General features: G+C 42.6%; 52 protein-coding genes, 2 tRNA genes and 1 riboswitch (2 of these 55 cut by a window edge). Of the genes, 24 read left to right on the top strand and 30 right to left on the bottom strand.

Going from position 1 to position 57,671, the window contains the following annotated elements:
- The 6 genes from M0221_RS00500 to M0221_RS00475 form a co-directional block, all read right to left on the bottom strand.
- Positions 1 to 293, bottom strand: partial view of an acyl-CoA thioesterase gene (locus tag M0221_RS00500; RefSeq protein ID WP_483284034.1) — the 5' portion only. Its footprint begins 193 nt before the window's first position; 293 of the gene's 486 nt are visible here — the first part of the coding sequence; the start codon lies at positions 291 to 293; the stop codon falls past the left edge of the window.
- A gap of 74 nt (positions 294 to 367) precedes the next feature.
- Positions 368 to 1,318, bottom strand: coding sequence for a hypothetical protein (locus M0221_RS00495; RefSeq protein ID WP_483284033.1), 951 nt, complete (start codon positions 1,316 to 1,318; stop codon positions 368 to 370).
- Between the two features lie 129 nt (positions 1,319 to 1,447).
- Positions 1,448 to 2,425 (bottom strand): uroporphyrinogen-III synthase, encoded by a 978-nt coding sequence (locus tag M0221_RS00490; protein ID WP_483284032.1) that lies wholly within the window; start codon positions 2,423 to 2,425, stop codon positions 1,448 to 1,450.
- Between the two features lie 112 nt (positions 2,426 to 2,537).
- A complete protein-coding gene (gene hemC / locus M0221_RS00485) occupies positions 2,538 to 3,575 on the bottom strand; it encodes a hydroxymethylbilane synthase (protein ID WP_483284031.1) in 1,038 nt (345 codons plus the stop codon).
- Between the two features lie 184 nt (positions 3,576 to 3,759).
- Positions 3,760 to 4,497: a LytR/AlgR family response regulator transcription factor gene (locus M0221_RS00480; RefSeq protein ID WP_020442484.1), complete on the bottom strand. Its 738-nt coding sequence runs from the start codon at positions 4,495 to 4,497 to the stop codon at positions 3,760 to 3,762.
- A gap of 195 nt (positions 4,498 to 4,692) precedes the next feature.
- Positions 4,693 to 5,844 carry a sensor histidine kinase gene (locus tag M0221_RS00475; RefSeq protein WP_483284030.1) on the bottom strand — a complete coding sequence of 384 codons (1,152 nt, stop codon included), beginning with the start codon at positions 5,842 to 5,844 and terminating at the stop codon, positions 4,693 to 4,695.
- A 62-nt stretch (positions 5,845 to 5,906) separates the two neighbouring features.
- Here M0221_RS00475 and argH point away from each other — a divergent pair, with 62 nt between their 5' ends.
- The 3 genes from argH to thiC all read left to right on the top strand — a co-directional run bounded on the left by argH (position 5,907) and on the right by thiC (position 10,099).
- Positions 5,907 to 7,334, top strand: a complete 1,428-nt coding sequence (gene argH, locus M0221_RS00470; RefSeq protein ID WP_483284737.1) for an argininosuccinate lyase — start codon at positions 5,907 to 5,909, stop codon at positions 7,332 to 7,334.
- A 145-nt stretch (positions 7,335 to 7,479) separates the two neighbouring features.
- On the top strand, positions 7,480 to 7,770 hold the full coding sequence (locus M0221_RS00465; protein WP_011512469.1) for an oxidative damage protection protein: 291 nt from the start codon (positions 7,480 to 7,482) through the stop codon (positions 7,768 to 7,770).
- Positions 7,771 to 7,849: 79 nt separating this feature from the next.
- A riboswitch (TPP riboswitch) is annotated at positions 7,850 to 7,973 on the top strand.
- A 239-nt stretch (positions 7,974 to 8,212) separates the two neighbouring features.
- Entirely contained in the window at positions 8,213 to 10,099 is a 1,887-nt protein-coding gene (gene thiC / locus M0221_RS00460) for a phosphomethylpyrimidine synthase ThiC (RefSeq protein ID WP_483284029.1), read from the top strand.
- A gap of 171 nt (positions 10,100 to 10,270) precedes the next feature.
- Here thiC and M0221_RS00455 read toward each other — a convergent pair whose 3' ends face one another.
- A complete protein-coding gene (locus tag M0221_RS00455) occupies positions 10,271 to 11,161 on the bottom strand; it encodes a fructose bisphosphate aldolase (RefSeq protein WP_483284028.1) in 891 nt (296 codons plus the stop codon).
- Positions 11,162 to 11,334: 173 nt separating this feature from the next.
- Positions 11,335 to 12,183 (bottom strand): EamA/RhaT family transporter, encoded by an 849-nt coding sequence (locus M0221_RS00450; protein ID WP_440825672.1) that lies wholly within the window; start codon positions 12,181 to 12,183, stop codon positions 11,335 to 11,337.
- A gap of 277 nt (positions 12,184 to 12,460) precedes the next feature.
- On the opposite strand from M0221_RS00450, the gene M0221_RS00445 reads away from it, so the two are divergent.
- Genes M0221_RS00445 through M0221_RS00435 form a run of 3 tightly spaced genes read left to right on the top strand, consistent with a single transcriptional unit; the run spans position 12,461 to position 15,943 of the window.
- Complete coding sequence (locus M0221_RS00445) at positions 12,461 to 14,371, top strand: ABC transporter ATP-binding protein (protein WP_483284027.1); 1,911 nt, start codon at positions 12,461 to 12,463, stop codon at positions 14,369 to 14,371.
- A gap of 49 nt (positions 14,372 to 14,420) precedes the next feature.
- Positions 14,421 to 15,308, top strand: coding sequence for an alpha/beta fold hydrolase (locus M0221_RS00440; RefSeq protein ID WP_483284026.1), 888 nt, complete (start codon positions 14,421 to 14,423; stop codon positions 15,306 to 15,308).
- Between the two features lie 8 nt (positions 15,309 to 15,316).
- The gene (locus M0221_RS00435) at positions 15,317 to 15,943 is read left to right on the top strand and encodes an alpha-ketoglutarate-dependent dioxygenase AlkB family protein (RefSeq protein WP_483284025.1); all 627 of its coding nucleotides are present in this window, start codon (positions 15,317 to 15,319) and stop codon (positions 15,941 to 15,943) included.
- A gap of 35 nt (positions 15,944 to 15,978) precedes the next feature.
- Here the strand turns inward: M0221_RS00435 and M0221_RS00430 are convergent, their stop codons facing one another.
- The 3 genes from M0221_RS00430 to M0221_RS00420 form a co-directional block, all read right to left on the bottom strand.
- Positions 15,979 to 16,974 carry an NADP-dependent oxidoreductase gene (locus tag M0221_RS00430; RefSeq protein ID WP_483284024.1) on the bottom strand — a complete coding sequence of 332 codons (996 nt, stop codon included), beginning with the start codon at positions 16,972 to 16,974 and terminating at the stop codon, positions 15,979 to 15,981.
- Positions 16,975 to 17,033: 59 nt separating this feature from the next.
- Positions 17,034 to 17,807, bottom strand: coding sequence for an endonuclease/exonuclease/phosphatase family protein (locus M0221_RS00425; protein WP_011512461.1), 774 nt, complete (start codon positions 17,805 to 17,807; stop codon positions 17,034 to 17,036).
- 195 nt (positions 17,808 to 18,002) lie between these two features.
- A complete protein-coding gene (locus M0221_RS00420; protein WP_011512460.1) occupies positions 18,003 to 19,115 on the bottom strand; it encodes an AOC03_06830 family ribosome hibernation factor in 1,113 nt (370 codons plus the stop codon).
- A gap of 561 nt (positions 19,116 to 19,676) precedes the next feature.
- Between M0221_RS00420 and M0221_RS00415 the strand changes: the two genes are divergently transcribed.
- The 4 genes from M0221_RS00415 to M0221_RS00400 all read left to right on the top strand — a co-directional run bounded on the left by M0221_RS00415 (position 19,677) and on the right by M0221_RS00400 (position 23,424).
- Complete coding sequence (locus M0221_RS00415; RefSeq protein ID WP_483284023.1) at positions 19,677 to 21,872, top strand: M3 family metallopeptidase; 2,196 nt, start codon at positions 19,677 to 19,679, stop codon at positions 21,870 to 21,872.
- The gene (locus M0221_RS00410; protein WP_133103969.1) at positions 21,873 to 22,130 is read left to right on the top strand and encodes a YheV family putative zinc ribbon protein; all 258 of its coding nucleotides are present in this window, start codon (positions 21,873 to 21,875) and stop codon (positions 22,128 to 22,130) included. It begins immediately after the preceding gene.
- Between the two features lie 147 nt (positions 22,131 to 22,277).
- Complete coding sequence (locus M0221_RS00405) at positions 22,278 to 22,808, top strand: hypothetical protein (protein WP_483284022.1); 531 nt, start codon at positions 22,278 to 22,280, stop codon at positions 22,806 to 22,808.
- 43 nt (positions 22,809 to 22,851) lie between these two features.
- The gene (locus M0221_RS00400) at positions 22,852 to 23,424 is read left to right on the top strand and encodes a macro domain-containing protein (RefSeq protein ID WP_483284021.1); all 573 of its coding nucleotides are present in this window, start codon (positions 22,852 to 22,854) and stop codon (positions 23,422 to 23,424) included.
- 112 nt (positions 23,425 to 23,536) lie between these two features.
- Here the strand turns inward: M0221_RS00400 and pnp are convergent, their stop codons facing one another.
- From pnp to tpiA, 14 genes are all read right to left on the bottom strand, one after another.
- Positions 23,537 to 25,639, bottom strand: coding sequence for a polyribonucleotide nucleotidyltransferase (pnp, locus tag M0221_RS00395; RefSeq protein ID WP_483284020.1), 2,103 nt, complete (start codon positions 25,637 to 25,639; stop codon positions 23,537 to 23,539).
- 602 nt (positions 25,640 to 26,241) lie between these two features.
- On the bottom strand, positions 26,242 to 26,508 hold the full coding sequence (gene rpsO, locus M0221_RS00390) for a 30S ribosomal protein S15 (protein ID WP_011512454.1): 267 nt from the start codon (positions 26,506 to 26,508) through the stop codon (positions 26,242 to 26,244).
- Positions 26,509 to 26,860: 352 nt separating this feature from the next.
- The gene (locus tag M0221_RS00385; RefSeq protein WP_483284019.1) at positions 26,861 to 27,040 is read right to left on the bottom strand and encodes a hypothetical protein; all 180 of its coding nucleotides are present in this window, start codon (positions 27,038 to 27,040) and stop codon (positions 26,861 to 26,863) included.
- A 45-nt stretch (positions 27,041 to 27,085) separates the two neighbouring features.
- Complete coding sequence (locus tag M0221_RS00380; protein WP_188004066.1) at positions 27,086 to 27,244, bottom strand: hypothetical protein; 159 nt, start codon at positions 27,242 to 27,244, stop codon at positions 27,086 to 27,088.
- A 58-nt stretch (positions 27,245 to 27,302) separates the two neighbouring features.
- Positions 27,303 to 27,827 (bottom strand): type 1 glutamine amidotransferase domain-containing protein, encoded by a 525-nt coding sequence (locus tag M0221_RS00375; protein ID WP_333954732.1) that lies wholly within the window; start codon positions 27,825 to 27,827, stop codon positions 27,303 to 27,305.
- 384 nt (positions 27,828 to 28,211) lie between these two features.
- Complete coding sequence (truB, locus tag M0221_RS00370) at positions 28,212 to 29,303, bottom strand: tRNA pseudouridine(55) synthase TruB (protein WP_483284018.1); 1,092 nt, start codon at positions 29,301 to 29,303, stop codon at positions 28,212 to 28,214.
- A 16-nt stretch (positions 29,304 to 29,319) separates the two neighbouring features.
- Entirely contained in the window at positions 29,320 to 29,724 is a 405-nt protein-coding gene (locus M0221_RS00365) for a ribosome-binding factor A (protein WP_011279383.1), read from the bottom strand.
- A 198-nt stretch (positions 29,725 to 29,922) separates the two neighbouring features.
- Positions 29,923 to 32,649, bottom strand: coding sequence for a translation initiation factor IF-2 (gene infB / locus M0221_RS00360; protein ID WP_483284017.1), 2,727 nt, complete (start codon positions 32,647 to 32,649; stop codon positions 29,923 to 29,925).
- 149 nt (positions 32,650 to 32,798) lie between these two features.
- Positions 32,799 to 34,283: a transcription termination factor NusA gene (nusA, locus tag M0221_RS00355; protein WP_011512448.1), complete on the bottom strand. Its 1,485-nt coding sequence runs from the start codon at positions 34,281 to 34,283 to the stop codon at positions 32,799 to 32,801.
- Between the two features lie 133 nt (positions 34,284 to 34,416).
- Entirely contained in the window at positions 34,417 to 34,917 is a 501-nt protein-coding gene (rimP, locus tag M0221_RS00350; protein WP_011512447.1) for a ribosome maturation factor RimP, read from the bottom strand.
- 458 nt (positions 34,918 to 35,375) lie between these two features.
- Positions 35,376 to 35,452 (bottom strand) — tRNA-Met (locus M0221_RS00345).
- Positions 35,453 to 35,576: 124 nt separating this feature from the next.
- A tRNA-Leu gene (locus M0221_RS00340) sits at positions 35,577 to 35,661 on the bottom strand.
- 159 nt (positions 35,662 to 35,820) lie between these two features.
- Positions 35,821 to 36,129 carry a preprotein translocase subunit SecG gene (secG, locus tag M0221_RS00335; RefSeq protein WP_483284016.1) on the bottom strand — a complete coding sequence of 103 codons (309 nt, stop codon included), beginning with the start codon at positions 36,127 to 36,129 and terminating at the stop codon, positions 35,821 to 35,823.
- A 228-nt stretch (positions 36,130 to 36,357) separates the two neighbouring features.
- Positions 36,358 to 37,167 (bottom strand): triose-phosphate isomerase, encoded by an 810-nt coding sequence (tpiA, locus tag M0221_RS00330; RefSeq protein ID WP_483284015.1) that lies wholly within the window; start codon positions 37,165 to 37,167, stop codon positions 36,358 to 36,360.
- Positions 37,168 to 37,564: 397 nt separating this feature from the next.
- On the opposite strand from tpiA, the gene pilB reads away from it, so the two are divergent.
- The 4 genes from pilB to coaE all read left to right on the top strand — a co-directional run bounded on the left by pilB (position 37,565) and on the right by coaE (position 42,439).
- On the top strand, positions 37,565 to 39,277 hold the full coding sequence (gene pilB, locus M0221_RS00325) for a type IV-A pilus assembly ATPase PilB (RefSeq protein ID WP_483284014.1): 1,713 nt from the start codon (positions 37,565 to 37,567) through the stop codon (positions 39,275 to 39,277).
- Between the two features lie 237 nt (positions 39,278 to 39,514).
- On the top strand, positions 39,515 to 40,738 hold the full coding sequence (locus M0221_RS00320; RefSeq protein ID WP_483284013.1) for a type II secretion system F family protein: 1,224 nt from the start codon (positions 39,515 to 39,517) through the stop codon (positions 40,736 to 40,738).
- A gap of 25 nt (positions 40,739 to 40,763) precedes the next feature.
- Positions 40,764 to 41,663 carry a prepilin peptidase gene (locus tag M0221_RS00315; RefSeq protein WP_483284012.1) on the top strand — a complete coding sequence of 300 codons (900 nt, stop codon included), beginning with the start codon at positions 40,764 to 40,766 and terminating at the stop codon, positions 41,661 to 41,663.
- Positions 41,664 to 41,746: 83 nt separating this feature from the next.
- Positions 41,747 to 42,439, top strand: coding sequence for a dephospho-CoA kinase (gene coaE / locus M0221_RS00310; protein ID WP_011512441.1), 693 nt, complete (start codon positions 41,747 to 41,749; stop codon positions 42,437 to 42,439).
- On the opposite strand, the gene rlmB is transcribed toward coaE, so the two are convergent.
- The gene (gene rlmB / locus M0221_RS00305) at positions 42,402 to 43,172 is read right to left on the bottom strand and encodes a 23S rRNA (guanosine(2251)-2'-O)-methyltransferase RlmB (RefSeq protein ID WP_483284011.1); all 771 of its coding nucleotides are present in this window, start codon (positions 43,170 to 43,172) and stop codon (positions 42,402 to 42,404) included. The two genes, coaE and rlmB, sit on opposite strands and share 38 nt — an antisense overlap.
- A gap of 204 nt (positions 43,173 to 43,376) precedes the next feature.
- Entirely contained in the window at positions 43,377 to 43,712 is a 336-nt protein-coding gene (gene ppnP / locus M0221_RS00300) for a pyrimidine/purine nucleoside phosphorylase (protein WP_011512439.1), read from the bottom strand.
- 549 nt (positions 43,713 to 44,261) lie between these two features.
- Here ppnP and recN point away from each other — a divergent pair.
- The 7 genes from recN (at position 44,262) to xerD (ending at position 50,606) form a co-directional block, all read left to right on the top strand.
- The gene (gene recN, locus M0221_RS00295; RefSeq protein WP_483284010.1) at positions 44,262 to 45,941 is read left to right on the top strand and encodes a DNA repair protein RecN; all 1,680 of its coding nucleotides are present in this window, start codon (positions 44,262 to 44,264) and stop codon (positions 45,939 to 45,941) included.
- Positions 45,942 to 46,071: 130 nt separating this feature from the next.
- Positions 46,072 to 46,635, top strand: coding sequence for a YqgE/AlgH family protein (locus M0221_RS00290; RefSeq protein ID WP_011512437.1), 564 nt, complete (start codon positions 46,072 to 46,074; stop codon positions 46,633 to 46,635).
- A gap of 50 nt (positions 46,636 to 46,685) precedes the next feature.
- Positions 46,686 to 47,207, top strand: coding sequence for a Holliday junction resolvase RuvX (gene ruvX, locus M0221_RS00285; protein WP_020442455.1), 522 nt, complete (start codon positions 46,686 to 46,688; stop codon positions 47,205 to 47,207).
- Positions 47,208 to 47,428: 221 nt separating this feature from the next.
- Positions 47,429 to 47,956: a hypothetical protein gene (locus M0221_RS00280; protein WP_483284009.1), complete on the top strand. Its 528-nt coding sequence runs from the start codon at positions 47,429 to 47,431 to the stop codon at positions 47,954 to 47,956.
- 58 nt (positions 47,957 to 48,014) lie between these two features.
- Complete coding sequence (gene tusA, locus M0221_RS00275; RefSeq protein WP_020442453.1) at positions 48,015 to 48,275, top strand: sulfurtransferase TusA; 261 nt, start codon at positions 48,015 to 48,017, stop codon at positions 48,273 to 48,275.
- Positions 48,276 to 48,345: 70 nt separating this feature from the next.
- Positions 48,346 to 49,560, top strand: a complete 1,215-nt coding sequence (locus M0221_RS00270) for a methyltransferase (protein ID WP_483284008.1) — start codon at positions 48,346 to 48,348, stop codon at positions 49,558 to 49,560.
- A 107-nt stretch (positions 49,561 to 49,667) separates the two neighbouring features.
- Complete coding sequence (gene xerD, locus M0221_RS00265) at positions 49,668 to 50,606, top strand: site-specific tyrosine recombinase XerD (protein ID WP_483284007.1); 939 nt, start codon at positions 49,668 to 49,670, stop codon at positions 50,604 to 50,606.
- Between the two features lie 124 nt (positions 50,607 to 50,730).
- Here the strand turns inward: xerD and M0221_RS00260 are convergent, their stop codons facing one another.
- Positions 50,731 to 51,174: a hypothetical protein gene (locus tag M0221_RS00260; RefSeq protein ID WP_011512431.1), complete on the bottom strand. Its 444-nt coding sequence runs from the start codon at positions 51,172 to 51,174 to the stop codon at positions 50,731 to 50,733.
- 381 nt (positions 51,175 to 51,555) lie between these two features.
- Between M0221_RS00260 and M0221_RS00255 the strand changes: the two genes are divergently transcribed.
- A complete protein-coding gene (locus M0221_RS00255; protein WP_483284006.1) occupies positions 51,556 to 52,164 on the top strand; it encodes a class I SAM-dependent methyltransferase in 609 nt (202 codons plus the stop codon).
- 94 nt (positions 52,165 to 52,258) lie between these two features.
- Here M0221_RS00255 and lptG read toward each other — a convergent pair whose 3' ends face one another.
- A complete protein-coding gene (gene lptG / locus M0221_RS00250; protein WP_483284005.1) occupies positions 52,259 to 53,485 on the bottom strand; it encodes an LPS export ABC transporter permease LptG in 1,227 nt (408 codons plus the stop codon).
- Positions 53,485 to 54,768, bottom strand: a complete 1,284-nt coding sequence (locus M0221_RS00245; RefSeq protein WP_483284004.1) for an LPS export ABC transporter permease LptF — start codon at positions 54,766 to 54,768, stop codon at positions 53,485 to 53,487. The genes lptG and M0221_RS00245 overlap by 1 nt, the downstream gene beginning before the upstream one ends.
- 463 nt (positions 54,769 to 55,231) lie before the next feature.
- On the opposite strand from M0221_RS00245, the gene M0221_RS00240 reads away from it, so the two are divergent.
- Together M0221_RS00240 and M0221_RS00235 are read left to right on the top strand one after the other, a co-directional pair.
- Positions 55,232 to 55,837, top strand: coding sequence for a cysteine hydrolase family protein (locus M0221_RS00240; RefSeq protein ID WP_483284003.1), 606 nt, complete (start codon positions 55,232 to 55,234; stop codon positions 55,835 to 55,837).
- Between the two features lie 251 nt (positions 55,838 to 56,088).
- A protein-coding gene (locus tag M0221_RS00235; RefSeq protein ID WP_483284002.1) for a leucyl aminopeptidase crosses the window boundary here: on the top strand, positions 56,089 to 57,671 show its 5' portion. The gene runs 97 nt beyond the window's last position; 1,583 of the gene's 1,680 nt are visible here — the first part of the coding sequence; the start codon lies at positions 56,089 to 56,091; its stop codon lies beyond the right edge, outside the window.

Below are 57,671 nucleotides of genomic sequence, written 5' to 3'. Positions count from 1 at the left end.
TGGCAACGAACGCCTAATAACAAGGTATCAGGAAAAATCACTGGGCGCAAATACTGGCAGCTTGATTGTGCCAATACCGTAACCATATTGCCATCAAACATGCCCAGCGTTTGCAAATAGCCAATACGGGCTGACTCAGCGTAGCGATAGTACACCACATTATTTAGGTGATTAAAGGCATCCATTTCACCCCAATGAATCGGCTGCTGATGGATAATAGGATAATGCGCTAGCTCTTCAGGACAATGATTGTCCAAATTATCAATGATAGATGTTTGATTGAAAAGTTCCATAACTGCCTGTCTCTTATTTTTATAATACTTTAAAACAATAACACTTTAAAACAATCGTATAAATCCGTAGTGCATTAACGTTGCGGCTTATTTAAAATCTGTGAGGTTAATAATGGCGATGTTTTTGGTGCATTGACAATCAGTCTATTCAAACCTTCTATCACTTCTGGCATATTCTTAGGAGAGGATTTGGTCTGCAAGTCATTTTTGTCTGACTGTTGCTTGTTATCGATAGAAGCCTGTGATTCTGCTTGTTTAGGCATCAGCGTTTGCAGCTGCTTACGTGCTTGATTTAAATACATGACTAACTGATCACGATCGTGCATATTGCTGGCTTGGCTGGCTAGATTTAAGGTCATGATAGCTTCATGAATCGTCAGCTGCCGACGCGTTAAACGGCTATTGTCAGTAAATTGGCTCGTAGCTGTGTTTTTCTGTAATGAACTGTTGAGCTCAGTATTAGCAGCACGCTCATGGCGATATAAAAAGTCTTGAATATTTTGAATCGCCAGATTTTGCAGCTGCCAAGAGCTTGGCTGAGCACTTCTCGCCTGCAAGCGCTCAATATCTTTAACCAAGCTTTGCTTGATGACGACCGTTAGCGCGGGCGCAATCTCATTACTTTTCTGTGAAAGCTGCCAATGTAGACCTTGCAATAAATCAATCGCCGCACTGCCATTACTGTCTGCCAACAACCTATCAGCAGCTTGTATCTGGATACGCAATAAATCCAGCTGGTTTTGAGCTTGGCTATTGACCGCTGTACTAGTCGCTGGCAGCGTTTGTTGACTCATCGCAAATAAGCGATCGTCCATCTCATTTAAACGGCTGACAACTTGCTCATTACTTTGCAAGCGCTCATTGACCGTATGCTGAAAACGCTGCTGACTGATATATAGCCACAGTAAGACGCCTATCAACAATAAAATAACCACCCATTGCAAGCGTAACAAGAACATATTTGCTTGCCGGCGCTGCTGAAGAGCAGAAGGATCTTTCGATAACGATTCAGAATTCATTGGCATAAGGCCACACCGTTCATGATTGATAAGGTTAAGCGTAAACAGTTGAGCAAGTAGTTTAAATAATTTTAGAGTAGTAGCACGTTACGCTAAACGTCTCTTTTTTATCTCAAATTTACTATATGTTAAATATTATAAACTGGTTTTCTTAATAGCAATAAGAATGGTTTCTGGCGCCAAATCCTCTACGCGCCAATAACTTAAATTTTGCTCAGCAACCATATTGGCTAAGCGCTCACCCAATACCACATAACAAAAGTCTGATAGTTTAAGTGGCGCATTGACTGACATTACTTGGTGTTCTGCTGCTACATCGAATGTCTTAGTAGACTGAACGATACTTTCCCAATGCTCAAATGCGGTACCACTACTTACAATGACAATGGGTTTTACTTGCTGCGACGCGGTTATGCCAACGGTCGCATTTCGATTATTGAAATCTTGTAGCCATTGCTGATACTGCATCATGGCATCAATAGGCATTTTGCGCTCGTACCAAGCAATGCTATCGATATGCACACCGCGCGCTTGCAAAGTATCGACCAATAATCGTCGTCCACCAAGACCTCGCCACACGAGCAGCTTATCCCCCGCCTGCAAGCTTTCAATTTCAGGCATCGCCAGCATACCTTCATTATTAGCAATAGCAGGCTGCAGTACTTGATAACTGGCGTTTGATAACTTTGCCTCATTTAACACCGCAGCAGTCGCTTCACCAACCGCAATCAGATGGCTTGGCGCTACTAAAATATTAGAGCTACCTTTTATACCTTCTACTTCTTTATCAGTCGCGCCATTAGCTTGGTGCTCACGCTCAAGCAACTGCCAAATAGCCAAACCTGAGGCTGCCGCTGTCGGACTCACGATGACCAATGCTTGATACTCGCCTGCTAGCCATTGGCGCATCAGTATCATATCACTATCAGTGGTCAAACGCGGTTGCAGTGTCAACATCGGCATATCAACAACCGACATACCTGCCGCTTGTAAATGTCGCGTCAGCGGTGCGGCACGCTCGACTGGGCGCGTATTGATGACAAGTTGCGGCAGCAGTGATGGCCCATTAATTGGTTGATGTGAATCTGTGGACTTAGATGATGACCAAGACATAAATATACCGTGAAAAAAGCAAATAAAGTTAGCACCATCATAGAGTCATCTAAACCATGATAACTCTATGACTGAGTTGATAATGGTGATCCAGTGTTATACAGACTAGCTATTATTCAGGATGATAGATCGCTGATAAAATCTCACCAGCACCAGCTTGCAATAACATCTCAGCAACTTCGATACCCAACTGGTTTGCTTGGGCTTCTTGCTCAGCTTGACTGCCTGTTAACGTCTGGCGCTTGTCCACCTTAAGCAGCTCGCTACCATCTTCTTGACCAACGCGACCGCGCAGCCATAAGGTATCGCCATCATCGTTGTTACCATTGTCATTATCATTGCTATCATTATCAGCAGCCAATGCAACTGCCTTTTGTAATACAGCATAAGCGGCGATAGGTACTTGGCAACCGCCCTGCAGATGACGATTTAATGCGCGCTCAGCGATTAAGCGGATACGGGCTTTGTCGTCATTGAGTGGTGCCAATAATTTTAATACGTCAGCATCATCTTCACGACATTCAATCGCTAACGCGCCTTGCCCAACCGCTGGCAAGCAAATATTGATATCCAACTCACTACGAATACGTGCATCAAGCTCAATGCGCTGTAGACCACTAGTCGCCAAAATAATCGCATCATACTCGCCCGCATCTAACTTGCTTAGTCGCGTGCCGACATTGCCGCGGAGGGTTTTAATTTGCAAATCGGGACGATAAGCTTTGATTTGACACTGACGACGCAAACTTGCAGTACCGACTACCGCCCCTTGTGGCAACTCATCGATACTATGATAAGTATTCGATACAAAAGCGTCGGTTGGTGAAGCACGTTTGCAATAAACGCCGAGCGTCAACCCTTCTGGTAAATCCATGGGCACGTCTTTGAGTGAGTGCACTGCGATATCTGCTTGCTTGTCATACAGTGCTTGCTCAAGCTCTTTAACAAATAAACCTTTCCCGCCAATTTTAGCCAGTGGCGTATCCAAAATTTTGTCACCTTTAGTGACAATTTTTAGCAGATTAATTGTCATTTCAGGATACAAAGCTAATAATCGATTACGAATATGCTCAGCTTGCCATAATGCCAGTGGGCTCTGGCGCGTAGCGATACTTAAGGTAGTCAAAGCAGGTTGCTGCATGGTGCTCATAAAAGGCCTCAATAATTTTAATACTAAACGGTCATTGCTCGACGATAAATGTGAGTTTTTCGCCCAAGATGGGGCGTAAAAATGGTTTATAACGATAATAATGCAAAAAAAATACCCCTATTTAAGCATAAATAAGGGTTTGATGATATGGCGTGATTATTTTAGGAGACAAAGTGAGGCATGCTTAGATGTTTTGAATCTTTTCGCGCAGCCCTGGTAAATGGCGGCGGCTCACTGCCAAAGTCTCATCAATTCCTTTAAAATGTAGCTGATATTGTCCAGCATCTAAAGTCTCTAAAAAATCTAAATATTTGATATTGATGATAGCGTTACGATGTACCCGGAACAGCTTGTCTTCAAACTCTTGCTCAAGCTCTTTTAAGGTGTCATCAATGAGCACGATGCCATCCTTGTGCCGTACTTTGACGTACTTCTGATCTGCCGTAAAATAGTAGATATCTTTGAGTTTTATCAGCTCAACACCGCGATGGGTACGCGCTGCAATATGTTCGCGCACTGGACGAGACGTTGGACTTTCAAGTTTACGAATCTCATTGAGCTGCGCAGCATTGAGATTGGTGGCTTTTTCTAGGGCTTCCAGCAACTCATCTTTATTGGCAGGCTTTAGCAAGTAACCAATAGCATTGGCTTTTAGAGCGGCAATGGCATAATGATCATAGGCCGTCACAAAGATGATTGCGGGCGGATGTTGCAGCTTAGCAAGCTCTTGCGCACACTGTACGCCATCCATCTCAGGCATACGAATATCTAGCAATATGATGTCTGGCTGCTGAGATTTTACGGCAGTAATGGCTTCGATACCCGTCTTTGCTTGGGCAACCACCTCATGACCCGACTCTTTAACAATCCTAACCAAACGCTCACGAGCTAATGGTTCATCATCACAAACTACGATCCGCATGCAAGCTCCTTTTAAGGGCATACTTTGAACATATATTTAAAAATATCAATAATACATTAGCACTTATAACCTATCATTTAGTATAGGGAAATAATGGTTTTTGATAATAGATTTACCTTAATCAGATTTATCATCTGTCCATACTATTCGTGCCATATTATAAATGCTGCAATAAATATGCCACGGTTAAAAAAGCTATAAGCTAACGTCCTGTAGCGGATAATCGATAGTGGTCATAATCTGTTTGCTTGTCACCCTACTTTGGATATCTGCACTCTGACCAAAATACGCTTGTAAACGCTGCGCTTGAATATGAAAATCCATATGTTGGCGCAAATCATGATGGATCATTAAACTATTTTTAGGTAATTGCACATTAATGGTGATTGCCACACGGTGCTGTAGCCACGTGACATGAATATCGATATAGACAGTTTCAGTGCTCCTCTCAACCACATTCAGCAGCATTTTTTCAATCACGCTCTGTAAACTCAAAGCGGTGATGACCATGTCATACATGATATTTTCATCAGGCAGCTGCCAACTTACTACCAACTTGTCTGCCAATCGAATCGTCTCAATGGCCAAATAATGCTCACAAAGTGCCACCTCTTCTGCAAAACTGATCTCGCGCGCACCATTAAAGCTGGCACGAAATAATACTGAAACGTGTTGTAATAAATCAGCAGCGCGAGAAGGATTGGTCTCAATCAGTGACATCAAGGTATTAATGGTATTAAAAAAGAAATGCGGTGCCAGACGCGCTTTTAATACATCATTTTGTGCGGCAAGCTTTTTTTCAAACGATTGCTTCAACGCCGTCATCTCACGATAACGACGTAAAAAGATCAGCAATCCTGTAATGGTAAATCCTGCAATAATTAAAGTGTTAAAGATAACGGTTGAAATAAAAGCAGTGAAAGTAAAGGTAAAGGCGCCTGTATTGATCATCAATAACAGAACCAGTATCAACGTGATAATGGCACTGATAGTGATGATAAACAGAACATATAAGCTCACCTTCAATGTACGCATACGTTTAAAAACAGGGCGTAGATAGTCAATGAGATAAAAGGAAGGCAGTAGTGTTAAGGTGGTTTGGATAAATCTTGCTGTCATTTTTATGGCAAATTGTGTTTCATTGACAACGCTATGACGATCGACAATCGCTAAAAAAAGCGACCAAAAAAAGATTACCAGCAGCCATTGCCAAGGTTTCATGATTTCCATGAGCTTGGGTATAAAAAACTCTAAGCGCTCCGCTAGTAAGGCAACCTCATCATTTGCTATACTTGAGTTCTTATTCTCTTGACTTGTCTTAGACTGATATGAACGCCAATTCTTCAAACCTTAGTAATCCCGATTCAAATAAAAATTCATCTGCTTCTGAGTTTAGCACAGATGCTTCTATAACAAACGCTGCCGCACAGAACAGCCCTACTATTAGTAGTCAGGGTCAGCAGATGTGGGGCGGACGCTTTAGTGAAGCGACCGACAGCTTTGTGGCAGCCTTTACCGCATCGGTTGGTTTTGACCAGCGCTTTGCCCGCCACGATATTCAAGGCTCAATTGCCCATGCGACCATGCTCAGAGAGTGCGGTATCTTGGAAGCTGATGACGTTGCAACGATCATTGATGGTTTGCATCAAGTACTACGCGAAATCGAAGCCGGTGAGTTTAATTGGTCGATTGCGTTAGAGGACGTGCATATGAACGTCGAATCGCGCCTGACCGATATCGTCGGCGCGGTGGGCAAAAAGCTGCATACCGGTCGTAGCCGTAATGACCAAGTGGCGACTGATATTCGTCTTTGGTTACGCGAAGAGACTGATAATATCATTGCGCTATTGGTGCGGTTGCAAAGTGGCTTGCTAGATTTGGCTGAACAGCATACTGATACCATCATGCCGGGCTTCACTCATTTGCAAACCGCGCAGCCGGTCAGCTTTGGTCATCATGTCATGGCATGGTTTGAGATGCTATACCGTGATACCGAGCGCCTAGTCGATGCCCGTCGCCGCATTAACCAAATGCCGCTTGGTAGTGCGGCACTTGCTGGTACGACTTTTCCAATTGACCGTACCATTACCGCTGAGCTATTAGGTTTCGAAGGTATTTGCCAAAACTCGCTTGATGCGGTATCAGATCGTGATTTTGCCATCGAATTTACTTCGGCAGCATCTATTTTAATGATGCATATGTCACGCATGAGCGAAGAGATTATTCTTTGGATGTCAGCACAATTTAACTTTGTGCAGATTCCTGATCGCTTTTGTACTGGCTCATCAATCATGCCGCAAAAGAAAAACCCTGACGTGCCAGAGTTGGTTCGTGGTAAAGCCGCACGCGTATTTGGTCAATTAATGACGCTACTTAGCCTCATGAAAAGCCAGCCGCTTGCTTATAATAAAGACAATCAAGAAGACAAAGAACCGCTATTTGATTGTGTTGATACCTTGACCGGTTCATTACTAGCATTTGCTGATATGCTACCAAATATCACGCCGAATAAAGAAAATATGCGCGCCGCCACGATGAAAGGTTATGCAACTGCTACTGATTTAGCGGATTATCTGGTGCGCCGTGGCGTGGCGTTCCGTGATGCTCATGAAGTGGTCGGTAATGCCGTCGCTTTGGGCATTGCTGAGGGCGTTGATTTAAGCGACTTATCTCTTGCGCAACTCCAGCAGTTTAGCGATGCGATTGGTGAAGACGTGTTTGAGTATTTAACCTTAGAAGGCTCACTTGCCGCGCGTGATCATTTGGGCGGTACTGCGCCGAATCAAGTCAAACAAGCCGTTAGCCGTGGTCGTACTCGATTGGAATTATTCGCTTAATATCTGTTTAATAGTATTAGCGCTTCATTATTAAAAACACCCGCCTTTGTTGCGGGTGTTTTTTTGAGCATAATCAGGTACAGTATTAGGTAATATCATTTATTATCAACCTCATTAAAAAAGCCATTATAAACAGGAGTCATTCATGACCGAAACCTTTAACCCACAAGCCAATACCGTTTTTTGCCGCAAATATCAGCAAGAGTTACCAAAAATGCCGCATCCGCCTTTTCCGAATAAAAAAGGTCAAGAACTGCAAGAAACCGTGTCTGAAAAGGCTTGGAAAGAGTGGCTTGAGCAGCAAACCATGCTGATTAACGAAAACCATCTTAGTATGCTAGATCCAAAAGCGAAGCAATTTTTGACTGAGCAGCGTGATAAATTTTTAGATAATGAAGATTATGAGCGTGCTCAGGGCTGGACACCAGAAAGTTAATATTGAAACGGTACTAACAAATCGGTAAATGACTAGGACTTGTCGTCGAAGTTTGATAGTATTAAGAAGATTCACAACACTGACAGACTCGGGGTGCGATATATATTGACTGCTTAACATGCAGTTGACGTATGGTCGCTGAGAAACCACCCGCCGAACCTGATGCGGTTAGTACCGACGCAGGGAAGTCTTAAGCTTATGTTATATCTGTATAAAGGGCGCGCAGAAATGCCTTTTTATTATTGTTCATATCTAGCAGCGCTTTATATTGCTGTATGCCAATAAATAAGATGATGCCCACCAATCCTTTATAGATAAGCTATCAAAATTTATTTTGATAGCATTATTGTTTCGTGATTGAATTTATCGATATGGGATAGGCTTGCCCCGCAGATACTGGCGGTGTTGATTTTATTCAAAAACCAACACGCTAGGACAGCATATGACTATTTCAGATATTGGCTCGCCAGCCACCACACATACCCCTGTAAAAGCAAGCAAAGCAGACGCACTAAAAACTCCCGCCCATCGCAGCGAAACTGACGCCCGTTTTGAAGAAGACGCACGCGACCTACATCGCGTTTTGCCTGCCTCTCGCAAAGTCTATATCGAAGGCTCACGCCCTGACATTCAAGTGCCGATGCGCGAGATTACCCTAGACCCTACTCCTATCCAAGGCGTGTCCGAGTCCGAGTGGGAGCAAAATCCACCGTTTTATGTGTATGACACCTCAGGCGTCTATACCGACCCCAATGCCACGATTGACTTGACCAAAGGTCTGCCAAAACTACGCGAAGGTTGGATAGATGAGCGCGGTGATACCGAACAGCTAGCTGGTTTATCAAGCTCATACGGTCTGGCGCGCGCACGTGATATCAGTACTGCAAACTTACGCTTTGCTCATATTGACAAGCCTCGCCGTGCTAAAGCTGTTGATGGGAAAGTAGGTAACGTTACTCAATTGCACTATGCTCGCCGTGGCATTATTACCCCAGAAATGGAATTTATAGCTATCCGCGAAACCCAAAAACAGCATGAGCTGACTGATATGCGCCAGCACGAAGGCGAGACTTTTGGTGCGCACACGCCAGCGATTATCACCCCAGAATTTGTCCGCAGTGAAGTTGCCGCGGGTCGCGCTATTATCCCGAACAATATCAATCATCCTGAATCTGAGCCGATGATCATCGGGCGTAATTTTTTGGTGAAAATTAATGCCAATATCGGTAACTCAGCGCTGGGTTCTTCTATCGATGAAGAAGTCTCAAAAATGACATGGGCGACGCGTTGGGGTGCGGATAACATTATGGATCTGTCTACTGGTAACCATATTCATGAAACCCGTGAATGGCTGATTCGTAATTCACCTGTACCGATTGGTACGGTGCCGATTTATCAAGCGTTAGAAAAAGTCGATGGCGTAGCCGAAGATTTAACGTGGGAGATATTTCGCGATACCCTTATCGAGCAAGCCGAGCAAGGTGTTGATTATTTCACCATTCACGCTGGCGTATTGCTTGAATACGTTCCGCTAACTGCCGGACGCTTAACCGGTATCGTCTCGCGTGGTGGCTCTATCATGGCACAGTGGTGCATGTTTCATAATAAAGAAAGCTTTTTATATACTCATTTTGAAGACATCTGTGAGATTATGAAACAGTATGATGTGGCATTTAGTTTGGGCGATGGCTTACGTCCGGGCTGCTTGCAAGATGCCAATGATGAAGCGCAATTTGGTGAGCTGCGTACCCTTGGCGAGCTGACCCAAGTGGCATGGAAGCATGATGTACAGGTCATGATTGAAGGTCCGGGACACGTAGCGATGAACCGTATTAAAGAGAATATGGATTTGCAGCTTGAAGTTTGTGCTGATGCGCCCTTTTATACACTAGGACCCTTAACCACCGATATCGCACCCGGTTACGACCATATCACTAGTGCGATAGGCGCGGCGATGATTGGCTGGTTTGGCACGGCGATGCTGTGTTATGTGACGCCAAAAGAGCATTTGGGTCTGCCGAATAAGAAAGATGTCAAAGATGGCATCATCACTTATAAAATCGCCGCTCATGCTGCTGACCTTGCCAAAGGACACCCCGGTGCGCAGGCACGTGACAACGCCTTGTCAAAAGCACGATTTGAGTTTCGCTGGGATGATCAGTTTAATTTGGCACTTGATCCTGATACCGCGCGCGAATTTCATGATGAAACCTTACCCAAAGATGCACACAAGACGGCACACTTTTGCTCCATGTGTGGTCCAAAATTTTGTTCAATGAAAATCACTCAGAATGTCCGTGAGTATGCCAAAGGACTAAACGCCCAATAAACTGACAGAAAAATCTCACAAAGAAGCTCGGCAGTTATATAAAAAAGTATAGAAATACAACGCTAACAACTATTGTTCAAGTATAAAAAAAGCCCCTGCACAGAACAGGGGCTTTTTTTATACTAATAGATGAATGCTTTAAACTTAAAATTTCAAATTAGACTTTACAAGTTAAATTTTAGAAGCCTGATAAATTTCATTAATCGAAGTGTTAATAGTATCAGCAAATTCTTGATCGCTTTGCTGCTTGCTCAAGCCTTCAGTAAAGGCACGCGAGAAGCTAGCAATCATACCCGGATTTTGCTTCAATTTTGCGCAGGCATCCGTGCGACTATAGCCGCCCGATAATGCCACGACTTTCAATACTTTTGGATGATCAATCAGTTCTTGATAAAATCCAGCTTCTTCAGGCAAGGTCAGCTTGAGCATCACTTGTTGCTCATCATTTAAGCGCTCAAGATTATGCAAAATACTGGTTTTAAGAATCAGCTCACAATCATACTTTTTCTCACTATTGATATCAATTTCTGGCTCAACGATCGGCATTAGACCCTTTGATAGGATTTGCTTTGCTACGTCAAACTGCTGTTGGACAACTAACTCAATGCCATCAACACTTGGCTCATAAATCACGGAGCGCATTTTAGTACCAAATACTGGATAGTTTTTTGCTTTGTCCAATAACAGATCTAGATTTGGCATCGGGCGCATGACTTGCACGCCATTCATACGCTCTGCTAAGCCTTTATCCACCTTTAAAAACGGGACGATTTGCTTGTCTTCCCATAAATAGTTGGCAGTGGGCTTGCCATTGACCGCGCGCTCCATAGTATCTTCAAACAAAATTGCACCAAGTACCCGCTCATTATCAAAGCAGTCGCACGTCATGATACGTGCTCGCATCTCGTGCACTTGGTCAAACATGGCTTCGTCATTATCATAGGCATCGCCCATAACCCCATAATTCTCTAACGCTTTTGGCGTGCTGCCACCACTTTGGTCAAGGGCTGCGATAAATCCTGAACCATTTTTGATACGTTGTAATTGCTTTTGGTATTCCATGGAAAGAGCATCCTATTTTATTTATTGAGGTCAAGTGTCACAAATGATATTTTTAGCTGATATTAGTTTAACTGTTCGTAGATAACCTTACCATAGGATGCTATATGTGCCTATAACTGAACGGCAAAAGCATTTATAAAATTGTTGTCATACCTATATTACGCCAAAGATATCTACGCCAAAAACAAGACTGCGACACAGCAAATCGCCAATAATAAACCCAATATATTGATACGGTTGAGTGATTCTTTAAATACTCCAACGCCTATAAGAGTAGCAACAGCAATCACACCAACGTTCATCCCAGTAAAGACGATACTTGGTGATTCTGACAATACTTGATGAGCGCGAATATAAGCATAAATATTACCCATATTTAGCACACCAAGTAATATCCCTGCTGCAAGTGCATTGCCCTGCCAGCGTACGCGCATGATGAGCAGATAAATCAACAATAGCAGACCTGCCAACCCAAAACTGACAAATAGTGTCAGTGGAAAGGCAGCACCTTGCTTAGCAACTTGTTTAAATAGAATATCAATAACGCCATAGCCTGCCCAGACGCCAAACAACCATAGCGGTGTATGTTTGGCTTGTTTGCTAATCTCACCCCGCTGCGGACGATAAATCAGCGCCCCGAGCGCCAAAAACCCAAGCAATAAGCCAAAAACGCGTATGCCTGTCAATACTTCACCAAATAATAAAAAAGCGGCGACAATAGGAATGATCAAGGACAGTCGCTGAGCGGCATCAGTAGCTACCATACCGACTGCTTCAATCGCGCGCCCGAGTATAATAAATACCGCAGGCAATAGTACACCAAGGCCGATAATAATTGCCCATGCTCCACCAAGGTCACTCATGCCACTGACATCTGGCTTCAATAAAAACCAAGTCAATAAAAAGGCGACCGGATAGCCGGCAACGATGGTTTGACGAATATCAATATCACGTTGGCGCAATATTTTAAGTAACACAGAGACGGCAACGCTACACAGCACTGCTATCGTTAAATACATCATAACTCTTTACCTTAGTCATCCATCATATCGAGGGTATATATCAGTGTTAATTTAAAAGGAGAGAAAATTATAGAAGGTAACAATATAGCTCATATCCAGCAAGCCATTTATTTTGACGGGTCATAAGATATGCAAATTAGTGTCTGCTGCGTTCAAATTACAATTAGCCTGTAAGCGTGAGGGTTAAGATTTGCTAAAATAGCACACTACTTACTCACTTATATAATGGCTCAAGATAGCGTCTATTCACGCTTATCTTGACGTATTGCTATTGCCTATGAACACTCTATTTCGCTTTTTTGAAAGTCGCCTACCTGCCTTCCCTGAAACACCGATGCCGCTACCCTCACCTCGTGATGGCATGCTGAAATTCTTGTGGGCATGTACTAATGGTCTACGCGGCTGGCTACTGCTATTTATGATTTTATCAGCCGGTATCGGTATTTACGAAGCCATGCTCTTTGCTTGGATTGGAAATATCGTTGACTGGCTTGGGGTTTATACCCCGCAAAATCTGTGGCTAGAAAAAGGTGACATGCTGCTGCTCATGCTGGCGGTGATGATTGTCAGCCCATTATGGATTGCCTTATCCTCATTTATCCATTTTCAAACCTTGCAAGGGGTATTCCCCATGCAGATGCGCTGGCGTTTTCATCAGCGTATGCTTGGTCAATCGATGCAGTTTTATCAAGATGAATTCTCCGGTCGTGTTTCTGCTAAAGTGATGCAAACGGCATTGGCAGTACGTGATACCGTTATGACAGTTACTGACATGTTTATGTATGTTGCGGTCTATTTTATTACTTCAGGTATCATTCTCTTCAATCTTGATAGCTTGCTACTGATCCCCTTTATCGCGTGGTTTGTATTAGTTTGGCTTGCGATGTGGTATTTCATACCTAAACTCAAACAGACGGCTATCGTACAAGCAGATGCGCGCGCCTTGATGACGGGGCGCATTACTGATGCCTACGCCAATATTATGACCGTCAAGCTTTTTAGTCACTCGCGCCGTGAGCTCAGTTACGCCAAAAACGCCATGGGGCAGTTTTTGGGTACCGTCCATGCACAAATGCGCTGGGTCAGCTATCTTGAGTTTTCAACGCATTTGATTAGTGTTGTTTTGGTCAGTAGTACTGCCGGTATTGGCTTGTATTTATGGCAACAAGAAGCCATTGGTGTCGGTGCTATTGCTGCTGCAACTGCCATGGCGCTACGCTTGAATGGTTTAACGCGTTGGATTATGTGGCAGACGGCAAGTTTGTTTGAAAGTATCGGTACGGTACAGGACGGTATGCGCACCTTATCTGCACCGCAAACCATCATTGACAAACCCCATGCACCAGCTTTAAAAGTCACAGAAGGTCGTATCGTCTTCGATCATGTCGACTTCAGTTATGAGAATGACAGCGATGATACAGACAATAACGATGGTGGAAATTTAAACGACGGTAACCTATCAGCCACGTCTACTATCAAACTTCTCGATAATTTTTACTTGGACATCAAACCCGGCGAAAAAATCGGTCTGGTTGGACGTTCAGGTGCCGGCAAATCCACCTTGGTCAATCTACTCTTACGCTTCTTTGATGTCGATAAAGGTAAAATCCTCATTGATGGTCAAGCGATTGATGAGGTGACCCAAGAGTCCTTACGTCAGCAAATCGGCATGGTGACCCAAGATACCTCTTTATTACATCGTACCGTACGCGAGAACATCGCTTATGGTCGTCCGGATGCCACTGATGAGCAGATTATCATCGCGGCAAAACAAGCTCAAGCATGGGACTTTATCAAAGATTTATATGATGATAAGGGCAACATGGGGCTTGATACTCAAGTGGGTGAACGCGGCGTCAAACTTTCGGGTGGGCAGCGTCAACGTATTGCCATCTCACGCGTTATGCTAAAAAACGCGCCTATTCTACTGTTAGATGAAGCCACCAGTGCGCTCGATTCTGAGATCGAATTTGCAATTACTGAAAGCTTAAACGATATTATGACTGGCAAGACAGTTATTGCCATCGCCCATCGCTTATCAACCATTGCCGCTCTTGATAGACTGGTTGTGATGGATAAAGGTCAAATTATTGAGCAAGGCAGCCATGATGAACTATTGAATCTACATGGTATCTATGCACGATTATGGCATCGCCAAAGCGGCGGCTTCTTAGGTGAAGACAGTTAATTAAAAGCGCTTTATTAAGAGCAACTTCTCACAGGGACGTGTTTATTTTATGGAAGCTTATACAAATCGCATCAACCTTGCTGGCAGACAGGCTCGCTATTATGACTTACAGCAACTACGCTCAGCCAATCAAACTAATTATAAACGTGCGCCTGCCCATTTCTATGGGGGTAACAGCTTTACCGTTGGTACCTATGCACCATTGTTAAATGAGCTGGCAGCCAGCTTTGAACTGAGCTCATTGGCATTACGCGGCTATTGGTATGATAAACCGCAAGCACGCCGCCTAACACGTGAGCAAGATGCTGAAATGCTGATTGAGTTTTTAGAAAAAACCCAAGATAAACCAGTTGTTGGCATTGGACATTCGCAGGGCGCAACTGCTACTGCAATAGCGGCAGCAAAGCGTCCAGAGCTTTTCTCAGAGCTCTATCTTATCGAGCCTGTTACCTTTACCAAAAAACAAGCAAGAATATATAATCTGTTGCCGCGGCAGTTTTTACTAAGCCAAGAACCCTTTAAAAGCACATTAACTAAGCAAACCACTTGGGCAAGTATTCAGGAATACTTCGATCACTTGCGGGCACAGAGAGCGTATCAACGTATCAGTGATGCTCACTTAAAAACCTTTGCTACACAAAGCTTGAGCGCTAACAATGACGATAGCTATACTCTGCTATTCTCACCAGAACAAGAGTTAGCTAATTATTTTGGTGCCCCTCATATTGATGCCGCACTCAAGAAATTAAGCTGCCCTTACACTTTGATTACTGGCAAACCCACCTTATTTATCAATCCAAAAGTGCGTAAACAATGGCACAAATTTGTTCCTGATAGCAGTATTATTTCCTTACCAGAGTATGGACATTTATTACCCATGGAGGCGCCAGAAATCTGCGCTCAAATTATCAATGAGCATTATCAGAGCAATAAATAAGCTGACCTATGACTGACCTTTTTGCGCCCAAACCGACTAACAATCTACTGCCTTATGACGGTCAGGTAAATGACTTAGGAATTGTGATCGATTATCCCAGCCCTTTATTTTATAACTTGGTGACTGAGTTACCTTGGCAAGAAGATATCGTTACTTTATTTGGCAAGACACATGTCACAACGCGTCAAATCGTTTGGATGGGTGATAGCAATATTGACTATCAGTACTCTGGTCATACGCGTCAAACCATACCTTGGACAGATACTGTGTTTCATGTGAAACATCATATCGAACAGAAATTATTAGATCTTGGAATTGATGCCAATTTTAATTCCTGCTTACTCAACTATTATCCTTCTGGTGAGGATGGTATGGGCTATCATGCCGATGATGAACGAGAGCTTGGTGAGCAACCAGTTATTGCTTCATTATCTCTTGGTGCTACGCGTAAATTTGTCTTTAAGCATAAAAAAACTCAAGATAAAGTTGAGCTTTATCTTGAGTCAGGTCAGCTAATTGTCATGCATGGTGATACTCAGAGCTTTTGGAAGCACAGTATTACCAAAACTAAAAAGGTAGCCACAGGGCGCATTAGCTTAACTTTTCGGCAAATATATCCAAATAATCGAAGCTAACCATTAGCTAAGTCTATTATCCAATCAACCTCGGCTCAACTGACTTTTAATACCAATTTGCCAAAGGCATCGCCTCTTTGCAGCTCATGATGGGCGGTAACGACTTCTGACAATGGATAGGTTTGTTGCAATCGTAAAGTCAGCTGCCCATCTGCCACCAGTTGTAGGACTCGTGCCATATCTTCACCATTACGCTGAGCCGCATAACCTTCAACGCTTAGATTTTTTTGACTGCCTGCTTCTTTGAGTTTATCTACCCAGATCGTTGGCAGAACATATACCCGTCCAGACTCTTTGACAACGTCTAGCGCCCTTACACCCGCTTCATCACCGACCAAATCCAATAAGACGTCGGCTTGCAGCTCAGGGAACAGATCATTTTTGGTGTAGTCAATCCAGCCTGTAAGCTGGCTAGTATCTATCAAGCTATCCAGTTTTTTATACTTTTCTGCTGAGCAAATAAGCGTAACTTTGATATTATGTTTAGCGATTTTTTTCATCAAAAGCTGTATCAATAGATGACCAACACCGCCTGCTGGGGCATTCATCACTACATGCTCGCCCTCTTTGATATCAGCAAACTCAACAAACTGTAGCGCCGTTTGTCCGATACAAGGTAATGCGCCTGCCTGCTCTAAGGTGACAGCTTCAGGTACACGTGCCAGCATTTTAGCATCAACAGCGACATATTCAGCATAGCATCCACCGTTAAAAGTTAATGCTGCGACTCTATCACCAACAGCAAATTTCGTACTTTGACTGTCAACCACTGTGCCTGACATATCAAAACCCAAAATCGCTGGTTGATTATGATCAAACTTATCTTTTTGGATGTTGGTAGCGCCCCAGCCTTTACCTTGACGAGTTTTATAATCGACTGGATTGATACCGGCGTAAGCAACTTTTACCAGCACTTGAGCATCTGTCAACTCAGGTACGGCAACATCATCTTGGTATATCATGACTTCAGGTTCACCAAACTCACGTATGAGTACGGCATTTTGAGTCATTGGTATGCTTTTATCAGACATTGTTTATCATCCTTGTTTATTTTAGTTTAGCGTTCTTTATTCCATTAATAATTTTTACTCTATAGCAACGCCAGTTCTGCACTCAAAGGCAGATGGTCAGACAGGGTTGACCACGGTTTACCCGTATGTACCCAAGCATCCTTTATTCTGAGATTACGGACATAGATACGGTCTAAGCTCAATACAGGTAGCTTTGCTGGAAAGGTAGGCAGCAGCTTGCCGTGACAATGTTTAAAAGCTTCCGTCATACCCAAGCTTGATGCCAATCTATCACAAGACATTTTTTTCCAGTCATTAAAATCGCCGGCCAAAATTAGTGGCTGGTCAGGGGCAATCTCATCTCGGACATAGTTAGAAATCGCTTCATATTGCTTGATACGATCGCGCTCAAATAGGTTTAAATGGGCGCATAAAACCACCACTGGCACCTCCCAACCTACCGGCTGCACTTCACAGTGCAAAACCCCGCGCTGCTCAAGCTTATTGACCGTAATATTGACGTTGTGCTTGGGATCAAGTGGAAATCGGCTCAACACCGCATTGCCATGATGGCCGTTATCGTACTCTGAATTTTTGCCATAACTGTTTTCTAGTTGCAGATATTCACCAAACCATTCGTGCTGAGACTGGTCAGGGTACTCGTTGTATTGAATATTGCGCTTAAGGTTTTGCCCCTGTACTTCTTGTAGACAGAGTATGTCCGAACCAATAATATCAAGTGCTTGGGCGATACCCTGAACTTTGACCTGGCGATTCATCGGCGACATGCCTTTATGAATGTTATAACTTGTGAGTACAAAAGAGGTGGTATTAGTCATAATGGTAGTAGTCATAAACTCAGTATTTATAGAGTAGATATTGAATATGGTCAGCTCAAAATAAAAAATAATCGTTTGAAATAGAATCGAGGCACTAGAAAACCATACATATAAAAAGAGCATTGGCTCATACTGAACCAATGCTCTCATACTATACCTATGTGCTATCAATGACCAATGGCTAATTCGTTACTGAGCCTATGTCATCTATTAATAGCGGGTGACAAGAGCAATGGGTTGGTCTGCATTCATAATATCTTGTGGCATAAAGACCGCTTTACCGCCATTATGAATGACATGCTCAATGATTTCACCAATAGCATCATCAGTGATACCTTCTGCACTTGAGTCGTCCGCAAGACTTAGCGTTTGCGCTTTTTCATCAATTTTGGCTGGTTGAATATAGCCACGGCGGACATACAAGGTATCGCCTATACCCTGAAAAGCACTGCGATAGACTTCTTGCAAATCAGTCTGTAGTTTGTTTGCCCCGCGCGCTTTATCAATCTCGCCCAGTGCCGCTTGGTGTAAGGAGGTACGATAACCTTCTACTGCTTCTTGTACACTGTTGATGACATGCTGTGCACCACCCTCATCTAGATTGGTGGCATTTGATACCGTAGCGATGATATTATCCGGACGGTCACAAACATCTTTATAGTAGCCAATATTTTTGCTATCACCGACTACGACTAGCGGCATTTTATGCTCGCCCCACAGCTCTTGAACACTCTTATCTACTTGGTTAAAGAACTCTTTTAACGCACTACTCTCATTATTCGCTGAGCGATCTGATCCGCCATCGCTTGTCGTATGAAGTCCATTATTGTCGATAGGAAAAGGAATGTTTTCCATATTATTTTGGGCAGTATCGTCTAGATCGAACTCTCGTATCACGCGATCATTAGAGGCTTCAATTAAACGTGCCTTATCACGAGTCAATACCAAAGTATAATAATGCACAGCGCTTGCCATATCACGCACTAAATCACGGGTCGCAAAACGATGTGAGATAACCACGCGCTCAGTGGTATCAATAGGCATACGGATCACTTGCACATCGTCAGTACTAGCAAAAATAGCTAAGGTATCTAGATTAAGATTATGATTCAGCTCTTTGGTCTTAGCATGGATATTGTCTAAGATAGTGGTTGCCGTACGCTTGTCATACTCATTGGTGAGACGTTCTTCAACGACTTTTAATTGGTTTTTTAGGGCAATAGGATCTTTGTCATTAGCAGGGTGTTCGCGGTGTGTTTTGACAAAAATACTGACTGCTGGATTCGCCTTTGTCTCGCGTAAGCTTTTAAGAGTTGCTTTCATTTAATACTCCTTGTTTTATGACTATAAATTTCCAATACTACTTTTGGTACGCCTTGCCTGTTACTTATTCTAGATTTTTGCGGTCAGGCGAATGCATACTCTTAATAACATAGCATGCTTAACAGGCTATTCATACTACAGCACTATTAACGCCCGTTATCCTATTACACTACCAACTTGACCACACAAGCTATAGGGTTAATTTGCAAGCAAATGATGATGCTTTGTAAATAATATCAACGCTTGCCACAATAACCTTAATAACAGTAGCCTTAATAAAGGTCACTTGATTAACAGCTTAGCAGAGCTCAAGCTTCCAGCTTGTATTTTCACCGATGAAGACCCATCATTTAAATATTACAATGCTGATTATTAACAATGGTTATCGATACACCATAATAATTAACCTCACATCAAGCTATTTAACTTTGAGAAACCTTGATATTAATATATCTTTAAAATATAAACAGTAACGCCTATTAATCATTTGAACGATTTGAATAATTACGCCAAATTAAACCCTTTTATCTATCAAATTCATTATTTATAACGGAACCTTTTATGACCTCTATTTCTTCAAAGTTACATCTTGTCGATTTTGCCGATACTGCACCAAGCACTTTACAACAGCAAGTAATCAGCGCCATTGACACGGCTAATGCGTTTTTAGATGAGTTGACGGTGTGTACAGATAGCAAGGATACGTCTACCTCGATAGACGCTGAGCAAGCGCTAATTGATATAAAAAACTTTGACCACATCAATTTGGCATTGGATCGAAGTTGGGGCATTTTGTCGCATCTGAATAGTGTCATGAGTAATGATGAGATCCGCCATGTCCATCATGAGCTGTTACCAAAGCTATCAGCTTACGGTACGCGCGTTGGGCAGCATCAGCCGCTATTTAGTCGTTATCAAGCGATTGTCAATGATAAAGCTTTCTTCGCAGCGCTTGAGCCGGCACGAGCACGAGCTATTGAGCTTGCGCTACGTAGCTTTGAGTTATCAGGAGTCGCATTACCAAAAGCTGAGCAAGATAAATTTGCGGCTATTCAAAGTAAGCTATCTACGTTATCAGCCACTTTCTCAGACCATGTTTTAGACGCCACTCAAGCTTATGCGTTGCCGCTTAAAACAGAGCAGTTAGCAGGTTTGACTGAAAGTGGTTTGGCATTAATAGCCGATGCTGGTGAGCAGTACAAAACAAGCCAGCTTGCAAATGGTTCGCTCACGCAAACAGAGATTGATACCTTATCGACGCCTTATTATGTGGCAAGCTTAAATATTCCTGTGTATCTTGCCATCATGACCCATGCCGATGATCGCAACTTACGCGAGACGTTATATCGTGCCTATGTCACTCGCGCCTCTGAGTTTGATGAGCATACTAATGCTAAAGGTCAGTCTCTAAATAACGCAAATATCATGAGTGAGATTTTGCAGTTACGTGAACAAAAAGCCAGACTATTGGGTTTTCATAACTATGCAGAGGTATCGCTATCGACCAAAATGGCAGACAGCGTGGCAGAAGTAGAAACTTTTTTACGTGATTTAGCAGTTCAAGCAACGCCAACTGCTGCGCAAGATTTGGTGCAATTGCAAAAATATGCGCAAGATTACGGTATTGAAGATTTGCAGCCGTGGGACAGTGCTTATATCGCCGAAAAGGTCAAACAAAGCGAGTTCAGCTTATCACAAGAAGAGATTCGCCCGTACTTCCCATTACCAAAAGTGATTAGCGGGTTATTTGCTATCGTTGAGCGTTTATACGGTATCAAAGTACAAGAGCAAAATGAATCCGTATCACGCTGGCATGATGAGGTGCGTTTTTATCAGTTATTTGATGCTGATGATAACTTGCTTGGGGGTTTTTATTTTGATTTATTTGCCCGTAGTGGTAAACGCGGCGGCGCCTGGATGAGTGGCTTTCAGTCTCGTTATAGTTATGAAGAGCAAAACCACCAACAGCTACCAGTGTGCTTTATGGTCGGTAACTTCACCCCAGCACTCGATGGTAAGCCAAGCTTATTGACTCATGATGAAGTTGTCACCTTGTTTCATGAGTTTGGTCACGGTTTACATCATCTGTTGACTCAAGTAACGATAGGTGATGTTGCTGGCGTCAATGGCGTAGAATGGGATGCCGTCGAGCTGCCAAGCCAGTTTATGGAGAACTGGGCGTGGGACGCGGAAGGTATTGCTCTTATTAGCAGTCATGTCGAAACTGGCACGCCATTACCAAAAGAGAAACTCGATGCGCTATTGGCAGTCAAAAACTTCCAAAGTGGTTTGCAAACGCTCCGTCAAATCGAATTTGCTTTGTTTGATTTGTTGATTCATGCGCACACGCCAGCGCTTAATTATGAAGGTATCTTGACTACGCTTAACAGCGTACGTAATGATATTGCCATTTTACAGACGCCTGTTTACAACCGCTTTGCCAATGGCTTTAGTCACATTTTTGCTGGTGGTTATGCCGCTGGTTATTATTCTTATAAATGGGCAGAGCTGTTGTCTGCTGATGCTTTTAGTAAATTTGAAGAAGACGGCATTTTTAATCCCATCACAGGTAAAGCCTTCCGTGAGACTATTTTATCAGTGGGCGGTAGTTTTCCAGCTAAGGTGAATTTTGAAAATTTCCGTGGTCGTAGCGCCAGTATTGATGCTTTGCTACGTCATAGCGGTTTTTCTGATACTAAAGACCAGACTAAAAGTAGTACGGCTGCCAATGCCTCAATAACACGCGAGGTGATTTAAATGCGCTATCAATCAACGCGTCCAAAGCGGCAGTTTTTAGCGGGCGTTCGCTGCCCGAAATGTCAAGTCATGGATGCGGTAGTACAAGTCAATATCGTTGTGCCAGCGCCTGATGAATATATTGAATGTACGCTATGCGGGCATACTGAACATCGCCCTGATCCTGATGAGATCAGCGCAAAGAACCATCTTGAAGACCAATTAACTCGTGACGCCATGATTACCGGAACCAGTGGGACGGTCAAATTCAAAGAATAACTCTTTATATTTGCCGATCAGACAGTCATATCTCATGATTGCTATGAACAATGCTGTATTTAATCGCCCTTCTATCAATAGATGGGCTTTTTTATTTCGAGTTTGCTATAGTATGGCAGGATATCTTTAACCTAAATTGAACGTAGTATGAAAAGCAAAAAAATGCGTCCTTTCTCCCATAAAGTCTCAAAAAAATCTACCCATTCTGCTAAGTCACGCCAAAAATGGTGGTTTGGTATTTTATTAATTGTGCTGTTAATCGGTTATTTCGTTTGGAAAGGCACGGTACCTCAATCTAATCAGAGCTCTGCTGAAAATTTGCCAGTGACTTCCGAACAAGATAAGCCTACACAGATTGCTTCTGTACCATTAGAAGATGACGTTAATAATATTATTGATGATGAAAATCAAGGTAGCGCTAGCATGACGGATTCTGATATCTCAGATCCCAAATCTATCTTAGAAGCCCCATTACCAAAAACGAACAGCTTAGCCAAAGAAGAGATTGATCGTTTAGAAGATGAACGTAAGCGCTTAGCCGAACAAGAAAAGCTCGCTGCTGAACAGATTGCCATGACCAAACAATTAACTGAACTAAAAGCTCAAGAAATCGCATTACTTGAGCAACAAATTGCCCAATTAGAGGCTGATACTGCGGTTAAAACCACCACTAATTAGCAGTTATCGCCAAATAATGTATGCTTTTATTCAGGGGTTGATGATGGCATCTTTGCAACTCACTCATAATCCTATTTTAAATAGCAGCGCTCAGCTGCTCATACTTCCTGTTAATAGCGCTGGTCTCCTTTTAGATCCTATTTTGACTCGCGCAAAAACCCTATATCCTGATAATTATCAAAGTTACTATCGTGCGTGCCGTGATGGTAGCTTAATGGTTGGTAGCTGTTTATTGCATAAACGCATACGTGAGCAAGCTGGGCTTAGTGTCAGTAGTAATGGCAACCAACCCAGTTATATTGCTAACCTTGTTATATCAGATCACTCTCATCATCCAGTAAGAGTACGCTGGTTGACGGCAGCTTTAATCGATTTACGACAACAACTGACAACGCTGATACGCTATCAAGGTATCCGTCATATTGCTTTTCTCGCACGTCCAATTATTTACAACCATCCACGCAATGAAGCCAATCCTTTGACCAATGAGTCTCTTATAACAAATGCGCTTCCATTAGATTGGCATATTGATATATTGCCTCTCATAGCCCATTATTTAGCAAATTTACCTAAGCTTCGCATTGATATCCATGTACCTAAAGACGTTGCCATATAGCATATTTTCTAATTTTAGTTATATTTTACGTCCATAAAAAAACCGCCTTGAGCACTCATAATAAGTGATTCAAGGCGGTTCTTTAAATATTAACGCTATCAAATATCAAGCATTAGCTCTGCTCAATACCTTTCATAGTCAACTTGATACGACCACGATTATCAACGTCTTGAACCAATACTTTAACGATTTGACCTTCTTTTAGATAGTCAGATACATTCTCTACGCGCTCGTCTGCGATTTGCGAGATATGGACGAGACCATCAGTATTTGGCAATACGTTAATAAAGGCTCCGAAGTCAACGATACGAGCAACCGTACCTTCGTAAGTTTTACCTACTTCAACTTCTGCCGTGATTGCTTCAATTTTAGCGATCGCTGCTTTGGTTGCCGCTTTATTTTCACCAAAGATACGGATGGTACCAGCATCATCAATGTCGATAACCGCGCCAGTTTCTTCCGTTAGCTGACGAATCGTTGCGCCGCCTTTACCGATAACATCACGGATTTTATCCGGATTGATCTCAATTACGGCATAGTTAGGTGCATGAGCATTGATTTCAGTACGACTTTCAGGCAATACTTTGTTCATCGCATCTAGGATATGGATACGACCAGCATGAGCTTGTTTTAACGCTTGCTCCATGATATCTGGGGTAATACCTTCGATTTTAATGTCCATCTGTAGAGCAGTAATACCGTCTTTAGAACCAGCGACTTTAAAGTCCATATCGCCAAGATGATCTTCATCACCTAAGATGTCAGACAATACAGCAAAGCGCTCGCCTTCTTTAACCAGACCCATGGCAATACCAGCAACCGGTGCTTTAATTGGCACACCAGCGTCCATCAATGCCAAACTTGCACCACAAACAGAGGCCATAGACGATGAACCATTTGATTCAGTGATCTCAGAAACCACACGGATAACATATGGGAAGCGATCGCTATCAGGCAGCATCGCTTGTACACCACGGCGTGCTAGACGACCATGACCGATTTCACGACGTTTAGGAATGCCTTCACGACCCGTTTCGCCTACTGAGAAATGCGGGAAGTTATAATGCAACATGAAATGGTCACGAATGGTACCCGCTAGCGAGTCAATCATATTGACGTCACGAGTATTACCAAGGGTAGTCGTTACTAATGCTTGGGTTTCACCACGTGTAAACAATGCTGAACCATGAGTAAATGGTAATACGCCCACTTGTACATCAAGGGCACGAACGGTTTCTAAATCACGACCGTCAATACGTGGCTTGCCTGACAAGATATTGTCACGAACGGTACGATATTTTAGATCGTTATAGATTTCTTTAAGCTCAGCAACATTATTGCTATACGCTTCTGATTCAGCATCACCAGCAAGAGCAGCAAGGGCAGCGTCTTTGATTTCGTCAAGTTTCGCATAACGAGCTTGCTTATCAGTAACGGTATAAGCGTCAGATACTTGCGTACCGAACTGCTCTTTCATGCTGGTCTCTAATGCTTGATCGCGTACAGGAGCAGTATATTGTTGCTTAGCAGTACCAATTTCTTCTGCCATTGATGCAATGTTATCGATAACGATTTGCTGCTGCTGATGACCGTATAAGACCGCACCTAGCATTTGATCTTCTGATAGCTCTGCAGCTTCAGACTCAACCATCAATACCGCAGACTTGGTACCAGCGACGACCAAGTCAAGATCACTTTCTTTAAGCTCTTCAAGGGTCGGGTTCAGTACGTATTCGCCATTGACAAAACCAACACGCGCCGCAGCAACAGGACCATTGAACGGAGCATCAGAGATAGCTAACGCTGCTGAAGCACCGATTAGTGCTGCAATATCCGCTGATTGAGTTTTGTCAGATGACACAACCGTCGCTGTGATTTGAATCTCGTTTACATAGCCTTCAGGGAATAGTGGACGGATTGGGCGGTCAATCAGACGCGAGGTTAAGGTTTCAGACTCGCTCGCGCGACCTTCACGTTTGCCGTAAGCACCTGGAATTTTACCTGCTGCGTACATTTTTTCTTGGTAGTTTACGGTCAATGGAAAGAAGTTTTGACCTTCTTTAGCATCAGACTTTACAACCGCTGCTACCAATACAGTAACGCCGCCCATGTGGACTAAAATCGAGTTGGCTTGACGCGCAATACGTCCTGTTTCGATAACAACTTGCTGGTTACCGTATTGGAATTCACGCTTAATGGTATTAAACATTGTCATATAATTTTCCTAATATTGACTGACGAAATAATATCAGCACAAAAAACACTGATATCTGTCATTAAAATTCTTTGTATATAGCTTCTAATTGACTGTCTTTACAGTTATAAATCCTGTCTATCGAAACTATTATTATCAAATATTTATCTTATGCTACTGGCTTGTCTAGCTCGCTTAGCCCTGCATATTGGTTAATGCTAAAATTCGGTTTGCTATAACGATCATTTGGATTTTTATAGCATCAAAACCACTCCATCTATGGAGGCTTTTAACTACTTTACCTATGCATGTTTATCTATCATAAACAGTGCAAAAAACGACTAAGGCATTATTTTACAGTGATTTATGGTCATTGACCAACCTAATGCACTACTATCTATTTCTTAATAACTAGTTAAATATAAGCTTTTGTTTCTGTACTTAAACTCATACCATACTGATAAGCATAAAAAAACGGCGTGAAACTATTCCACACCGTTTTTAGAAAAATCTATTTTATCGATATCAACAAGCAAGTTCCAAATAGCTGCGCAAAAAATCTAAAATACTTCCCAGTTAAGGCATATCTCGTTTTAGCAACCATTTGTACTACTGTCGTCAAATTAACGACGTAGACCTAACTGGCTAATAAGGGTGGTATAGCGACCAAGATCTTTACCTTTTAAGTAATCAAGCAGTTTACGACGGGTATTAACCATACGGATAAGACCACGGCGGCTATGGTGATCCGCTTTGTGTGCTTTAAAATGGTTTTGTAGATCGTTGATGCGAGCACTTAACAAAGCTACTTGAACTTCTGGTGAACCAGTGTCACTTTCACCACGTTGGTATTGAGCAATGATTTGTTCGCGATCGGCATTAGTTAGCATAAATCTCTCCGGCAATGCTAAGAGCACCAAGATAACCTTAAAAGTTTAAGTATCAAGGGGCAATAGAATAGTCAATAAAATAGCCTGTACGTCATTCAGGACAACCCTGCATTACTAGAGTTGACCTAGTGTACGACAAGCTCAATGAGTCATAACTGTCATTTAAAACCATTTAGAATAATCTAAACCGTATTTAAATATAACGCCAATTATAACAAAAAACTGCTGGGCTAACAGCAGTTTTTTGTTATGGTTTTAAGAATCTCTGATTATTGGTAAGTAAGTTGACTAAATTCTTAGTACCCATCAAAAGTAAACATGAAATGTAGATAGCAGCCTTATAATCTAAGACTTATTTATTTTTTTGGATATCTTCTTCACTAGCCGTACCGCCTAGCTCATCGTCTGCTAAAGGCACAGTCGTAGCTTCTGCTAAACTATCAGGAGAGTTATCAGCACGAGGATTGATATCTTCTACAAGTTGATTAATCTCTTGTTCTTGCTCATCCATATCTTTTACTGGATTGCTCATAGTAACTCCTATTTACATTTGACTCATATATTCATACTTAAGAAGCTATTTATCTTCCTTCGTTTCCAAATTATCAGCAATACGCTCTGCGGCAGCTTCAGTGTCTTCTGTATGATTATCTTCCGTCTGGCTTTTAAGCGCTGCTTTGGCAGAATCAGAACGTTGTTGCTCAAATTTGGTATCGTTTGGATTAGGCTGTGTCATCGTGTTATATCCTTATAGATAATGAATAAAAGTTACTCTAAGTTAAAACGATTGCAGCTTATGTTAAAGCTTTGTCAATCGCTGCGACGAAATTATTAATATCATCTGGGTTGCGTGAGGTAATCAGATTACCGTCTATCTGCACGCTTTCGTCTACGAATTTTGCCCCAGCATTTTCTAAATCAAATTGCAAAGTATGATAAGCCGTTAACGTTTTACCCTTAGCTATACCAGTATTGATTAATATCCAAGGCGCATGGCAGATAACAGCAAGCGGTTTACCAGCCTCATTTATAGCAGTAATAATCCTATGTGCATTTTCGTTACCACGCATGGTATCAGCATTAACCGTACCACCTGGCAAAACTAAAGCATCATACTCAGCAGGTTTTGCGTCTTTTGCAAAAATATCAGCAGTAAAAGTATCGCCTTTGTTGACGTCTTGCTGCATACCTTGAACTTCTTTTTCTTTATTGGTCGTTATTAGAAGTGTGATGTAACCTTTAGCTTTTAGTTTGTTGTTAACCTCTTCATATTCTGCTTGTTCAAAGTTGTTATGAAGTAAAAAAGCAATCGTTTTCATAATACTTCCTATTTATTTATAAATTATATTTATGATTGAATAACTTTCTTATAATTGTATAAATTAATTTATATGAATTAATGTCTTGTTATTTTTATTTAGTTTTACTGCTCAGATTTATCATTATTATTATTTTATTCAACGAAATTTATAGTAAATCCGTTTTGTATTATTATCAGCCTTTCATATTTTATATTGTACTTTCTTATTATTTTTTTTCATCCATGTCATGCTTTCCCTAGCTGACTTAATAAAGATACTAAAAAAGCAGGTTTCACTATAGGTGAAACCTGCAATAAAATGTGACGATATGTGATTTGTGTGAACTCTTAGTAAGTTTTGCAGCTCTTAAGTTATAAATCTAGCCAGATTTACATGTTGAAATTATAACTGAATCAGCTTTTTAGGTTGCAATCGACCATTTAAGCTCACTGCCCCTAAACCAATAAACGCACCCTGTTCATCGATAAGACGAATATCTATCGGTATTTCATGTACCAATTGCTGCTCGTTATCATCGTTAGTATCTTCAATATTTTGACTATCAGCAGCGCTGTTATTGTTAGCAGCTAAATGCTGATCGATAGCTGTTGTGATATAACTTTGCACATCATCAGTCAACTGATCGATAACATTCAAGCGTTGACCCATTTGTACGCGCTCACACTGCTCTGACGATAGTGACAGCTCGGCACTAATATCAATGCAGGCATCTACTGGCAATAGATATGTCTGACGTTGTTCTAATGGCAATGCTTCTAAATCTGCAAGCGCAATTGCCTCATCGATTTTAAAATCACCCACTTGTAGACGACGTAGTGCCGTCAAATGGCCAAGTGTAGCCATAGTTTTGGCAATATCTTCTGCCAATACGCGCACATAAGTGCCTTTTGAACAAGTTACTGTTAACTGAATTTGCTGCTTATCGATTGCTTTTAACTCAATGGCTTTAAGGACAATGTCTCTTGGCGGGCGGTCTACTTCTATACCAGCACGAGCATATTCATAGAGTTTTTTGCCATCTTTTTTTAAGGCAGAATACATCGGTGGAATTTGCTGCTGGGCACCTAAAAACTGCTGGGCAACTTTGTCTAATATCCTATCATTAAACGCTGGAATCGGTGCCTCAGCAGTGACTTGCCCATCGGCATCACCGGTATCAGTTTGACTACCAAGTAGAATGGTTGCTTGATAAGATTTATCCGCATCAAGCTGATAGTGACTGAACTTGGTCGCTTCACCCAAACAGATAGGCAATAATCCTGTTGCCATTGGATCAAGTGTGCCAGTATGACCTGCTTTCTTGCTATCATGGTTAGGCGATTTAAATAAATATTTTACTTTTGAAACCACTTGCTGAGAAGTCATGCCTTGAGGCTTATCGACTAAAATAACACCAGAAACTTTAATCTTGTTAGGGTGATTACTAGACCTTTTATCCGCTTGCGTAGAGGCTTTTGTAGAAACAATCGACATAATGACTTTTACCCTTCTACTCTTCGTTTTCTTGCTCGTCAGACTCATTTTCTTCAGTTTTAATAACCGCTTTACTGATTAAATCCATCATGTAATTACCACGGGCAGTCACTTCATCATAATGAAAGCGCAAACGCGGTGTTGTGCGAGTCTTCAAACTATGACTCAGCTCAGTACGCAAGAAGCCTGCCGCTTTGTTTAGCACCTTGATGCTTTCTTCATGATTTGACATGGTCATGGCATCATTGAGCTCAGGCTCCATAATGGTCACATACACATCAGCATAGCCCAAATCTGGGCTGACTTTAACACTAGAGATAGTGACAAAACCTGTCAAACGAGGATCATTGACCGCGTCGCGGATAAGGACAGCAAGCTCACGCTGAATCTGATCAGCTAAACGTTGTAAACGTTGGTTCATGTTATTACCTTGTTTTTATTGATTAATCTAATCATTTATTAATAAGTTTAACGACTAATATTTGTTAAAAAAGGCCTAGCAGGATGTACCTGTTAGGCCTAAGTACAGCTAAATATTTATAAGATAGCTAATCCATCATGCCATGCGCAGTTAATAAAGCGGATTGCATGATGCACCATCCTAATTTTACCAGTGACTTTAGATAGTACGTGCGAACTCTTGAATCTCAAAAACTTCGATTTTATCACCAGCTTCTACATCGTAACCGCGAACGGCTAGACCACATTCCATGCCCGTACGTACTTCATTAACGTCTTCTTTGTAGCGACGTAATGACTGTAATTGACCAGTAAAGATAACTTGGTCATTACGTAATACACGGATAGGTTTGTTGCGATAAATCGTACCTTCAACCACCATACAACCAGCAGCTGCACCAAACTTACTAGATCGGAATACTTCACGAACGTCTGCAACACCCAAGATTTTCTCGCGATGTTCTGGAGCAAGCATACCGCTCATTGCCGCTTTCACATCATCAATCAAGCCATAAATAACGCTGTAATAGCGAATATCCATGTTGGCAGAATCTGCTTTACGACGTGCGGTAGCATCTGCACGAACGTTGAAGCCTAGCAATACCGCTTCACTAGATTCTGCTAGCGTCACATCTGACTCAGAGATAGGACCAACGCCTGAGCTGATCACACGAACTTTAACTTCATCCGTCGATAACTCATTCAATGCGGCAAGTAGTGCTTCAAGCGAACCACGAACATCGGTTTTTAGAACGATATTTAGGTATGAAACATTACCCTGTTCCATCTGATCAAACATGCTCTCTAGACGCATCGCGTTTTGACGCTCAAGCTGACGCTCGCGCTCACGGTTGGTTCTAAAGTCCGCGACTTCACGGGCTTTTTTCTCGTCCGTTAAGACTAAGAATTCACTACCAGCTGCTGGCGTTTCAGGTAAGCCTAATATCTCTACAGGGATAGAAGGTCCAGCTGATTGAATACGTTTGCCATGTTCATCAGTCATCGCACGAACTTTACCGTAATATTCACCAGCTAAGACTAAATCGCCTTGTTTTAATGTACCTTTTTTGACAAGGACACTAACGACAGGACCACGACCTTTTTCAAGTCTTGACTCAATAACCACACCTTGAGCAGGACCATCTAATGGTGCTTCTAATTCCATTAGCTCAGCTTGTAAGCTAATAAGCTCTAGCAGCTCATCAATACCATCACCTGTCTTGGCTGAGATACGAGCCATAGGAGTATCGCCACCCCAATCTTCCGATACCACTTCTTTTGCAGTCAATTCGTTAAGAACGCGATCAGGATCAGCACTTGGCTTATCCATTTTGTTGATAGCAACAATCAGCGGCGTACCAGCAGCACGAGCATGATCAATCGCTTCTTCAGTTTGTGGCATCATGCCATCATCAGCAGCAACGACCAATACAACGATATCTGTCGCTTGAGCACCGCGTGAGCGCATTGCACTAAAGGCGGCGTGTCCTGGAGTATCAAGGAAAGTAATAACACCACGTGCTGTTTTCACATGATAAGCACCGATATGCTGAGTAATACCGCCTGCTTCGCCCGTAGCCACTTTCGTTTCACGGATTTTATCTAGTAATGACGTCTTACCATGATCAACGTGACCCATGATAGTGACTACTGGTGGACGCGTTTGTACGTTACTGCTGCGCTCATCAACAGCATCTTGTAGATCGTCTTCAACTTTAGTATCACTGACTGGTACTGGATTGTGACCCATCTCTTCTACGATTAGACTAGCGGTTGCTTGATCAATCATGTCTGATTCGCGAGCAATTTCACCCATTTTCATGAGCAACTTAGTCACTTCACGAGCTTTCACTGCCATGCGCTGGGCAAGATCAGAAACCGTGATTTGCTCACTGATTTCTACATCATAAACAATTTTTTCGATAGGCTTTTCAAATTTATGCTGTGAAGACTGGCTTGAACGTAGACCGTTTTTGCGGTTCTTAATTTCACGCTCGTCTTGATTTTTACGACGACCACGGCCACGGGCACTAGTAGTACTGGTGCCACGCTTAATTTCACGACGTTCTTTCTCAAACGATTCTTCTAATGCGTCACCGACCAAACCTTCTGCCAATGGCTCATCTTTACGAACTTCAGTTGCGGGCTGATCAGTATATTGACCGGCCATTTTACGCATTTGCTCAAGCGTACGCTTTTGCGCTTCTTCAGCTTGGGTACGGCGTGTTTCAGTTTCGATCTCGCGTAAACGAGCTTCTTCCTTTTCACGCACTTCACGAGCTTTACGCTCAACTGCCGTCTCAACTTTTGGTTTCGTCGCTGTAACTTTCTTCTTAGGTTGTTCTTTTGGCTTAACTTCAATAGTAGTCTTGCCGCCTTTCTTCACAACCACTGACGTTGAAATATCGTCATTCTTGTCGTCTGACTTTTTGCTAGAGCCAAGGCTTGCACGCATCGCAGCTAAAGTAGCAGCTTGACGCTCCTCAGATTTTTTCTTAGTAGCAGCACGGTCTTCGGCATCTTTAGCAGCACGCGCTTGCGACTCAATCATCGCTTGCTCACGTGCAGCCAATTCTTCAGCCATCTTTTCTGGATCAGGCTTCTCGAACACTTTCTTTTTACGCACTTCAACATTGACGCTCTTAGATTTGCCCGAAGAGCCAGTCACACGCGCAGTACTAGTCGTTTTAGACTTCAGACTAATGCGACGCTTTTCTTCCTGACCATGACTTTGCTTTAAATACGTCACCAACTTTTCCTGCTCAAGCTCGGTGACTAAGTCACCTTCTGCACGCGCAGGCAGTCCAGCATCTACCAATTGCTGTTGTACAGCACTTGCGGTTTTGCTTACCATATCTGCCAGTTCTTTGACGGTCTTATCTGCCATTTATTATCACCTACTGTCTATTATTTGCTATATGTTCAATTCAGTTGTTGGCTACAAATGATTGGGGTAAGGCTGATATAAATTTTGCTCATACCAGCACTTTATTATCGATAGCATATCACCAAAAGACAGCGATATGCAGTTACCGCTTATTCATTGAACCAAGATTCCCGAGCTTTCATGATGAGTTTTCCTGCGGTTTCAGTATCTAAGTCTTCGATATCTTCTAAGTCGAAAACGGCTTGTTCTGCTAAGTCATCAACCGTAATGATGTCCTTTTGAGCCATTTTATAAGCCCAGCTGACCGTCATTCCTTCAAGATCTTGTAGTTCCTGACTTGGCTCTTTCATGTTCTGTTGTTTGACCAATTCGTCTGCGATAACGACTTCTTTCGCACGCTCTTGGATCATATCAATCGCTTCATCATCTAATCCTTCAATATCGTAGAAGGTTTCGACAGGTACATAAGCCACTTCTTCAATACTGGTAAAACCAATATCGACAAGCGCTTGTGCTAAGTCTTTATCCACTTCTAGGCGTTCATAGAATAGTTCGATGAATGCTTTAGATTCGTTTGCTTGACGCTGCTGATACTCTTCTTCTAGCATCATATTTAGCTTATAGCCGGTCAGCTCAGAAGCTAAGCGTACGTTTTGACCTTGTGAGCCAATCGCACGTGCTAGCTGATCATTGGTACTAAAGATAATATCAGCCGTTTGCGTATCTTCATCTAAGATGATACTGCTTACGTCTGCAGGCTCTAAAGCGCTGATGATAAATTGGGCAGGATCATCTGACCAAACCACTACATCAATACGCTCGCCATCAAGCTCTTGCTGTACTGCTTGGATACGTGTACCACGCATACCAATACAAGCACCAACCGGATCGATACGATGATCGTTGGTCTTAACCGCTATTTTAGCACGAGTACCCGGTAAGCGCGCGACGTTACGGATTTCGATAATTTGTTCTGCAATCTCAGGCACTTCTTTTTGCATCAATGCCGAGAGCATTTCAGGATGAGTACGTGATAGAAGCAACTGAGCGCCGCGATTTTCACGGTTCACATGATATAAGATGGCATTGATACGCGATTTTGCGCGCAATTGCTCACGTGGCAGCATCTGATCACGTGACAGATAACCCTCAGCATTGTCACCTAAGTCAATGATGTAACCATCACGGGTTTGTTTTTTGACTTCGCCATACATCATCTCGCCAACACGTGGCTCAAAAGCATCTGCTACTAAATTACGCTCAGCTTCACGAATCTTTTGGATGATAACTTGTTTGGCTTGAGTGGCAGCAATACGACCAAACTCGATTGACTCAATTTGCTCTTCTTTAATATCACCGATTGACCATTCTTCCTGATCAAGGTCAGTAATCGCAAGCTGACAAGCAGGCATTTCATGGTCTTCATCTGCAACCACTGTCCAATAACGATAAGTATCATAATCGCCTGTTGTACGGTCAATTGAGACTCGCACTTCTACTTCCGGCTGATCGGTATATACTTTTTTCTTAGTCGAGACGACCAAAGCATCTTCGATTGCTTCAAAGATATCTTCAGGATTTAAGCCCTTCTCGTTACTGACAGTTTCTACTACCGTTAAGATTTCACGACTCATACTATGCCTGTCCTATCATTTTTTAATTGACTTAAATTTTATAATTTTTGACTTACTCTATATTTTCACCATCAGTCATCTAAGCTATTAGACTAACTGCGTTTATACACTAAAAGGTCTAATAGCGAATAGATTAAGCATCTTCATAAATTAAATTGGCTTTATCAATATTGCTTAATGCAATCTCAAACTGCTCACCATCAGTGGCAGTCAGCTTTAAAGAGGTGGCATCAATACTATTTAAAGTACCAGTTGCTTTACGGCGTTTTTTATCACCTTCACCAATCGCTTGTATCAAACGCAAGCTCACTGTCTGACCGACATAAGCATGCATTTGCTCATCTGAAAAGAAAGCACGGTCAAAACCAGGTGAAGAGACTTCTAAAATAAACTCACCGGAAATCGGGTCATGAACTTCAAGAATACCGCTCACTTGGTGATTCACTGCTGCACAGTTTTCAATCGTTACTTGTTTATTTTGAGCTTGCTCTTCTGGCAATGCCTCAATATAAATGCGTAACAAAGAGCGATTGCCCTGTGGTGCAAACTCTATACCCCATAGTGCCACATCGCAAGCCGCAACGGCAGGGGCAATGATATTAGTCAATTCTGTAACTTTGGTCGAAAGCTTCATAATCTATTTATATTTTCCTATTCACTTATCTATCTTACTTAATAAATCCTGCTGAAGTTTTTCTTCATCATTATTTAATAAGAACCTATCGTTATTTAAACCACAGTGATTGTCTTATGCTTAAAGCATAAACACAAATGATATCTACCGGGTATTTATATCAGGGTAAGCTTAACAAATATCAAGCTCAGCCGCGCTATGCTTTTATTACTTATAAAGCAGTACTATCGATAAAAGAGTGAGGAATAAAAGATAGTGTGCTTAAGTATCATCGCGCCATGAATGACATGTGATGACAAGCTTCTATAAATGGTATCGCACTCTATAGACATAGAGCTTAGCATAAGTAGGATAGATATCGCGATTACACAGACCGCCAGATACAAAAAAACCCACAAGCATAATGGTGGGCTAATTGTTACTGACAAATTTAGTGTGCAAAACATCAGTATAAAAAGTGGTAGCGGGGGCTGGATTTGAACCAACGACCTTCGGGTTATGAGCCCGACGAGCTACCAGACTGCTCCACCCCGCATCAATCTAGAACGCGTATTATAGGGAGGTTTTATAGTAGTGTCAATCTTTATTTAAAAATAATTTAAATTAAAAATCTTAGCTATTTATGAACGACTCACTTAATACGATACAACTTTAAAACTTGGTGCGATTGGGGGGACTTGAACCCCCACAGCTTGCGCCACCACCCCCTCAAGATGGCGTGTCTACCAATTCCACCACAATCGCATTACTCTAACTGTTCTCTCTATATTCTCAATACCCATTATAGTTGACGCGTAAGGTAAGCATCAAAGGTCTAAGACTTGTAAAAACAGAAAAAGCATTGTAAATGTAACGCTTTCAAATAGCAAGGGCTGCCTACTTAAAAAAGCAGAGTAACAGCAGCTACTGAGGATTTTGTGTCAAAGGCCGCGGTATTTGTGGTGCTGAAACCGGTGCATCTAGACGAAACTGATCTTCTGCCTGCTTACGAGCATGGACCGCAAGGGTCATACTCGTGATAAAAAAGATGGCGGTCAATACGGCTGTCGCGCGTGTTAAGAAGTTGGCAGTGCCCGCTGCACCAAATACTGTACCTGATGAGCCGGCACCAAAAGAAGCCCCTGCATCTGCCCCTTTACCATGCTGTATCAAAATCAAGCCAATCATGGCAATCGCCACGATAATATGCAGGGCTAATATAAACGTAAACATGGTGGCCTCTTTTGCCGCGTAATGACGACTGATAACGAAAAACAAATCGTATGGTGTAATAGTGATAAAGATTGGCGGTAAATGTTGCCATATCGATGATATAAATAGGGCGTATTGTACACGATTGCAAGGGCACTGTTAAACCCACTTTTGCCAACTGATAAAGACATTTTGTGAATAACAATTACAATAAAGACTCACGTTTTTATTATATCTATCAAGAATCTACTAGATACTGGCTTGGCTAAAAGCGGTGGCAATCGTCAGAAAGCTGTCAGCTTTCAATGAAGCACCGCCAACTAAAGCGCCATCAATCATAGGATCAGCAGCAAAGCTATTAGCATTATCAGCATTGACACTACCGCCATACAAAACCGTCATATTAGACAATGAGTCGGCAAATCCTGCCAATGTTTGCTTGATATGCTTATGAGTGGCGCTGACTTCTGCTACCGTTGGCACTTTACCTGTACCTATTGCCCATACTGGCTCATAAGCAATAATGAGACGAGTCGGTAATGCCTTAATAAGTTCTGGCTGCTGTGTAATGAATTCTTTGATAACTGCTAACTGATTATCGATGACTTCAAGCGTTTGCTTGGTATCATATTGTGCTTGGCTTTCACCAATGCAAAATACCACGCCTAAATCTTGTGACAACGCATGAATCATTTTTTGCAATAGAGTATCGTTAGATTCTTGATGATACTGACGGCGCTCTGAGTGACCAAGAATTGTCCAAGTCGCTCCAGCATCGACTATCTGCTGCGCTGAACAGTCACCTGTATAAGCACCAACACTGGCACTGTGTCCACTAACGTCTTGAGCTGCGCACAGTATTGAGGTGTCTTTTAGGCGACCATTCACTGCTGCTAAATGTATGAAGCTTGGTGCTACCATTATTTGACAACGCGCGGAGTTATCGTGGCTCATTTGCTTGGTTGTAATAATAGCAGCGCATAAGTCGTCCAGTAGTGCGTTTACGTCATGGCTCGTTGCTGGATTCTGCTTCCAATTTCCAATTACCCAAGCTTGCATTCTTCTCTACCTTGTCTTATATATGGCTGCCAATATGGCTAATATGCGCGCAAGTATAACAAATATTTCACAAGTGCTATAGTATAGTGCGCCCCAAATCAAAACTGACCTTTCAACCGTTGCTTTAGTAACTATTGCTGAATAATTATTTTTTATTAGCGAATCGAGCCCTACACTCTATAAAACCTTTGCGCTCACGTAAATCCCTATATGATTTTCTCAATATAGGATAAAGTGCAGACAATCGATTTTTTTATCTCAAAGCCATATTTAAAATAACTATTTTAATAATTAGCTCAACTATCAACGATAAAATGGCAATAAGTAAAACATGGTGAATAGCCTGCTATTTAGGTAAATATATCGCCTACCAGATATCGAGCAAGGAGAAGTCTTAATGTCTATCACAACCAGTAAATACGGTGGCTTAGCACAGCAGCTGATTAGCGAAGGTATCGTAAGCGAAGCGCATATGAAAGCGGCGCAGACTGATTCGCAGCAGCAGCAAGTAGGACTGGTCTCTTATCTGGTAGAGCATAAGCTTGCCAATGCCTATCAATTGGCTCAAATGCTATCGCAAGCATTCGGCGATCCTTTATTTGATCTTGATGCGCTCAGCTCAGAGGTCATCCCAAAAGACTTGGTCGACGAAAAAATCGTCCGTAAGTTTAATGCTTTACCAATGTTTAAGCGTGGGCAACGCTTATTTGTGGCACTGAGTGATCCGACCCGTATCGATGCGATTGATGCTATTGCCTTTAACTCTCGCTTGTCAATTGAAACCGTTGTAGTCGAAGAAGATAAGCTTAAAAGGCGTATTGAAAGCTTCTATGCTGATAGCATGCAGAATTTTGATAGCTTTTCTAATAGTGATTTGCATATTGGCTTTGATGAGAATCAAGAAGAAGATGACGGTGAGACCAAAATCTCTGATAGCGTCGAGGAAGCACCGGTCGTCAAGTTTGTTAATAAAATGCTAGTAGATGCCATTCGTATGGGTGCGTCCGACTTACATTTTGAGCCCTATGAAAAAAGCTATCGAGTGCGCTTTCGAGTTGATGGGGTCATGCAAAAAATGGCCAACCCGCCCGTACAACTTGCGGGGAAAATTGCTGCGCGTTTAAAAGTGATGTCACAAATGGATATCTCAGAGCGCCGGGTGCCACAAGATGGTCGTATTAAGCTTAAGATATCTAAAGATAAGGCCATCGACTTTCGGGTAAGCTGCCTACCTACCTTGTTTGGTGAAAAGCTGGTTTTGCGTATTCTAGATCCCTCATCAGCCATGCTTGGTATTGAAGCGTTGGGCTATGAGCCTGACCAACAAGATATGTTCTTGGAGGCGTTACATAAACCGCAAGGCATGCTCCTAATTACCGGTCCCACTGGTTCTGGTAAAACCGTCTCACTCTATACTGGTATTAATATCCTGAATACGGGTTCGACCAATATCTCGACTGCTGAAGATCCTGTCGAAATTAACCTTGAAGGTATTAATCAGGTCAACGTCAATCCAAAAGTGGGACTGACTTTCTCCACCGCTCTGAAGTCTTTTTTACGCCAAGATCCTGATATTGTGATGGTTGGTGAGATTCGTGATCTTGAAACTGCTGAGATTGCGATTAAAGCAGCACAAACAGGCCATATGGTACTTTCAACCTTACATACCAATTCAGCGCCCGAAACATTGACACGACTACGCAACATGGGTGTCGCTTCTTTTAATATTGCCACTTCCGTGAACTTGGTCATTGCTCAGCGATTAGCACGGCGCTTATGCAAAAACTGTAAAAAATCCATTAGTATCCCACGTCAAAGTCTGCTTGAGCTTGGTTTTACAGATGCAGATTTGGACAATACAGACAATGTCATCTACGAGCCAGTCGGTTGTAATGAATGCCGTGAAGGCTATAAAGGACGTGTCGGTATTTATGAGGTGATGAAAGTCACTCCAGATATTTCACGTATTATCATGGAAGATGGTAACGCGATAGACATCAAAGATGCGGCGCTAAAAAACGGTTTTAGAGACTTACGTCGCTCTGGTGTTTTAAAGGTTTTACAAGGCGTCACCAGTATTCAAGAAATGATGCGCGTGACTTCTGAATAGCATATTTGGTTGAAAAGTTTGGTACAGATATTCCTCTGAGTAAATTTCATTATGTCCGTAAAGCTTGTTGTTTAATTACTATTAAACAATAATAGCCAGTAGGAAAAATAAAACAGATAAACACTGGTTTTTTGCGCTAAAATAAAGTATATCCGCTTAAAACAATGGGTTAACTATGTTTTATAGCAGGCATTATCTATATTGGACTATATTAGACCATTTTTTGAAGGAACGGACATGGCAAAAGCTAAGACCGACATGCTGTTAGACTTTGTCTATGATGGCATCAACCGTCGCGGGCAAAAGGTAAAAGGTGAGACGACCAGTCATAGCTTAGAGCTTGCCAAAGCCACGTTACGCAAACAAGGTATTACGGTTAAAGGTATCAAGAAAAAGCCAAAACCCTTATACACCTTTAAAAAGTCTATCAAGCCTATCGATATTGCTATTTTTGCACGTCAATTGGCAACCATGATGAAAGCTGGGGTGCCATTGACTCAATCCTTTGAGATTGTTGCGGACTCTCTAGATAATCCGAGTATGAAAGACTTGGTGTTACAAATTAAAGCCGATATCGAAGCTGGTGGTACTTTTGCATCGGCATTACGTCGCCATCCCCGCTATTTTGACGATCTTTTTTGCTCGCTTGTTGATTCTGGCGAGCAGTCAGGTGCGTTAGAAACTATGCTGGAGCGAGTTGCGACTTATAAAGAGAAAAGCGAGCTGTTAAAAGCTAAAATTAAAAAAGCCATGAAGTATCCTATCGCAGTCGTTGTAGTTGCTATTATTGTCACCATCATTCTGCTTGTTAAAGTCGTTCCAGTGTTTTCTGGATTGTTCGAGTCTTTTGGGGCAGAATTACCTGCTTTTACCCAGATGGTCGTAGGTATGTCTGAGTGGATGCAAGCATGGTGGTTCCTTTTGCTTATTATTATTGGTGGTACTATCATTAGTTTTTCAGAAACAAAAAAGCGCTCAAAGAAATTTCGCGATTTCTTAGACCGTGCAGTATTAAAAGCACCAATATTTGGCAATATCGCTTACCAAGCGGTGATTGCGCGTTTTGCTCGCACGCTGTCTACCACTTTCGCTGCTGGTGTACCACTCATTGATGCGCTCGATTCAACTGCCGGCGCGGCAAATAACGTGGTATTTTATAACGCTATTCAACAAATCAAAAATGATGTTTCTACGGGGCAGCAGTTACAGTTTTCGATACGCTCAACAAATTTATTCCCAAGTCTTGCTATTCAAATGGTTGGTATCGGTGAAGAGTCTGGTAGTTTAGAAGATATGCTAGACAAAGTGGCAGTCTATTATGAAAATGAAGTCGATAACGCTGTTGATGGTTTGACCAGTTTGATGGAGCCACTTATTATGGCGGTGCTAGGAGTATTAATCGGAGGCTTAGTCATTGCTATGTATTTGCCAATCTTCCAGATGGGTGCAGTAGTAGGCTAAAAGCTAATTAAAGGGTAGTTCGTTCATGCAATTTATACAGTTATTACAAGAAAATATGACAATCGCTTTAGTCGTATTTGGTCTACTAGGGCTGTGCGTCGGTAGTTTTTTAAATGTGGTAATTCATCGCACTCCATTGATGATGGTATTGGCTTGGCGACAAGAGTGTAGCCAGTTTATATATGAGCAAGCAGATATACCGCGTGAGCATACGAGGCCGTTGGTCAATATTGTTAGTAATGATACGCCTATTACCTTAAGCCGCCCTGCTTCACGCTGCCCGCACTGTACCCATAAAATTAAGTGGTATGAAAACATCCCTTTAATTAGCTGGATAGTACTACGCGGACGTTGCTCAGCTTGCAAAGCGGCTATCGGGCTTCGATATCCTATCGTTGAGCTGGTCACTGCTCTGCTATCTGCACTAGTCATTTATCATTTTGGCGTTGGCATGGTAGGGCTGTCGGCATTAGTTTTAGTCTGGACACTGATCGCCTTAACTGGTATCGATTTTGATACTCAGTTATTGCCTGACCGCTTGACTTTTCCATTAGCAGGGCTAGGACTGGCGGTCAATTCACAAGGTTGGTTTGTGCCCCCTACTCAGTCGATATGGGGCTTGTTATTGGGATTTTTATCGTTATGGATAGTGGTCAAGATATTTTATTTAATCACCAAAAAGCATGGTATGGGACAAGGCGACTTTAAATTATTGGCAGTACTGGGTGCGTGGCTTGGACCTATGATGTTACCCTTGATTATTCTATTATCATCATTGCTCGGCTCTATCGTTGGGATTATCTTGATGAAAAAACAAGGCGAGAGCAAGCCTTTTGCCTTTGGTCCTTATATTGCCATTGCTGGTATTGTGGCATTGTTATACGGCTCAGATATCGTTAATTGGTATTTAGGTATGTATACTTAAGCAGTAGCCATTTCCCAATAGTTATGTTTAACCTTTCATTGATTACAGTCATTATCCTTCTATCAGTCAGATAAGTCATCATTATGTCAAAATACGCAGCAGCACCTTCACCTTATTCTCATCAGCCGCAAACGCCTGAGCATAAAAGTAAAACATTGGTAGTGGGTTTAACGGGTGGTATCGGCAGTGGCAAATCAGCCGCCAGTGACTGGTTCGCACAGCAGGGAATCGATATTATTGATGCAGATGTTATTGCACATGAAGTGGTGGTCAAAGGCAGCTCAACGTTGCGCAAGATCCAGAGGAAATTTGGTGATTGGGTGCTAAACGCCAATGGTGATATGGACCGCGCCGCTGTACGGACCCATGTGTTTACTTATCCTGATGCTCTAATTGAACTTGAAGCGATTACCCATCCAGCGATACGTGAAGCTGCAAAAAAGCAATTGGCAGAGAGTACCTCGCCGTATGTGGTGTTGTCAGCGCCGTTATTGATTGAAGCGGCAGAAGCTGGGCTTGCCAATTTATGTCAACGTATTTTGGTGATGGATGCCACAGAAAATACCCAACTTGCACGAGCCAGTCAACGTGATGCGCTAAGTGTGCAAAAAATTGAAGCCATTATGGTCAATCAGCTTAGCCGTGAAGAGCGCAATCGTCATGCGGATGATGTGGTATTAAATGAGAGTGATCTTGCGGCCCTATATGTACAATTAGAGCCGCTCCATCAAGACTATCTTAAGCTTGCCCAGCAGCTAAAGTTCGCTGCCGATTAATTTCATACAAAGCCATACCAGTCGCCACACTGACATTTAAACTTTGCAAATTGCCATGCTCGTTGCCTGACATCGGAATATAAACCAGCTCATCGCAGCTCTCTGTTGTCAGGCGGCGCATCCCCTCGCCCTCTGAACCCATAATAATGGCCGTTTTGCCAGTCAGGTCTGCGGTATGGATTGGCTTGGCATCAGCATTTAGAGCAGTACCAAACACAAAAACGCCGGCATTTTTAATTTTTGTCAGCGTGCGTGCCAGATTGGTCACGCTAACAATAGGCATCATTTCAGCTGCACCGACAGATACTTTGGCAACCGTTGGCGTCAAGCTAGCTGCATGATGTTTCGGACAAATGACTGCATCGACACCCATGGCTACTGCTGTACGCAAACAAGCGCCAAAATTATGGGCGTCCGTAATTTGGTCTAGTACCAGTAACAAACAATCATCTCGACCAGCAAGCGTATCTAGCAAACCTTCATCAGCGAAGCCTAATGGACGGGCGTTCAGCACTACGCCTTGATGTTGCGGGCTACCACACAGCTGAGTAAGTTTGTCTTTTTGCGTTGGTTGAATACTGATGCCATTATCACGTGCTTGCGCCATAATAGACTGTACATGACTGTCAGTCTCGCGCCCTTGCTGTACAAATAAGCTCAGTCCATCAAGAGGACGGTATTCGAGCAAGGCATCAATGGCATGAATGCCATAAAAATAGGTAGGTTTTGCCATAGTAGGCCTATTGATTATAAAGTGGGTATTGCACAGTGTTATAAAAAACATGCAATAAAAATAGAGATGTGTAATTGTAGCAATTAATGACCAGCTTCATCTAAATAATGTCAGCAAAAAAAAGAAATAAACCTGATAAGATTTATTTCTTTGGAAGCATTGGCTTTTGGCTTCATCAATTATCTAACGACACTTTAAGGCGTATTAGCCTTCTAAGTGACAGATATACTGAACGATCTGTTCTGTGCGTAAATTGAAACCACTATTACCTTCAACCACGAATGACTGTCCTGCGCGGTAGTAGCTGAACTCCTCTTCCCCATTTATTTTGACTTCGCACTCACCGCTAGTGATTTCAATACGTTCAGATGTATTGGTACTAAAGTGATAATGCTCGACCAAATTATCACAAGGTAAGATAACACCTAATGTCTTATGACGACCGTCCTCGAACATAATGGTATGGCTTGAGCAACGACCATCATAGGATATCGTGGCTTGAGCATTGACTGTTACATTAGTAAATTGCGCCGCTGTCATAGTGGCTTCCTTATCAAATAATTATTGCCAACTAAAAAACCAAATTGAATGTGTAGATAAGCGAATGCTTAGATAAGCGTTGTTATATCTACCTTTTACCATCGACTCTAAATCATTTTTACTTTGCTGTGCGCTGATTATAGAATTGATTTATCTTATAGGTTTAAAAATAACCATTTATTACTGATACTTACTGACACACAGGTTTGTATCATGTTCTACAAGCTAACTGCTCTGTCGTAGAATGCACGAAAATCTGGTGGTAAGAGTTTATCATTATGTGAGATTATGCTACCACATTATCTCTATAAAGTTTGTTACAGCGGCAGGAAAGTTCCGCTTATTATGATGGATTTAAGTGATGTTATTGATTACCTTTAATATTTGTATTTAAGATTATTTGCCACCATACTATTTGCCAATTGCATTTATCTATGTTGCAGTATGAACTGAACCGATTCATTCCTTTATTTAACCTATTGTAGAGATAACCTCCTTGTACGACATTACATCGTATTTGAGGTTTGTTGTCTGTCATGAGAGGCGTTGATGCTAGTATCATTAACTTTAAATCAGTTTGCGTTAATTGCTCAGCATGAGCTGAGTGTGGCTGAAGGCTTCAATGTCATCACTGGTGAAACAGGCGCTGGCAAATCGCTATTACTCGATGCGCTGTCTTTATGTGTCGGCGAGCGCGCAGACAGTGCGATGGTCAGACATGGCGCGGCGCACGCGGATATCTACGCGCAATTTGATGTAGAAAACAATAGTGTCATTGCTGAATGGTTTGCCAAAAATGAGCGGGCGTTAGAAGAGCCAGATGTATTGATTCGCCGACAACTCAGTAATACAGGGCGCTCAAAAGCATGGTTAAATGGCACACCTGTCAGTTTGGCTGAGCTTAAGAGTTTGGGTGCATTGCTGGTCAATATTCATAGTCAACATGCTCAGCAGGCGCTACTCAAGCCACAATTTGTAGTGCAATGGCTAGATGAAATGGCACAGATAACTTCTCTTGCTACGCAGACCTCAAGTAGTTATCAAGCTTATCAGCAACTTAAACGCCGCGCTGACGATCTCGCTAGCCGTGAAGCTCAGCGCCAAGATCGTATTCAACTGTTGCAAAGCCAGTTAGCAGATATCGCACCGTTATTGGTCGTTGATTATGCTGAAGTAGAAGCAGAACACGAAGAATTATCTAATATTGAAGCACTAATGATTGAGGCCAGTCATGGCTTGCATTTACTCGATAATGATACCGATGAGCCCGATGTAATGACCTTGCTCGGGCAAGCAATTAAACTATGCGACAATCAAATGAGTGTGAGTCAAACCTTTGAGCAAGCCTCAGAACAGCTATATTTGGCGCAGCAGCAAATCACTGAAGTGACAGGATTGCTATCAGATTACGCTGAGCAGCAATTGCCTGACCCTGAGCGTTTGCAGGCATTAGACAGTTTAATCAGTTTAGGTCATCGCCTATCACGTAAGCATAACTTGCCAGCGAGCGACTTGATTCATGAAGCAAAAGGCTGGGAAGCGCAATTAGAACAATTAGAAAACGAGCCAAGCAGTGATGCAATGGCAGCACAAATTGAGCAAGCATGGCAAGAATATATAGCACTAGCAACTGAGTTAAATAAAAAACGAGCAAAAGCTGCGCCGATTGTCAGCAAACAGCTGATTAAGCAACTACAGCCGCTTGCCCTACCTAATGCACGTTGTGAATTCGTTTTTACCAAAAAGACCGATGTCAGCCAATATAATGGACAAGGCTGTTATGATATAGACTTATTATTCAGCGCCAACGTCGGTATGCCAATGCAGCCACTACACAAAATCGCTTCAGGCGGTGAGCTATCACGTATGGCGCTAGTGATGCAGGTCTTGCAAGCCACCAATGCAGATAATAATGCGGCAAAACCTATGCTGGTCTTTGACGAAGTTGATGTCGGTATCAGTGGCGGTACGGCACAAGTGGTGGGTGAGCTGTTGCGCGCCCTTGGGCAAACGCAGCAATTACTCGCCATTACCCACCAAGCCCAAGTCGCCGCGCAAGCGCATCAGCATATCTTGGTACAAAAACACCATGACGAGCAAACTGAAAGTGAGCTTGTCATCTTAACCGAGAGCGCGCAAGTAGATGAACTGGCACGTATGTCTGGTGGTGTTATTATCACCGATGTCACTCGTGACCATGCGCGCAGTTTATTGAGCGATGTTAAATGATCATTGATTGACTACCATAAACACCTTCTGACGGCTAAATCCTTGCTTTAGTTGATTTTTTAGTCATTATCGCCATATAGTGGTGTCAGCTCTGTTATTTTACCTTTATTAGTAGGTTGCGTTTGTCTCTATGTCCAAAGCCAATTTGACCCATCATTTTTTAATCGCGGCGCCTGAACTGTCAGACCCACGGTTTGAGCAGGCGCTGATTTATATCTGTCGTCATGATAAACACGGTGCACTCGGTCTGATGGTCAATCGTCCATTAGAGCAGGCACGCGTGGGAAAACTGCTAGAAGATCTGGATATTGAGGTTACAGACGCACAGGTGATGGAAGATCTGGCATTAGAAGGTGGACCTATGTACCCTGAGGTTGGCTTTGTACTGCATACAGGGCAGCCAGAATGGGCATCGTCTTTTGCGATTTCAGAAAATGTCTGCATCACTACCAGCCAAGATATCCTCAAACGTATTGCAGCCGGTCAAGGCGTTGGTCATTATCAGCTCTGTTTAGGTCATGCCAGCTGGGGTAAAAAACAGCTCGATCGTGAGCTTGCTAACGGCGACTGGCTGGTATGCCCTGCTGATTTAAACTTATTGTTTGATACGCCATTTGAGGAACGTTGGCAAATGGCCGCCGATAAGATTGGGGTTAATTTTGATTATTTAAGTAGCGACATCGGTCATGCTTAATCTCATATGCTGAACGAATACAGAACTAAAAATAGGAAACACCCCTTATTATGGTAGATAGCACTCTTATAAAAGACAGTACTGACACTAGCGTTGCTGAGCCAGCGATTAAGCCACACCTTATCTTAGCCTTAGATTATGGGGTTAAAAAAATGGGCATGGCACTCGGTAATAGCTTGACAGAAACGGCGCGTGCCTTTGATATCTTGGCGATGAATAATGGGCAACCTGATTGGGATAATCTACTCGGTATTATCAAGGTTTGGGGCGTGGCAAAGGTAGTAGTCGGACTGCCGTTAAATATGGACGGTAGCAGCTCTATGCTGTCAAAACGCGCACATAAATTTGCCCGTCGTCTGGCACATAGAATCATGGAGCAGCATTTACCTGTCATCGTATCTCTATGCGATGAGCGCCTAACATCGGTCGCCGCGCGTGAGATAGCATGGGAAAATGGCTGGATTAAACATGAGCGCGCTCCGATTGATGATATCTCTGCCTGTATTTTAATGTCGACCTACTTTGCTGATCCTCATAGCAGTATCGCCATCGACGCCATCAAAGCAGATTAATTGAGCATTAGCTTTCTTTTTAATGTCCCATCAATACCTGATATAGTCGGTTCTACATAAAAGAAATACAAATGTTATCAATCACTACTGGGGTTAATTCTTCTTGCTTGCTGTGCCTACGCAGACAGAGGCTGCGAATAATTAACTCCAGTAGTTCTGTACCCTTTTAAAAGTGAATTAACTGTACCTCCTCAATCCAAACGACTAAATGACTGATTACTATGACCACTGTCTCAGACCACTCTTTGCACAATAGCTCTCGACATGGTTTTGCACCGCTTGCCATTGCGCGTATCAAAGGCGCCCAACGTGTCAACCAGATAGCCGTCTATCTCATTTACGCCGCTATTATCACTTTTATGGTTTTTGGCACCATTGCTAGTATCAAAGCCTTTCATGACAATCAGCTCCTGTATCAACTATTCTACAACTTACCTTATGCTTTGGTGGCGCTGACCATTCCATTGACGCTATATAATGCCTTTATTATCTATCGCTATCGTCTCAATCAAACCTCGATGGTGATTATGACCATTGGTGTCTCAAGTATTATCCTGATCGGCGGGCTGTTATTTGCCGATACGGCTTGGTTAGGATTGGCATCGTGGCTCGGTGTGGCTTTTTTATTTAAGGTGAGCTTTAAGCGCTTCTTTAATTTTTTAGCCCTAGCCGACTTACCTGAGAATCATAACAGCACTGAAAACAATAAAGATATTATCGCTATTGACGCAGAAAAAACGCCTTTATAAAATCATTAGTAAACAAGTATTCAGCTACCAAACTTATCTATTAGGTTTATAAAAAAATATGACGACTTCAATATTAGACACGACTATTCACCATCATTTAGATACCCAAGGGCTGATTTGTCCTGAGCCAGTCATGATGCTACATAAGACGATTCGTAAAGCGGATGGCGGCGATGTGATTGAGATATTAGCCACTGATCCTGCCACTACGCGTGACATTCCTAATTTCTGCCGGCACTTGGGACATACCCTTGTCCATCAAGAAACGCTAAACGATGCGCCAACCTATCGTTATTTAGTCAAGAAAAAGAGCGCTTAGCGCAATATATAATGCAGAAATATCTTTGCATTATAAAAAATACATCATTCACATCTGAAAGGTAGGTCGTGTGTTAGCAACAGAAATACAGTACGTGCAATGGCACGAAAATGAAACCTTACGTCAGGCTCGCTGGTTGTCTCAAAGCAATCATGTGCCGCCTGCGCGTATTGTTGTGGTCGACGACAAAACGACAGCCGATGAGGCTTATCGCTTGGCTTGTGCTGGAACGTCAATGCTATGGCGCGGTGACTTTAATAATGCAAGGCAACTGCTGCAAGCCATCACTCGACGCATTGACCGTGCGAATGAGCGTTCTGAGCAGCGTAAAATTAATAAAGCAGCTAATAAACCTGCTAAGTCCGCTAAATCTACAGATGAGGCTTCAGCATCCTCTAAAGACATCCCTAATCTTTTTCATCAGCAACGCCAAGTCCAATCTCAGCGTTCGCGCCTATTAAGCCGTTTATTATTAGAGCTTGATGCCGGTTATGTCAACCAGTTACGCCGCGCCCCTGATGTCAGTGCTGCTTGTACCGCTGCTTTTGGTGAGTTGAATGAGTCATGTCTAATATCATTTCGTGACCTGCAAGGTGCCTTAGGTGCGGCAGGGTGGCGTGTAAAAGGCGTGGCAATCGAAAATTTGGGTCTATCAATTTTCCCACATTATGGCGTCTTTGCACCGACTCGTCATGAGTATGTGCAGCTGTTGCTTGATGCACCGTTGCCAGCCGTTTATGATGTCGCCTTTGATATCGGTACCGGAACCGGTTTGCTTGCTATTATTCTGGCGCAGCGCGGTGTGAAGCAAGTGATTGCGACGGACTTAAATCCGCGTGCATTAGCCTGCGCTAGTGACAACCTTACACGTTTAGATTTACCTGCAGTGCAATTGCAGCAAGCGGACTTGTATCCGACTGATGCGCCACTGGCTAATCTGCTGGTCTGTAATCCACCTTGGTTGCCCGCTAAGCCAACCTCGCCACTAGAGTTTGCCGTCTATGATGCCAATAGCGCAATGTTGCGTGGGTTTTTGCAAGGCGCAAAGCAGCATTTAGCTGAACAAGGAGAGGTCTGGTTGATTCTGTCAGATTTGGCAGAACATTTGCAGTTGCGCAGCCGCGATGAATTATTGGGCTGGTTTGCTAATGCTGGTTTAGAAGTAAAATACCGTCTCGATACCCAACCTAAACACGGTCGAAGCCAAGACGATACTGATCCACTATTTGCAGCGCGTAATGCGGAAGTCACCTCGCTATGGTGTTTGGTAGCTGTTAATACTTAAAGGGTAAAAATGACTTTGCCAAATTTTATTAATTGATAATCAGTTTAAAATAAAAAATATCGTCTATATTAACTCGGATTTTCTTATACCACTACTGAGTATGTCTTATGAGCCGCGACCGTGCCGTACAGCAGCGCCAACCAAAAGCGCTGGCCGTAGATGATGAACCGGCTTATATAACCGAATTTCGTCAAGCAATGCTGGCTCGTGGTTTGGCCACGCGTACCCGTAACGCCTATGTGCGTGATTTGCGCTCCTGCGAATTGACCAATCATACGGCACTAACGCGTTGGAAGCCCGAAGACGTGCTGCACTGCCTGTCTATTCTTACTCAAGATGGGAAAACGCCGCGTACGCAAGCGCGCATGCTTTCAAGTTTGCGTCAGTTTTATCTGTGGATGATTGCCAGCAACCTACGTGAAGACAATCCTTGTGAGCGTATTAAAAGCCCAAAACTTGGTCGTCCACTGCCAAAAGATTTGGCAGAAGCTGACGTCGATAATCTCCTTGCCGCGCCCGATAGCAGTACTGCGCTAGGGCTACGTGATAAAGCCATGTTAGAGGTACTTTACGCTTGCGGTTTGCGCGTCAGTGAATTGGTTAACTTGTCTCTTGAACAAGTGAATCTAAACTCAGGCTGGCTACAAATCACGGGGAAAGGCAATAAAACCCGCTTAGTGCCTTTAGGGGAATATGCAGCAGATGCGCTTGAAGATTATTTGACGCATGGACGTGGTGATTTGATCGCCCATTTAAAAGCAGGAAATTGCCAAGCAGTGTTTTTGACCGCCCAAGGTGGCTATATGACCCGGCAAAACTTTTGGTATCTGCTAAAGAAATACGCCAAAGTTGCCAGTATTGATAAAGACCTATCACCGCATACCTTACGCCATGCTTTTGCTACCCATTTACTCAATCACGGTGCCGATTTACGGAGCGTACAGTTATTATTAGGGCATAGTGATTTATCGACGACGCAGATATATACCCATGTGGCGACGGCTAGATTGCAGAAGTTACATGCTGAACATCATCCAAGGGGTTAGATTGCTGATTTACGAGATATTATTACCAATATAAAAACCTATATATTGAAGCAAAAAAAACGGCAATATTATAATAATACTGCCGTTTTTTTATACTTAATAGAAACGTAATCTTGCTTATATGCTATAGCGATAATGAGGACAAGCCTGCATATTCTGTGCCTTTTGATAGTACATAACGCTTACTGGTTTCCCCATCCGTTAAGAAGCCACCAAACGTCTGTGATACAGCGCTAAACAGAATAATACTGACAGCAGACAATGCTTCTTCAGCCAACTCTGTGGTATTTAATAGCTCTTTGGCTTTGGCCACACTAATCACAGCACAGCTTTCATTTTCACTAAGACGAGGCTTGGTCTCTTCATTATAGTTTTTATAACAAAAAGCGATAGACACATATTCATCACAACCAGATAGCTCAGCCAGATAAGCTTTATCGATAGTTTTTACTGCTTCCACACATTTGACACCCGGCTGTTTTTTGAGAGGCTTAATACGCTTACTATGCACGATATGAATAAATGTTTCTTGCGCTGGATTTATTTTCGTTTTGATTTTAGACTTCATATTTAAGCATCCTTTCTAATTAAGTAAAGCTTGGTGAGTTTAATCTTAGTAAGCTGGTACAATCCCTAGTATGACCGTAATTCTTCATATCAAGAAGACACTACAATAAATAGTTGACCAATTAGTTATCTTTATTAGTATTCCATAGCTTCAATAAGGATGCTATAGCATTTACGATATAAATGCGTAAACGGGTAACTTCAACCTGACATAAATCTGACAATGGTTCCTGTCAAATACTCCTCCTTTAGTGCCCATCACAATTTCCACTAATACGTAGCTGCAAATCTTCCCTTTTATCGTTACAATACTCATCATAATGTGCACCCTGTTCGTTTGAGCAATGCACCACCTTTTACTTATCCATAATCCGAGAAATCCATGAGCCATAGACCCCCTGCTGACCTGTTGAAAAGTGCCCAACATTGGCGTGAAGACATTAACTTTCGCCAAGATGTGCTAGGCAAGCCGTTTGATTTTGCGACCACGTGGGGTATTTTTTCACCACAAAAGCTCGATGACGGTAGCTTGATGTTACTTGATTATGTGGATTTTCAGGCGGATGATGACTCGATAGATTTGGGCTGTGGCTACGGCGTTCTGGGTATGGCAGCAGCGCGCGAATGTCCTAATGGTCAGCATACTTTGATTGATAAAGACTTTATGGCAGTAGAATATGCACGCCTTAATTGTGAAAAGAATGGTCTAAAAAATGTCGATGTACATTTATCAAATGGCTTTAATCACGTGGCCAAAGACAAAGACTTTAGCCTTGTGATGTCAAACTTACCAGCCAAAGTAGGCAAAGAGCAGCATTACCTTTATTTCCTAGATGCTCATGCGCGTATGCGTAAAGGTGGACGCTTTTACGTGGTGACGATTAATGGCTTACGTCAATTTATGAAACGCTCATTTACCGAAGTCTTTGGTAATAGCGAAAAGGTAAAACAGGGCAAGACTTATACGATTACCATGGCAACCAAAGATTAAACGCTAGAATCAGACAAATAAAAAGCACGCTAAATCATAAGGATTTAGCGTGCTTTTTTATGGCTAAACTTTTAGATTTACATCATTTTGAGAGTTACATCTGCCGTTTCAGTAAATATCCACCCAAAACCGCACTGGCAATAATTGGTAATATCACCATCAGTAGTGGCGAAAAGCCTGTCGCCAGCGAGACAAAACCGACCAAATCCTGTACATAACTAAATAGCAGCCCAAACAATAATGCCACGACAATTCGCAAGCCGAGACTATGCGTACGCAGGGAGCCAAAAACGAATGAGCAGGCGACAATTACTAATGACAAGATAGACAAGGGTGATAATAGCTTTTGCCAAAACGCCAGCTCATGACTTAAAGAGCGAGTGCCTTGCTGACGCATAAATTGACGGTGTTCATAAAGTTGCGTAAGAGATAAATCCTCAGCTTGACGCGTGAGCAAATACACAGACTCAGGGGCAAACGGTAAACTCAATGTGTCTGTTGGCGATATGGCTTGGCTACTTTCAAAGCCTTGATTAATCATCAGCTTGGTCATATTGTTCAGCTGCCACTCATAACGATATTGCTCGCTCGGTTTGCTGCTAGCGGTAGCAAGCGTCTCGCGCCCGATATATTTACCACCTTCAGCATGAATGGCGGTTTGCAAGTTGCCGTTATTATCTAAGTGCCAACGCTTTACCTGACCGATATTCCCTTTGACATCAGCATAATCGATATACAAGATATCACTACCATCCGGCTTGGCACTGCCGTCTTTTGTATTCTCAAAGCGTGGTTGCACTGTCCAGTAACCGCGTACTGAAGTCACTAGCGAGCTGTTATCCTCACTATTAATCTCATTTGCCAATTGATTGGAATACGGCAACACAAACTGGTTAATGAATAATGCTAATACTACAAAAATCATAGCTGGCTGCAATACCCAACTGACGATTCGATAAACGCTAATACCAGCAGCTCGCATGACGACCAACTCACTGTTATTAGCCAGCAAGCCCAAACCAACGACCGCACCCAATAATGCCCCTGTTGGGATAAATTGTTCTAAAAAATAAGGCGAGCGATAAAAGATATATCTGATTGCCTCTCCCATCGTATAGCTATCATCTAGCGAATCAAGCTCAGATAAATAAGAGAATACCAGCTGTAATGCCCATAGCCCTATGACCGCCGCGATAATCGCTAGCAAGGCATTTAGTTTCACATAGCGGCTAAGCACTTTGAGGTTAGTCGGTTTTGGGCTAAGTAGCGATTGAGCATTTGGCGAATTCGGCTTCGATGATTTAGAGAATAGAGCACTCATTAGGATTGCCCTCCTTGTGAGCTACTATTTTGATTGTCGGTAACCGTCAAAAGCTCATTTTCTGGCTTGCGAAAGCGCAATCGGTGCTGCACGCGGCTACCCCAATTCATATACAGTGCCAATGCCATAAACCCTAAGATGAGCCATGCATAAGCCCACACGCTTACACTGCCTTTACCGACAGCATTTTTGAGTGAGATGATACCGAGTGCGCAGCTGACAAACAGTAAAATAGAGGGAAATAGGCGTAACCAACGACCTTGACGTGGACGAACTTGCGCCAGTGGTACGGCGAGCATCGGCGCGATAATCATCAGCCATGGTAATGATAAACGATAACCAAGCTCGCCTTGGGCCGCACGCATGGCATTATTACCCACTTGCGCATTGCCTGTTGCCGCTTGCCATAACGGTCCAATCGCCTGCGTCTCGATATTGTCTTCGGTTATGACTTCTTTCGACGACTCCGTCAAGGTAATACGATAGCGATCAAAACCTACTTGATTGTACTTCAAGCTACCAGCCCCGACTTCATAACGGCGACCTTGGAACAAATCCAATTGGGTTATGCCACTATTGCCTGTATCTACTTGTTCAGCACGTTTGGCAAGCGTAATCGTGTCTTTGCTAATATTATTATTGGCAAGCGCTGTGGGCAATTCTGGAATATTAAGCTGTTCGGCAGTTTCGACATCGATGTTATTTTCAAGATCCATGGTACTATTTTTAGCAGTGTTATTTTTAGCCCCACTGCCCTTTTTTTCAGGCTCAGACTGAATCAATATCACATCTTGTAATTGTTTTTTATCATCACTTAAACTGCCCACATATAGATGATAATTGCCACTGCTGATAAATTGATTGGGGCGAATTAAGTCAAAGGCACTGGTCAACGCTTGCTGTTGCCAGACATTCTCAGATGAACGCACGCCCCATGGCTTACCAACGATGGATAATGCTGCCTCACCAACGAACAATGCCAAAATCAATGGCGTCATCAAGCGCCCAAGCCGACCGCGCGACACGCCACTGGCATTAATCACTGCCATTTCTTGGTCAACATACAGGCGCCCAAATACCAGCATTAACGCAATAAAGAACGCCAATGGTAGAATAAGCTCTAAGAAATACGGTAGGTTATAACCAATGATGGTAAACAGCAAACCGATGTCTAAATTACCTTCAGCTGCGATACCAAAATAGCGTATCAAACGTCCGCCAAGCATCATCACCACTAAAAACCCCAAGACCAATGCGGTCGTTGAGGCAACTTGTTGGGTCATATAGCGGCGTAATATCACAGTAGGCACTCTTAGCGGTTGTAGAAGTTGGCGTTCGTGCGGTTCATCGCATCTGTATTAATAAGGACAGTTAAGCTTGACCAGAGACGATAGGCATAACCGCTAATGCTAGCATATTTCTAGAAAAAATAGCGTGGAAATGTGTTTGAAAACATTACCTAGCCGTTATCAATAACGCATTTAGTACTCACTCATCAACAGGGTTAAATGGGGACGTAACTGCGCTATTTAAAACCTAATCGCATTATATAAGATATAAGCGCTTTAACTCAGACATCACGATTAAGTCTCTCATACATGCTTTCTAACTGAATTTGTGTACTGTACGTATCACGTACTGAATACTATCAGCATTAGTTGTTAGTATTTAACGTTAGTTCCCATTCAAAATTATCTAAGATTTAGCATCTACACTTATATCGTCTACTAATTAACGGAGCATAAAATGTCTATTCCCTTTACTTTACTTGGATTAGCTGGTGGTCAATTTAATGAGATTGATTGGTCAAATTGCGCTATCGTCATGATTGATTTTCAGAATGAATATGTTGACGGCGCGATGCCGTTAGGTGATGCCGGTAATAAAGCCACTGCGAACGCGCGCCTGCTACTCGATAAAGCTAGGAACGAAGCTATTCCGATATTTCATGTTACTCATCACGGGCAGGATAATGACAAAATTTTCAATCCATTATCATCAAAAGTAGATATTATTAATAGCCTGCAGCCCATTAATGACGAAAAAACCATTGTTAAAATGCACCCTAATGCATTTTATGATACCGAGCTGCAAGCGCTAATAAAATCGGCTGGTAAGCAACAAATTATTTTTGCAGGCTTTATGAGCCATATGTGCGTCAGCTCAAGCGTCAGAGCAGCCTTTGATTTGGGTTTTGAAAATTTCGTGTGTCATGATGCTTGTGCCACGCGCGATCTGCCTAGTGTTGCAGGACAAGTCATAACGGCTAGTACTGTGCATGATAGTGCGATGGCTGCACTTCAAGATAGATTTGCCGCTCTAGTAGCGACTGATAAGTTGACTAACAGCTAATGACAGACGCTAAAATAATGCAAGAAATAGCTCCAGAAATATTACCTAACCCTTGCTAACTGCGTACTGTGTGCCGATATGCTACACTACTATGCTTGCTTGATAGGCGTGCTATTTAAGATAGGTAGCAGTTAAAACACACTACCGATTCAAATGCGTTAGCAGTTAAAATTTGATATCTTTTTAAATTTGACACCTTACTGTATTCACGCTTTTAAAAAAATGCATTCATCTAATAAGGATAACAATATATGAATATTAAATTAACGCAAAGTTTACCGAAAACCCATACACAAAAAATTCTTAAAAAAGAAGCCAAAAGCAAAGATGCCGCTTGCCTTGTCGTCTTAATCGATGATAAGAAAAACATCTTAGCTGAGTCGGTATTGAGTGATTATCAAACCCGTATTGAGCAATTGATTGAAGTATCGCACTTTAATGGCAAAGCTTGTGAGACAGTTGCTGACTATGCGTTGGCTGGCGATAAAAAAACCACTAAAGAAAATCCAGTACAGCTGTTATTGGTCGGTGTGGGTAATGTTGATAAATTGCGTCATAGCGTTCTAGAAAAAATTGCCAATACCATTTATAAGAGCACGCAAAAGCGTGTTGACTCTATCACTGTTGCGCTGGGCGATGCTTTAGAAGAAAACCATTTTAGTCAATTCGCGCTGAGCCTACTGGCAGCAAGCTATCGTTTTGACAAGTACAAATCTGAGCAGCAAACGCCTGTTTTAACGGACATCTACTTATTGGCAGAGCCATCTTTAGAGGATTCGTTAAACTTTGCACAAGCGGTCTTTACTGGTCAAAGCTTAACCCGTGATGTCGCCAATGAGCCGGGTAATATCTGTTTCCCAGCGTATATGGCTGAGCAAGCACAGGAATTGGCAGCCACTTATCCTGATCTCTTAAAAGTCACCGTATTAGGTGAGGACGAGATGTCAGCACTGGGAATGAACTGCTTCTTATCGGTCGCGCAAGGCTCGACCAAAGAAGGTAAGCTTGTACTAATGGAATATCGTGGCAAGTCTAATTTTAGCGCCAATGCTGATGGCGATACTAGCAAAGCCACTACCAACAGCGCAAAAGTAGCGGGTGGTTTAAAAGCATTGGCTGATAAGTTACCAACCAAAGCTGCTAGCAAAAAAGCCGCTAAAAAAGCTGACCAAAATAGCGAAGACAATGTCCAAACTACAAATGATGATGCACCTATCGTTCTTGTCGGTAAAGGCGTCACCTTCGATTCAGGTGGTATCTCAATCAAACCGGGTGCGGCGATGGATGAGATGAAATTTGATATGGGCGGTTCTGCTGCGGTACTCGGTACCCTAAAAGCATTATGTGAAGCGCGTCTACCTATCAACGTCGTCGGTGCGCTAGCTTGTGCTGAAAATATGCCATCAGGAGAGGCGACGCGTCCTGGCGATATCATCATAGCAATGAACGGTAAGTCAGTTGAGATATTAAATACCGATGCTGAAGGTCGTTTAGTATTGTGCGATACCTTGTGCTATGTACAGAAGTATTATCAGCCAAAAGCCATCATCGATGTCGCAACCTTGACTGGTGCTTGTGTGGTTGCACTAGGTCACGTCCGCTCAGCAGTCTTTAGTAATGACGAAGATGTGTTGTTTGACTTAGAAAACGCGAGTCATTTATCAGGTGATCTTATCTGGCACATGCCGATGGATGACGAGTATCAAGCGCAGATTGACTCGCCTATCGCTGATATTCAAAATATCGGTGGTAAAGGTGCTGGTGCTGTTACTGCCGCATGTTTCTTATCGCGCTTTATAGAAGAAGGCCAAGCATGGGCGCATTTAGACATCGC

This window comes from Psychrobacter sp. ANT206, from assembly GCF_056880555.1.
The sequence above is the reverse complement of the archived record's forward strand: the minus strand, read 5'-3'. Positions and strand labels throughout refer to the sequence as shown.

Coding starts and splice junctions, on each gene's coding strand:
- M0221_RS00240 (WP_483284003.1), top strand. CDS start 55,232: ATGTCTATTCCCTTTACTTTACTTGGATTAGCTGGTGGTCAATTTAAT.
- M0221_RS00450 (WP_440825672.1), bottom strand. CDS start 12,183: ATGATGTATTTAACGATAGCAGTGCTGTGTAGCGTTGCCGTCTCTGTG.
- M0221_RS00400 (WP_483284021.1), top strand. CDS start 22,852: ATGGCATCTTTGCAACTCACTCATAATCCTATTTTAAATAGCAGCGCT.
- M0221_RS00380 (WP_188004066.1), bottom strand. CDS start 27,244: ATGACACAGCCTAATCCAAACGATACCAAATTTGAGCAACAACGTTCT.
- thiC (WP_483284029.1), top strand. CDS start 8,213: ATGACTATTTCAGATATTGGCTCGCCAGCCACCACACATACCCCTGTA.
- pilB (WP_483284014.1), top strand. CDS start 37,565: ATGTCTATCACAACCAGTAAATACGGTGGCTTAGCACAGCAGCTGATT.
- infB (WP_483284017.1), bottom strand. CDS start 32,649: ATGGCAGATAAGACCGTCAAAGAACTGGCAGATATGGTAAGCAAAACC.
- xerD (WP_483284007.1), top strand. CDS start 49,668: ATGAGCCGCGACCGTGCCGTACAGCAGCGCCAACCAAAAGCGCTGGCC.
- secG (WP_483284016.1), bottom strand. CDS start 36,129: ATGTTTACGTTTATATTAGCCCTGCATATTATCGTGGCGATTGCCATG.
- M0221_RS00320 (WP_483284013.1), top strand. CDS start 39,515: ATGGCAAAAGCTAAGACCGACATGCTGTTAGACTTTGTCTATGATGGC.
- coaE (WP_011512441.1), top strand. CDS start 41,747: ATGTCAAAATACGCAGCAGCACCTTCACCTTATTCTCATCAGCCGCAA.
- M0221_RS00315 (WP_483284012.1), top strand. CDS start 40,764: ATGCAATTTATACAGTTATTACAAGAAAATATGACAATCGCTTTAGTC.
- M0221_RS00365 (WP_011279383.1), bottom strand. CDS start 29,724: ATGAACCAACGTTTACAACGTTTAGCTGATCAGATTCAGCGTGAGCTT.
- M0221_RS00375 (WP_333954732.1), bottom strand. CDS start 27,827: ATGAAAACGATTGCTTTTTTACTTCATAACAACTTTGAACAAGCAGAA.
- M0221_RS00280 (WP_483284009.1), top strand. CDS start 47,429: ATGACCACTGTCTCAGACCACTCTTTGCACAATAGCTCTCGACATGGT.
- tusA (WP_020442453.1), top strand. CDS start 48,015: ATGACGACTTCAATATTAGACACGACTATTCACCATCATTTAGATACC.
- rpsO (WP_011512454.1), bottom strand. CDS start 26,508: ATGCTAACTAATGCCGATCGCGAACAAATCATTGCTCAATACCAACGT.
- M0221_RS00415 (WP_483284023.1), top strand. CDS start 19,677: ATGACCTCTATTTCTTCAAAGTTACATCTTGTCGATTTTGCCGATACT.
- M0221_RS00290 (WP_011512437.1), top strand. CDS start 46,072: ATGTCCAAAGCCAATTTGACCCATCATTTTTTAATCGCGGCGCCTGAA.
- rimP (WP_011512447.1), bottom strand. CDS start 34,917: ATGAAGCTTTCGACCAAAGTTACAGAATTGACTAATATCATTGCCCCT.
- M0221_RS00490 (WP_483284032.1), bottom strand. CDS start 2,425: ATGTCTTGGTCATCATCTAAGTCCACAGATTCACATCAACCAATTAAT.
- ppnP (WP_011512439.1), bottom strand. CDS start 43,712: ATGACAGCGGCGCAATTTACTAATGTAACAGTCAATGCTCAAGCCACG.
- M0221_RS00445 (WP_483284027.1), top strand. CDS start 12,461: ATGAACACTCTATTTCGCTTTTTTGAAAGTCGCCTACCTGCCTTCCCT.
- recN (WP_483284010.1), top strand. CDS start 44,262: ATGCTAGTATCATTAACTTTAAATCAGTTTGCGTTAATTGCTCAGCAT.
- M0221_RS00245 (WP_483284004.1), bottom strand. CDS start 54,768: ATGACCCAACAAGTTGCCTCAACGACCGCATTGGTCTTGGGGTTTTTA.
- truB (WP_483284018.1), bottom strand. CDS start 29,303: ATGTCGATTGTTTCTACAAAAGCCTCTACGCAAGCGGATAAAAGGTCT.
- M0221_RS00435 (WP_483284025.1), top strand. CDS start 15,317: ATGACTGACCTTTTTGCGCCCAAACCGACTAACAATCTACTGCCTTAT.
- M0221_RS00425 (WP_011512461.1), bottom strand. CDS start 17,807: ATGACTACTACCATTATGACTAATACCACCTCTTTTGTACTCACAAGT.
- lptG (WP_483284005.1), bottom strand. CDS start 53,485: ATGAGTGCTCTATTCTCTAAATCATCGAAGCCGAATTCGCCAAATGCT.
- M0221_RS00410 (WP_133103969.1), top strand. CDS start 21,873: ATGCGCTATCAATCAACGCGTCCAAAGCGGCAGTTTTTAGCGGGCGTT.
- M0221_RS00440 (WP_483284026.1), top strand. CDS start 14,421: ATGGAAGCTTATACAAATCGCATCAACCTTGCTGGCAGACAGGCTCGC.
- rlmB (WP_483284011.1), bottom strand. CDS start 43,172: ATGGCAAAACCTACCTATTTTTATGGCATTCATGCCATTGATGCCTTG.
- M0221_RS00495 (WP_483284033.1), bottom strand. CDS start 1,318: ATGCCAATGAATTCTGAATCGTTATCGAAAGATCCTTCTGCTCTTCAG.
- M0221_RS00465 (WP_011512469.1), top strand. CDS start 7,480: ATGACCGAAACCTTTAACCCACAAGCCAATACCGTTTTTTGCCGCAAA.
- M0221_RS00430 (WP_483284024.1), bottom strand. CDS start 16,974: ATGTCTGATAAAAGCATACCAATGACTCAAAATGCCGTACTCATACGT.
- nusA (WP_011512448.1), bottom strand. CDS start 34,283: ATGAGTCGTGAAATCTTAACGGTAGTAGAAACTGTCAGTAACGAGAAG.
- ruvX (WP_020442455.1), top strand. CDS start 46,686: ATGGTAGATAGCACTCTTATAAAAGACAGTACTGACACTAGCGTTGCT.
- M0221_RS00455 (WP_483284028.1), bottom strand. CDS start 11,161: ATGGAATACCAAAAGCAATTACAACGTATCAAAAATGGTTCAGGATTT.
- pnp (WP_483284020.1), bottom strand. CDS start 25,639: ATGACAATGTTTAATACCATTAAGCGTGAATTCCAATACGGTAACCAG.
- M0221_RS00255 (WP_483284006.1), top strand. CDS start 51,556: ATGAGCCATAGACCCCCTGCTGACCTGTTGAAAAGTGCCCAACATTGG.
- M0221_RS00260 (WP_011512431.1), bottom strand. CDS start 51,174: ATGAAGTCTAAAATCAAAACGAAAATAAATCCAGCGCAAGAAACATTT.
- M0221_RS00405 (WP_483284022.1), top strand. CDS start 22,278: ATGAAAAGCAAAAAAATGCGTCCTTTCTCCCATAAAGTCTCAAAAAAA.
- tpiA (WP_483284015.1), bottom strand. CDS start 37,167: ATGCAAGCTTGGGTAATTGGAAATTGGAAGCAGAATCCAGCAACGAGC.
- M0221_RS00420 (WP_011512460.1), bottom strand. CDS start 19,115: ATGAAAGCAACTCTTAAAAGCTTACGCGAGACAAAGGCGAATCCAGCA.
- M0221_RS00480 (WP_020442484.1), bottom strand. CDS start 4,497: ATGCGGATCGTAGTTTGTGATGATGAACCATTAGCTCGTGAGCGTTTG.
- hemC (WP_483284031.1), bottom strand. CDS start 3,575: ATGAGCACCATGCAGCAACCTGCTTTGACTACCTTAAGTATCGCTACG.
- M0221_RS00385 (WP_483284019.1), bottom strand. CDS start 27,040: ATGAGCAATCCAGTAAAAGATATGGATGAGCAAGAACAAGAGATTAAT.